The organism is Aeromonas sp. CA23, assembly GCF_002587065.1.
In the GTDB taxonomy this organism is placed as follows: domain Bacteria; phylum Pseudomonadota; class Gammaproteobacteria; order Enterobacterales; family Aeromonadaceae; genus Aeromonas; species Aeromonas bestiarum.
Genome location: NZ_CP023818.1, coordinates 1 through 56,158, shown reverse-complemented (window position 1 = coordinate 56,158; position 56,158 = coordinate 1). Strand labels below are relative to the sequence as shown.

The window sequence follows — 56,158 nt, the reverse complement described above, 5'->3', positions numbered from 1 at the left end:
TATCTCGCGGCGCACCTCTTCCCGGTACTGGGCATAGGTCAGCCCTTCGCGGGCCAGCTGGGCACGCAGCTGCTCCACCGTCATCTTGTTGTCGGCGGCTATGCTCTGGATGGCTTGCTCCAGCTGGGTGTCGCTGATCTTGAGGCCCTGACGATCCGCCAGTTGCAGTTGCAGGCTCTCCTGGATCAGGCGATCCAGCGCCTGCTTGCGCAGGGTGGCATCGTCAGGCAGGGACTGACCGCTCTCCTGGGCCGAGCTTTTGACTTTCTGTACCAGGGCTTCCTGCTGGCTGGCCAGCACCACGTCCTTGTTGACCACGGCAAGCACCTTGTCCATCAGCTCGGGGGCGGCGAAGGCACCCTGACTCATGGCTCCGAACAGGCCTGCAGTCAGCAGGGAAATCAACGTCTTCTTCATATCCATCTCTCAAGGCGTTTGCCAGACCGGTTACTGGTCTCGCAGGTTAAACGGACGAATGTAAGGCAGTGCTTCGGTATCCAGGGAGGTGCCCTTGGAGCCGGTACCCACGCTACCCAATCCTTTCATTTCAAACTGAATGCCCAGGCTGCGCTCCGAGGTCGGACGCATGGTCACGTTATCCGGGGTGTTGACCCACTCCAGGTTGAAGTTGATGCTCCAGCAACAGGAGTCATATTTCAGACCCACCTTGCGATCCACCTTCACCCCCTGATCGAGGTCCTGATAGTAGCCACCGTAGAGGTGCCACTGATCATTGAGCGGCGTGGTCAACAGCATGCCGACCTGGTTGAGGTCAGCGACCTGGTTGGTGTTGGACAGGTCGTAGTTGGCATCGCGTACGAAGCGGTAGTTCAGCTGGCTGATCAGCTTCTCGCGGCGATACTCGATGGCGCTGTTGGCCGAGCTGATCTCGCTCTGATCCATATCATATTGCGCACCAGCATGGGCAAACCACTGTTCATTGATCTTGGCATCCCCCTCAAACGACAGCGGAGAGCGGGTGTTGGTGGCCAAGGATTCGCTGGGGTAGAGCTTGACCCTGGGCGCAACAAAATCGAAAGCTTGGGCAACGGCCAGCCGAATTCGTTCATCGCCAGCCGCATCATAGACCCGGGTGGTGACACCGAGCGAGACGCGATTTGAGTCGCTGATGCGGTCCAGACCGGCATAACGGCGATCGCTGAACAGGCTGTAGTAGTCCTGACGCATGTTGGTGGAGTCATAGACGCCTATGTTGTCCTGATCCTTGTAGGGCACATAGAGGTACTGGAACTCGGGCTCCAGGGTCTGGTTGGCATCGTCACCAAACCAGTTCTGGTTGCGCTCGAAGGTCATGCCGCCCTTGAGGCGGAAGGAGGGCAGGGTCCGGGTGATGATGCCTTCGTCCAGGGTGACGTTTTCTTGTTTGCCTGTTCCTGTGTTAACACCTTTGGAGTTGGGATCAAATTTGTCACGGAAGGATTGGCTCATGTTGTCCGGCACTTCCTGATCGTAACGGGTGTACATCAGCTTGTACTGGCTGTCGAGGTAATAGCCCGCCTCGTCGATCAGCGGCATGGTCAGGGTCGGGGCCGTGTAGACCCGGGTACCAGTGTAGGCGCTGCCCTGGTTCTGCTCTATGGCCTGGGCATTGTTGTAACCGAACTTGGTGATCTCGGTGTTCCAGGCCAGATCGTACCAGCTGCCTTGCTGATAGTAGTTGTGGTCGATGCGCGGCATCAGCTCGTGGGGCTGCTGGGCACTGGCCAGCAGTATCTGGTAGGTCCGCACCTCGGTATTGATGTTCCAGTTGGGCTGGAAGTAGCCGGCCATCAGGGATTGCTGCAACTGGTTCTCGACCTGGGTACCCACCTTGGGGGAGAAGTCGTTGTAGTAGTTGTAATCTCGATCCCGCACCTTGGTGTAGTCGACCGAGACCCGCATGGCGTTGTCGGCAAACAGCGAGGTGTGGCGGGCGTTGAGCAGGTAGCGATGACCGTCATCCAGGCCGGTGAAGCTGGGGTCGGTCGGATCATACTGCTTGTCGTTTGCCAGGTTCTCGAAATAGAGACTGCCGACGTGGGCTGGATCCGGCATGTAGCGGAACTCGACCTGCTCCATCAGGCCCCGTTTGTCCATGAAACGGGAGGTGATGGTAGCGTCGTAGTTGGGCGCTATATTCCAGTAAAACGGCTGGGTGATGTCCATGCCGTTGCGGGAACTCTGGGTATAACCCGGGTAGAGCAGACCCGTCTTGCGCTCATCCTTGATGGGGAAGTTGATATAGGGGAAGTAGAAGACCGGATAGTCATAGAGCCAGAGGCTGGCGTTCCAGGCTTCCCCGAACACCTCTGTCTGGTCTATGTCTATGCTGCCCGCTTTGAGGGTCCACACTTCCTGGCCCGGCGGGCAGGTGGTGTACTGGGCCCCTTCCAGGGTGATGTTCTGGTTGTTGTTGGTCATGGTGACCCGGTCGGCGGAGCCGCGCACCGGCGAACCATGCACCTGATACTTGCCCTCTTCCAGCTCGGAATTCTTGGTATCCAGGTTGGATTTCAGGGTCTTGTCACTGGTGACAGTGATCTGGCCATCGTTGTAATAGATGTTGCCGATGGCGATGACATCCCGGCTCTTCTGGTCGAGCTCGGCATAATCTGAGTCAAATTTGCGCACACCCTGGCGAACCTTGACGTCGCCCTGATAGACGGCGGTGCCGCCCTGCTTGGCCTCGAGCCGATCCGCATCCACTTCGACGGGTTGGGCGTTGGCATCCTTGTCCGGGGCCAGCCGCTCTATCTTGGGAACATAGTCATAGCAGAGCCCGTCCAGGATCCCGGTGGCGGGCGGCGGCGTCAGCGGTGCCGCCTGCACCATGGCAGGGGTCAGGGCTGGAACAAGGCTGATGGTCAGGGCGATGGGATAAGCGTACCCCAGTGTCCATTTTGTCATGTGAAAGACTCGCGCAATCCGTGGTAGCTACGGCTGATTCAAGACATGCATTTTACGACAGGATTCATCGAGTTGACATTGCATGTCATTGCTTTATGTTAGCCGGCAATGATAAAGCATTATTGCGGCCAGGGCTAACAGCCAAGTGCTGCTTTCCAATTTGGTCCCCGACTTATGTACGATCGCGATTCCCTGCTATTGCAATGGGCGCGCCGGATCTCCGGTGATGCCAACCTTCAGTTGACCCTGATTTCCGGTGACGCCAGTTTTCGCCGCTACCACCGTGGCGCCGGCCTGGTGTGGGTGGACGCCAATCCGAAAACTGAAAAAAATCATGAGTTTGTTCGTAATGCAGCCGCCCTGCATGCCATGGGGTTGCTGGCGCCCGAGGTCAGGGCTGTGGATTATGAGCAGGGCCTGCTGGCGGTGACGGATCTGGGGGATACCCAGCTTATCGGCTGTCTGGACGCGCACAACGTGCAGGCCTGGTATGGCAAGGCCATCGCCCTGCTGCCCCGGCTGGGGGCTGTGGATCTGGTGCTGGACCCCTTCGACGCAGCCTTCATGGCCCGTGAAAACAGCATATTCCCCGAGTGGTTGCTGGGTCATCACCTGCAATTGCAGCTCAGCGAGGCCGAGCAACGGCTGCTGGATGACACCTTCGCCTGCCTCACCGCCAACAACCTGGCCCAGCCGCAGGGGGTGATGCACCGGGATTTTCACAGCCGCAACCTGATGGTGTGTGGTGGCGATAGGCCCGAGACCAGCACCCTGGCCATCATCGATTTTCAGGACATGGTCATCGGGCCTCTTAGCTATGACCTGGTCTCCCTGCTCAAGGATTGCTACGTGCGCTGGCCGGATGCGGTGATCGAGCAGGGCATGCGGCAGGGCTTCGATACCCTGCAGCAGGCGGGACTGCTTGGCGAACTCGACTATGCCAGTTTCCGTCGTCATGCCGACCTGACCGGCATGCAGCGTCACCTGAAGGCGGCGGGCATCTTCACCCGCCTCTACCATCGCGACGGCAAATCCGGTTACCTCAAGGACATTCCCCGCACCCTGGGTTATGTGGTGGACACGTGCCACCAGCATGGCGCCACCTATCCCGTGCTGGCCCGTTTCGGCCTGTGGCTGGAGCAGGTGGTGCTGCCCGGGATCAACCGCACAGCGCAGGTGACACCATGAAGGCGATGATCCTGGCCGCCGGCCGTGGCGAGCGCATGCGCCCGCTCACCGACAGCCTGCCCAAGCCGCTGCTGGCGGTGGGGGGCAAGCCGCTCATAGTGCACCATATCGAGAAGCTTGCGGCGGCCGGGGTGACCACACTTGTCATCAACCATGCCTGGCTCGGCCACAAGCTGGTGGAGGCGCTCGGTGACGGCAGTGCGTTCGGGGTCCAGATTCACTGGTCGGCAGAGGCGAGTGCGCTGGAAACCGCCGGTGGCATAGTGCAGGCGTTGCCCCTGCTCGGCCCTGCGCCTTTTCTGGTGATCAACGGCGATACCTGGCTCGACCTGGACTATCGCACCCTGGTGACCCAGCCACTGGGGGAGGATCTGGCCCACCTCTGGCTGGTGCCCAATCCACCCCAGCATCCAGGCGGGGATTTCTCTCTTAACGCGGGTCGGGTACAGGATGCGCCGGCCTTCACCTTCAGCGGAGTCGGGCTCTATGACCCCACCGCTTTTGCCGACTTGTCGCCGGGTGCGCGCAAGCTGGCCCCCCTGCTGCGCGACTGGATGGCGCAAGGCCGGGTCGGTGGCACCATGCTGGCCGGCGAATGGCGGGACATAGGCTCTGTCTCGCGGCTGCGCGAGCTGGATGACCAGCTGCTGGGGCACTCTCATTAACATCACGAGGTCTTGAACCATGCGTATTTGGGGTAAGGTGCTTGGCGCCTTCTTCGGTTTTCTGCTCGGCAACATCTTTGGTGCCCTGCTTGGCCTCTGGATCGGCCATCGTTTCGATCGGGGCATGGGTATTCGGGGGGCGTTCCAGCGTGGCCCCAGTCAGCAACAGCAGGCGGTTTTCTTCCACGCCACCTTCGCCGTCATGGGCCATATCGCCAAGGCGAGCGGCCAGGTCACTGAGCAGGAGATCCGGGTCGCGTCCAACCTGATGGATCGGATGCGGCTGGTGGGCGATCAGCGGGCCCGCGCCCAGGAGTCGTTCCGGCTGGGCAAGGAGGCCGGGTTCCCGCTGCAGGAAACCCTGGCCGAATTCCGCCGTGCCAGCCTGGGGCAGCGCGACATTTTGCGCTTCTTCCTGGAGGTGCAGCTGCAGGCCGCCTTTGCCGATGGCAAGGTCGAAGCCAACGAGCGCGCCATACTGCACACCATCGCCGATGAGCTGGGTTTCAGCCGCATCGAGCTGGCCCGCATCCTGGCCATGGCCGAGGCGCAGATGAACTTCTTCAACCGGGCTCACGGTGGTCAGTATCAGGACGGTGGGCACGGCGGACAGCAGTACCGGCAGGAGGCGCCCTCCAAGGATCGCCTCAAGGATGCCTACCAGCTGCTCGGAGTGAGCGAGAGCGACAGCGATCAGGACATCAAGCGCGCCTACCGCAAGGAGATGAGCAAGCATCACCCGGACAAGCTGGCCGCCAAGGGGCTGCCGCCCGAGATGATGGAGATGGCGAAGGAGAAGACCCAGGAGATACAGCAGGCCTGGGAGTGGATCCGCGAGGCGCGCGGTATCCGCTGAGTGCCGTTATCTGTCAGCCATAAAAAATGCCCGTCGATGACGGGCATTTTTGTGTGCGCAGTGTTTGTGCGTTGCGGCTTAGTGGCTGTCGACCCAGACGAACTTGAGCACGAACAGCAGGGCGACCACCAGCACGCAGGGGTTGATCTCGCGCCAGCGGCCTGTGCCCGCCTTCATCACGCAGTAGGAGATGAAGCCCACGGCGATCCCCTCTGTGATGGAGAAGCTGAACGGCATCATGACTGCGGTCATGAAGGCCGGTACCGCTTCGGTCAGGTCTTCCCACTTCACCCGGGTCAGCTCGGAGCACATCAGCACGCCCACATAGATGAGGGCTCCTGCAGCAGCGTAAGCCGGCACCATGGCGGCGACGGGGGAGAAGAAGATGGCCAGCAGGAACAGCACGCCGACCACTATGGCGGTCAGGCCGGTGCGTCCGCCGACGGCGACGCCTGAGCTGCTCTCGATAAAGGCGGTGACCGAGGAGGTGCCCATGAAGGCGCCGCCCACCGAGCTCACGCTGTCCACCAGCAGTGCCTGCTTCATGCGCGGGAAGTGGCCCTTGTCATCGGCCAGCTTGGCGCGGTTGGTGACGCCGATCAGGGTGCCTGACGAGTCGAACAGGTTGACCAGCATGAAGGAGAAGATGATCCCCGCCAGGCTGATGTCCAGCGACCCCATCAGATCCAGCTGGCCGAATACCGGACTGATGCTCGGCGGCATGGAGACGAAGCCCTTGAAGGTGACGTCGCCAAACAACCAGCCCAGGGTGGTGGTCACCACTATGGCGATCAGCACGGCGGAGTGAACGCCGCGGGCGGAGAAGATGCAGATCAGGAAGAAACCGAGCAGACCCAGCAGGCAGGGCAGGGAGGTGAGGTTGCCCACCGTCACCATAGTAGCGGGGCTCGCCACTACGATGCCGGCGTTGTGCAGGCCGAGCAGGGCGATCAACAGGCCAATACCGGCCGTGATGCCGACCCGCAGGGTGAGGGGTATGTTGGCGATCAGCCAGTAGCGCACCCGCAGCAGGGTCAGGATCAGCAGACCTATGGCGCCCCAGAAGATGGTGCCCATGCCGACCTGCCAGGAGTACCCCATGCCCGCCACCACCACGAAGGCGAAGAAGGCGTTCAGCCCCATGGCGGGGGCCAGGGCGATGGGCAGATTGGCCAGCAGGCCCATCAGTATGCTGCCGATACCGGCGATCAGGCAGGTGGTGACGAACACCGCCTGGGTGTCCATGCCCGCATTGGAGAGGATCTGCGGGTTGACGAAGACGATGTAGACCATGGTCAGGAAGGTGGTGATGCCGGCGATGACCTCGGTGCGGGCCGTGGTGCCATGGCCTTGCAGGGCAAACAGACGCTCAAGCAATCCTTGCCCGGCGGCCTGTGTGGGGGCCTGGTGTGGTTGATTCATGTTGGATTCCAATAGGTGACGTGAAATAAGCAGCAGGGGAAAGGGCCATCCCATCCATGCGGGAGTGGTTGCCCTGTTTCTGGTGGTTAAGTGACCAGACTCGTCCTGATACCGTGACAGCGCGCACATTTTCACACAGGCGGCGCCGTTTACAAACCCCGGATCTGCGAAGCGGATCAATGAATAGAGCAAAAATTCAAACGTTTGCTATTTGAGCATGAAAAAAGGTTCTCGCTAGAGAACCTTTTTTCGGGAAGAGGGGACTTAAAGTGTCTTGAAGTAACGCTCCACCAGCTGGGCCAGCACAGAGTCGAGTCTATCCTGCACCTCTCCCAGCTCCCGACCGACACGGCGCAGGAACAGGCTGGCCTGCTCCTCGGTCAGCTTGCGTCCCTCGATGAAGAACTCCTGCTCCGGCAACTGCTTGTCGTAGCGCGGGATCAGCACCCAGCTCACCAGGTCAGGATCGATGACAGAGAAAATCTTGGCGGCGGCGACACAGAAGGTCTCGATATGCTCCTTGCCATCCGGCCCCAGGCAGCCGGGCTCGACCCGGATCTGGATGGTGAGTTTCTTCTCTGTGGGGGTCTGGGTCGTCATCTTGCTACATCCATGCAAAGGCATCCGTCTTGGATTGTAAGCCAAAAGGCAATAGAAAGGGGAGCCTGAGCTCCCCTTGTGACGCCGTCACCCTTATTTGGTGATGCGCTTGTACTTGGCGCGGTGAGGCTGGACTGCCTCGGCGCCGTAGGTCTTCTTCTTCCACTCTTCGTATTCGGTGAAGTTGCCTTCGAAGAAGGCAATATTGCCCTCGTCCTGATAATCCAGGATGTGAGTGGCGATACGGTCGAGGAACCAGCGATCGTGGGAGATGACCATGGCACAACCCGGGAACTCCAGCAGGGCGTTCTCGAGGGCGCGCAGGGTTTCGATGTCCAGATCGTTGGTCGGTTCATCCAGCAGCAGCACGTTGCCGCCGGTCTGCAGCAGCTTGGCCAGATGCAGACGGCCACGTTCACCACCGGACAGCTCGCCGACGCGTTTTTGCTGATCGGCGCCCTTGAAGTTGAAGCGGCCGATATAGGCGCGGCTCGGGAACTCGTAGGTGCCGATGCGCAGTATGTCCTGGCCGTCGGCGACCTCTTCGAACACCGTCTTCTTGTCGTTCATGCTGTCGCGGAACTGATCCACCGAGGCCAGCACCACGGTATCGCCCAGGGTGATGGTACCGGAATCCGGCTGCTCCTGACCCGACATCATGCGGAACAGGGTGGATTTACCGGCCCCGTTAGGCCCTATGATGCCGACGATGGCCCCCTTCGGAATGGCGAAGGAGAGATCGTCGATCAGCACGCGATCACCGTAGGATTTGCGCAGGTTGGCCACTTCCAGCACCTTGTCGCCGAGGCGGGGTCCGGGCGGAATGAACAGCTCGTTGGTCTCGTTGCGCTTCTGGTAGTCGTTGGTGTTGAGCTCCTCGAAGCGAGCCATACGGGCCTTGGACTTGGCCTGACGGCCTTTCGGGTTCTGACGAACCCACTCCAGCTCCTTCTCGATGGACTTGCGACGAGCGGCTTCGGAGCTGGCTTCCTGGGCCAGACGGGCATCTTTCTGCTCCAGCCAGGAGGAGTAGTTGCCTTCCCACGGGATACCTTCGCCGCGGTCCAGCTCCAGGATCCAGCCAGCCACGTTGTCGAGGAAGTAGCGGTCGTGGGTGATGGCGACCACAGTACCTTCGTAGTCGTGCAGGAAGCGCTCCAGCCAGGCCACGGATTCCGCATCCAGGTGGTTGGTCGGTTCATCCAGCAGCAGCATGTCCGGCTTTTCCAGCAGCAGGCGGCACAGCGCCACCCGGCGGCGTTCACCACCCGAGAGGTGCTGGATCTTGGCGTCCCAGGCCGGCAGACGCAGGGCATCGGCCGCGCGCTCCAGCTGGTTTTCCATGTTGTGGCCACCCTGGGCCTGGATGATGGCTTCCAGCTCGCCCTGTTCGCGGGCCAGCTTGTCAAAATCCGCATCCGGATCGGCGTAGGCCGCATAGACCTCGTCGAGACGGGCCATGGCGCGTTTGACGTCGCCGACCGCCTCTTCCACCGCTTCGCGGACTGTCTGCTCCGGATCCAGCTTCGGCTCCTGGGGCAGGTAGCCGATCTTGATGCCGGGCTGCGGACGGGCTTCCCCTTCGATCTCTGTATCTATGCCGGCCATGATGCGCAGCAGGGTGGACTTACCGGCACCGTTCAGACCCAGTACGCCTATCTTGGCGCCCGGGAAGAAGCTCAAGGAGATGTTCTTGAGGATATGACGCTTGGGCGGCACTACCTTGCCGACCCGGTTCATGGTGTAAATAAATTGAGCCATTGGCTAATTCTCTTCCTTTTCAGCAGGTTAATGTCTTGGCACTAACGGACTGATGTCGTGGTGGGGCCAGGTCGGCACGCCGCCAACCCGGTTCCAAAAAACCCGTCGATTGTAAACCAATGGACAGGGGTGGGCAAAGGTGGCGCCCGGTTGGCGCCCCCCTTTGCCGAGGCGGTCACGTCTTGCTGCATCAGCCGCGCAATCTTGGCATCATGTGGGCTTCTTTTTGTCCCGGAGCCGTCATGACCGCATCCCCCCAGACACCCTCACTGTCGGCCTTTCTCACCGCAATGGGATTGGACGCGGCTGTGAGTGACGCCCTTTGCCAGCGCTTGCCACGACTGACCCTGAGCGCCGGTCACGTTTTGCTGGCGCAAGGGGCACGGCAAGAGGCGGCGTTTTATGTCGAACAGGGCATAGCCCGCGCCTGTCACTACACCCGGGACGGGCAGGAGCGTTGCAAGGAGTTCTATTTCGAAGAGGAACTCTGCCTGCTCTATGACAGCTGGCTGAGTGGTACACCTGCCCGCTACCAGCTGGAGGCACTCACGGCGCTGCAGGTGGTGCGAGTGCCGCTCGCCCTCTTGGATGAGCCGGCGTTTCAGCCCCTCTGCCTGGCCCTGCTGCGCCAGCAGCTGGGCTACAAGGAGCGCAAGGAGGCCTTTTTGCTGCTGCACTCCCCCGAGGAGCGCTACCAGGAGCTCTGCCACACCTTCCCCCACTGGCCGGCGCGGCTCACTCAGGTGCAGCTCGCCAACTACATCGGCATCAGCCCGGTCACCCTGTCGCGGATCCGCCGGCGCATTAACAGGAGTTAATGCCGCCCCCTTGTCATCCCCTCATGCTGCGCCATTCGAAGGTGGTTGGAGGGATGGATGATGTCGCTGTTTTTGTGGTCGCAACTGGTGGTGAGCCTGGCCTTGCTGCTGGATCTATTGTCGTTTCAGCTGCGGGATCGCAGGGGGATCCTGGCCTGTCTGGCCCTCTCCTGCGCCCTCAATGCCGGCCATTTCGCGCTGCTGGGGCAAGCGTCGGCCGCCAGCCTCTTGCTGCTGGCCAGCGTGCGTTTTTTGGTCAGCATGCTGGCAACGAGCCGCGTCCTGATGTGGTTATTTATGGGGTTGGCCTGCGCCGCCGTGCTGGCGACCTATCAGGGGCCGCTGGCGCTGCTTGGCCTGCTGGGCAGTCTGCTGCAAACCCGGGCCGCCTTCTGCCAGGATGATCGCCTGCTGCGGCGCTGGATGCTGCTCGGCACCCTCTGCTGGCTGACCAACAACCTGCTGGTGGGCTCACCGGTGGCGGCACTGATGGAGGGGCTCTTCATGGTCAGCAATCTGGTGGGTTACTACCGCCACCATGGGCGCAAGGCGTGTGTTAGCTAGTCATATGCGGGTCCGTGTTGCCGTGTTGCAGGCTGGCCCGGTCAGGACCTTGATGGAAGTGCGGGATATTGCGGCTGGTTTGGGTTTGGCGGTGGATCTGGGTAGGCAAGGCAAAGAGGCCGCCATTGTGGCGGCCTCTTTGGCGTATCAGGCTTTGTTGAAGCCGTTGATGAGCGCCTTTGCGTAATCGATGACGAACTGCTGGCAGTGGATGGCGGTCTGCGGATCGAACTCCTCACCGTGGAGATCCGTGTTGGAGAGCACCCGGATCCCGACAAAGGGCACCTTGTAGGCCTCGGCCACCAGGGCGGCGGAGGAGGTCTCCATCTCTTCTGCTGCGGTGTTGTAGGTCTGGTGCAGCCAGTTGATGCGGGCCACCTGCCGGTTCCACTCGTCGGCGGTGCCTATGATGCCAGGGACTACGCGACCGTGCTGATAGCGTTCGACCATGCCGAGGGCGCGGCCGACCAGATCGGGGTCACCGGCAAACGAGCTGTGCTCCACCAGCTTGCCCTTGTCCCGCAGGCGCATGGTCACATCGAAGTTGTGCCATTTGCTCGGGTCGACCCCCTGCTCGGCCGGGGCAAGGTCGCTGCGATAGGCGCCCATGTTGAAGCTCCTGGTGCCTATGACGATATCTCCCCGGTGCAGCGCCGGATCATGGCCGCCCGCCGTGCCCTGGTTGATGATGAGGCGCGGCTGAAAGCGCTCCATGGCGAGGGTGGTGGCGGCAGCGGCATTGGCCAGCCCCACCTCGGTGCGGGAGATGACCACAGGATAGCCAGCGATAGTGCCCTGCCAGTATGTCCAGGCCCCCACGGTCAGCTCCTTCTTGTCTTTCAGGGCGGCCACCAGGGTTTCTACTTCGACGTCCATGGCCCCCTGGATCAGGATGGGGGCGGGGGCCGGGCTGGCCGCCGTGACGGCAGAGGAGAGGAGGGCACACAGTGTGAGCAGACGCGAGCAGCGTTTGATGAAGTTCATGGGTTACCTGTTGGTCTTGCGAGGAAGCGCAGGATCCTACCGAAAGGCAAACGGTTGCGCAAACGCGGATGTGAATGTTGTCAATAAATGCCGCCGCTGGCGGCATATCTCAGGGTTGCTTGTGACCCGCGAAGTAGAGGACCCGCCGCACATATTGCTGGGTCTCCTGATAAGGGGGTATGCCCCCGTATTGCTCCACCGATTTCTCGCCGGCGTTGTAGGCCGCCGACATCAGGGTCCAGTTGCCGTCGAAGTGGGTATGCAGCCACTTGAGGTAGGCCACCCCGCCCTTGATGTTCTGCTCGGGGTCGAAGGGGCGGGTGACGCCGAAGCGCTGTTGGGTCTCGGGGATGAGCTGCATCAGCCCCTGGGCGTTCTTGGGGGAGACTGCGCTGCTGTTGAGATTGGATTCGGCGATGGCGATGGCCAGCACCAGCCGCTCATCGATGCGGTGGCGCTTGGCGGCACTGCGCAGCATGATGACCAGCTTCTGCTTGGCCGGGGACTGGCGGGCCAGATAGGCATCCAGGTTGAAGGGGGTACTGGGGATCTCGGCGAAGTAGCCGCCACCCCCGCCGACCCCGGCGCCACACTGATCCCCCATGACGGCATTGCCGATGCGGGCGTTGTAGTAGCGAGTGGCCTGCTGGTTGCCAAGACGCATCGCCATGGCGAGGTAGGCGTTGGCCATCCTGGGGTTGCGCACCGAGCCCGGGCCTGTGGCGAGCAGACGGCCGATGCGGAAGTAACCTTCCGGATTGCCCGTCGTGGCGGCGGCGCAGTAGAAGTGGATGGCCTGGGTCAGGTTGCCCTGACTCTGTGCCACCTGGCCTTTTTTCAGTGCGCTGAGCGCCTTGGGCGCCTGTCTGAAATCCCTGCTTTGCGCCGCTGCCTGCACGGTACCGGCCAGCAACAGCGATAAAAAAAGCAGCAAAAACAGCCTGTTTTCGCTGAGGCTCGACATGGATTCTCTCCTGTTGGGGTACAGAAGATATAGGGGAACATGGCCCGTTCCGCCATTAATCCAGTGGATCCTGTTGTTATGGATCCACTCTTCCAGAGATCAAAACGGTATGGAACCAGTGTGAAATGCAGGCACGGCAGGAGCTGCGACTGTGCCATCCAGGCGTTATGGGTAGAAAATAGAGTTGCAGACACGCCTCTAGTGGTTAGCATCGGCTCCATCGGCTCCATCGGCTCCATCGGCTCCATCGGCTCCATCGGCTCCATCGGCTCCATCGGCTCCATCGGCTCCATCGGCTCCATCGGCTCCATCGGCTCCATCGGCTCCATCGGCCCCATTAGCCCCATCGGTTCCGTTGGCGCCGTCAGTTCCATTGGTTCCGTCGGTTCCATTTGCTCCGTCGGTTCCATCGGTCCCGTTCTCATCCTCCATATTGCTGTCATTGGCAGCGGCATGGGTTGCGCAGTCCGTGCCTGCCGGGCAGGGGGATTGAGCCAGGACTGGGACGACATGCAGGCCTGTGAGCAGTATCAGGAGGGATAACAGGGGGCGGATCTGGGTCATGGCTATTCCGGGCGGCACTGGCCGAGCAAAGGGTTGGGAGCAGAGGTTGTCAGTGGCGTTGCAGCTAGACGTCGAGATGATGCGTCTGCTCATCTTCGCTGGCGGCGGGCAACTGGCGGTACATCAGACCGATTTCACTTGCCACCCAGACCGAGAGCAGGGCCAGCAGGCTGAGCAGGGGCAGCAGGGTATGGCTCTGTTGCAATGCACAGGCGGCGAGGGCGGCGCCCAGCAACAGCAGGGTTCGGATCATGAGGTGACTCCTTCTCATCATGGTGATCTGGCATGGCCCGGAAGCTGTTCCCGTATGACGCCACGCCCGGCAGTATACCGCGCCGTGCCTGCGCGTGTCTGTGTCCATATGTGGTGGTCACCGCGCGTATCCTGATGCGCCGGGCGAGACAGGGCGATCTGATTCATTCATCACTCATCGGGCGCCAGGTTCATCTGCTCGCTCATGGTATCGATGAAGTGGCGGATCACGGGCGATGCGCTCTGCTCGGCACTGTGCGGGACATAGAGCACGCAGAGATCGGCCGGGATCTGCTGCTCCAGCCGGATGAAACGCACATGGGGCCATTTCTGGCGGCCGTAGCTGGCCGGGGCGAGCGCAACCTGCTGGCTGGTGGCCACCACAGCCATCAGGGTATTGGGCTCGACCACCTCCTGACTGAGGTGGGGGTAGAAGCCCTCTACCAGGCAGGAGTTGATGATGAGGTCGGTGGAGGCCGAGTTGGCCCGGCTCATCAGCACGAAGCGCTCGCCCGCCAGCTCGGTGAGGGAGACCCGCTTGCGATCCCGCAGCGGGTGCTCATCCGATACTGCCAGCACCATGGGTTCGCGATAGATGCTCTCGGCCTGCAGCGGATGGATGTTGAAGGTGTCGGCGAAGCGGGCGAGACCGAGATCTATCTCCTTGCTGGCCAGCGCCTGCTTCTGCTTCTCCGGCGACAGCTCGGTGAAGGAGATCTCGAACTCGGGATGGATCCTGTGACACTGGCGGATCACCTCGCCAAAGCCCGCCCAGAAGATGGAGCTGACCAGCCCGATGCGGATCTGGTTGCGCTCCATGCGCCCCGCCTGCACCACCTTGTTGAGGCCGCTCTCCAGCACGTCGAACAGCAGGGCACACTCATCGAGCAGCAGACGGCCTGTGGCGGTGAGGCTCACCTGGCGAGTGTGGCGTTCGAACAGGGCCAGCCCCAGCACGCTCTCCAGCTCCTTGATCTGGGCGCTGAGTGGAGACTTTGAAACATTGAGCTGCTCGGCGGCCCGGCTGAAGTGGCCGTGGCAGGCTACTGCATGGAAGTAGCGCAGCATCTTGAGGGTAACGCGATCGCGCCAGTGACTGTCGAGGGACAAGCTGATCTCCTGTCAGTATGGGGAGCCGGGTGCGATCCCCGTCAAAGATTGCGCATCGGGTTGTGCTGGCAGCGGGGCCCGTGCACGGCGCCTGGTCGATCCGGCTCACACTCTCGCCACCGCTTTTCTGCGGCCAGCGCGCCGACTGGTTGACAATAAGGGCCAATCAGCGCCGTTTCTGCGCGTTTGGGCACCCTATGCCTGCTATCGCTCGTCTGATTGTTCTGAAAAACGGGACAGTCAGGCCGATTTTAGCGATTTTTATCGCCGAATACCTCCCCTAGAGTGAGCCCCATGTCCCATTTACAGCCTCAAGAGGTGCAGCTCATGCAACAAGATCCGGTACTCAACGCCGTCGCCACCATTCTCGCCCGCAAGCCGGGTTTTGCCCCCCGCGCCGCCATGATCCTGGGTTCAGGCCTCGGCGTGCTGGCCGACGGGCTGGAGGAGAAGGTCACCATCCCCTACGAGGAGCTGGACGGTTTCCCGGTCAGTACCGTGGCCGGTCACAGCGGCGAGCTGGTGCTCGGCAAGCTGCACGGGGTGGACGTGGTCTGCATGAAGGGGCGTGGCCACTACTACGAACACGAAACCATGAAGGTGATGACCACGCCTGTGCGTACCTTCCAGCACCTGGGCTGCGAGCTGCTGCTGGTGACCAACGCCGCAGGATCGCTGCGTCCGGAGCGGATCGGGGTCGGCTCCCTGGTCATCTTCAACGATCACATCAACACCATGCCGGGCACCCCCATGACGGGCGCCAACGACGAGGCCTATGGCCCGCGCTTCTTCAGCCTGGCCAATGCCTATGACAAGGAGCTGAGGGGCGAGGCGCTGGCGCTGGCCGGGCGCGAGGGGATCGCCGTCAATCAGGGGGTGTTCGTCTCCTACAGCGGCCCCTGCTTCGAGACAGCCGCCGAGATCCGCATGATGCAGATCATCGGCGGCGACGTGGTGGGCATGTCGGTGGTACCCGAGGTGGTCAGCGCTGCCCACTGTGGTCTGCCGGTGCTGGCCATCTGCGCCATCACCAACATGGCGGAGGGGCTCGGCGACGTGCAGCTCTCCCATGAGCAGACCCTCAAGTGCGCCAAGCTGGCGGAAGCGGACTTCATCCGCCTCATCAACGCCTTCATCCAGCACCACTTCCAGTAAGCAGGAACGACCAGGAGGTCACCTATGTTTGCAGCAGGATTTCTCGGCATGGCGGCGCTGATCCTCATCGCCATTCTCGCCTCGACCAACCGCAGGGCCATTCGCCTGCGCACAGTGGGGCTGGCGCTGGCCTTGCAGGTGGCCATAGGTGCCCTGGTGCTCTATGTGCCGCTGGGGCGGCGGGCGCTGGAGGGGATGGCCCACGGGGTCGACGCCGTGCTGGCGAGCGGCAAGGCGGGCATCCACTTCCTGTTCGGCAACCTGGTCAACTTCTCGGTGGACGGCATCGGCTTCGTGTTCGCCCTCAACGTGTTGCCGCTGGTGGTCTTCTTCTCGGCGCTGATCGCCGTGCTCTACTACCTCGGCATCATGCAGCTGGTGATCCGCTTCATCGGTGGCGCCATGGCTCGCCTGCTCGGCACCTCCCAGACCGAATCCATGTCGGCGGTGGCCAACGTCTTCGTCGGCCAGAGCGAGGCGCCGCTGGTGGTCAAGCCCTACATGCCCAAGATGAGCGACTCCGAGTTTTTCGCCGTCATGTGCGGCGGCATGGCCTCGGTCTCCGGCACTGTGCTGGCTGGCTACGCCATGATGGGGGTGGACATGCAGTACCTGCTGGCGGCCTCCTTCATGGCGGCGCCCGGCGGGATCCTGTTTGCCAAGCTGATCATCCCCGAAACCAGCCAGCCGGACTATGCCTTCGACAACAGCATCCAGTTTGATGGCAAGAAGCCGGAGAACGTGCTGGCGGCAGCCGGGGAGGGGGCCAGCAGCGGCCTCAAGCTGGCTGCTGCCATCGGCGCCATGCTGATCGCCATGATAGGGCTGGTGACCCTGGTCAACACCTTGCTCGGCGGGGTAGGGGACATGATGGGCATGCAGCTCTCCCTCGAGATCATCCTGGGCTGGATTTTCTCGCCGCTCGCCTTCCTGCTCGGGGTACCGGTGGCGGACATCGGCATCGCCGGCGCCATGATCGGCAAGAAGCTGGTGGTGAACGAGTTCGTGGCCTACAGCGATCTCTCCCCCTACCTGAAGGACGCCAGCACTGTGACGGCGGCCGGTCTGCAGGTGCTGGAGGAGAAGTCCAAGGTGATCATCAGCTTCGCCCTGTGCGGCTTTGCCAACCTGGCCTCCATGGGGATCCTGATCGGCGGCCTCGGCACCCTCTGCCCGTCCCGTACCGATTTCATCGCCCGCCACGGCCTGCGCACCGTGCTGGCGGCCACCTGTTCCAACCTGATGAGCGCCGCCATCGCCGGGGTCTTCTTCTCCCTGGTCTGAGTGAGCCTCAGGTTCTCTACGGGGCGCTGCGGCGCCCCTTTTCATCACCCATTATCGCAATTCGGAGCCTTCTCATGACCTCTTACACCCCCCTGGACCTGACCCAGTCCGCCGTTCGAGCCATTGGATTGATGGATCTCACCAGCCTCAACCCGGATGACAACGACGAGCGTATCCTTGCGCTCTGCCGACAGGCGCAGACCCCCTTTGGCAACACGGCTGCCGTCTGTATCTATCCCCGTTTCGTGGCGCTGGCCAAGCTCACCCTGGCGGCCCAGGGCACCCCGCAAATCAAGGTGGCGACCGTGGTCAACTTCCCCCATGGCGACGATGAGCTTGAGGCCGTGCTGGCCGACACCCGTACAGCTCTCATCGATGGCGCCGACGAGATTGATCTGGTGATCCCCTGGCGTGCGCTGCAGGCGGGAGACGAGACACGCGCCCGGGCACTGGTGCGTGGTTGCAAGGCGCTGTGCGGGGCGCGACTGCTCAAGGTGATCATCGAATCAGGCGAGTTGAAAGACCCGGCCCTGATCCGCACGGCTTCCATGCTCGCCATCGAGGAGGGGGCCGACTTCATCAAGACCTCTACCGGCAAGGTGCCGGTCAATGCCACGCCTGAAGCCAGTCGCATCATGCTGGCGACCATCGCCGAGCTGGGGGCAAGGGAGCATGTGGGGTTCAAGGCGGCGGGCGGGGTGAGAAGTGCCCGGGAGGCGGCAGACTATCTGGCCATGGCGGCCGAATGCTGTGGCGAAGCCTGGCTCGATGCCGACCACTTTCGCTTCGGCGCCTCCAGTCTGCTCGGCCAGTTGCTGGCGACCCTGGACGGCGAGACCCCGGCCGTTGTCGGCCGCGGTTACTGAACGACAACCCCCAGCCAGACCGGCGTCCTGCAGGGCGCCCGTCATCACAGGTGAATTGCATGTCCCATCCCCGTTTTCATTTCGTTCAGGCCCACGGCAAGGTGCTGCTGTTCACCCTGCTCATCAGCCTGTCGTTTCCCATCGGCAGCGCGCTCACCGCCGTGCTGGATCCCCTGGTGGTCACCTGGGTGCGCTACCTGCTGGCGGCGCTCACTTTCGTGACTCTGCTGGCTTGCCAGCGGCGACTGCAACTGCCATCACTGCGGGATCTGGGGCGCTATACCCTCATCTCGCTGCCGGCGCTCTGCTACTTCGTCGCCATGTTCGTAGCGCTGCAGGAGACCAGCGCCCTCGATGCCAGCGCCCTCTACACAACGGTTCCCCTCATCAGCGCCCTGGCCAGCATGCTGATCTTCCAGCGTCGCATTGGCTGGTCGATGGCGTTTGCTTTGCTGGGGGGCATGGTGGCCGCCGCCCTCATCATCTTTCGAGGGGAACTGGGACAGGTGGCGAGCCTGAGCCTTACCCCCAGCAATCGCATCTATCTGCTCGGTTGTGTGGCCATGGCTCTCAATCCCATCCTGATCAAGCGCTACTACCGGGGGGAGTCGTTCGTTCATCTCACCTGCTGGACCCTGATCTGCGCCACCCTGCTGCTCACCCTGGTGACGGCGCCCAGGTTGCTGGCGACCGACTGGGGCCAGGTGTCGCTGCCGCTCTGGTTCGGGATGGGCTATCTGGCGCTGTTTGCCACCGCGCTCAGCTTCTTTCTGTTCCAGCAGGGCAGCGTGGTACTGCAGCCGGAGCAGGTCTCGGCCTACACCTATCTGATCCCCGTGCTGGTGCTGCTGTTCAGCAGCCTGACGGGGGAGCTGGTGGTCTGGCATCAGGTGGGCTGGGGCGTGCTCGGGGTGATGCTGACCATGGTGGTGATGGTGCTGGGATCGGTCAGGGTGCGCTCCGGCAGGCCCTGAGCGGGATCAATCGGCGATCTGGTGGTAGGCCAGATACCAGCGCACGAACTCGGCGACGCCCTGCCTGAGCGGGGTGGCGGGGCGGGTGCCCGTGAGGGTGTGCAGGGGCTCGCTGTCGGCCCAGGTGGCGTGCATGTCGCCGGCCTGCATGGGCAGCATCCGCTTGATGGCGGGCTTGTCCAGCGCCTGCTCCAGCGCCTCGATGAAGTCGAGCAGCCGCACCGGCTGGCCATTGCCTATGTTGAGGAGGCGGTAGGGGGCGGCGCTTTCGGCCAGGCTGCCCTGGCTGGCGCGCCAGTGCGGATTGGCGCGCGGCGGCAGTTCGGCGACGGCGAGTATGCCGTCCACTATGTCGTCTATGTAGGTAAAGTCGCGGCTGAGCAGGCCCTGGTTGTACACATCAATGGGCTCGCCGGCCAGGATGGCGCGGGTGAACTTGGCGATGGCCATGTCGGGGCGACCCCAGGGGCCGTAGACGGTGAAAAAGCGCAGCCCCGTGGTGGGCAGGCCGTAGAGCGCCGAGTAGGCGTGGGCCATCAGCTCGCAGCTCTTCTTGGTGGCGGCATAGAGGGAGACGGGGTGATCCGCCGGCTGCTCGGTGGAGAAGGGCATCTGATCGCTCAGGCCATAGACAGAGCTGGAGGAGGCGTAGATCAGATGGTTTATGCCGTGCTGGCGACACCCCTCCAGCACGGTCAGCATGCCGGTGAGGTTGCTGTCGGCATAGGCAAACGGGTTCTCCAGCGAATGGCGCACCCCCGCCTGGGCCCCCAGGTGGATCACCCGCTCGAACCCGCTCTCGGCAAACAGGGCCGCCATGCCATCGCGATCCGCCAGCTCACGCTGTTCGAAGCGAAAATGGGGAAAGGGGACCAACCGTGCCAGTCTGGCCCGTTTCAGGCTCACCTCGTAGTAGTCGTTGAGGTTGTCCAGTCCCACCACCTGATGGCCCGCCTCGCACAGCCTCCTGGCGACGTGAAAGCCGATAAAGCCGGCGGCGCCTGTCACCAGATACTTCATGAGTGTTGTCCTGTGCTGATCATGGGGGCCTGTGGTCCTGAGTGGGGGCTGAAAAAGGGCTGGGCGCTTTGTACCAGAGCGCGGGCACCGGCGCCACATGGAGGCGGCGCCATGGTGGACGAGGGCTGGCTCGTCAGGCGCGGCATGCTGCATCTTGGTGCACTGGCTGTCAATGGAGAATGACAGGCACCAAAACGGGGCGTTTCCCGGGGCTATTGTGATCATGGTCGCAAAAAATAGACTGGATCCCATAACGAAGCCCTGCGGACAGGGCTCGCGTCCGCCCCCTGGCGGACACAAGACACTCTTTTCACTTCGCTATTGGATACAGGTTATGGACAACACCCCAGGCTCTGCGCGCTCAGCCCGTTCTGCGCATCCCCTCTATGAAGATGTACTCGCCCTGCTGACTGCAGCCGGTTTCGTTTCCCTCGGCATCTTCCTGTTTCATCAGGTCGGCCTGCTCACCGGCGGCACCGCCGGGCTGGCGCTGCTGCTGCAACAGGTAACGGGGCTGAGCTTCGGCCTGCTGTTCTTCGGCATGAACCTGCCGTTTTACGCCCTGGCCTGGTTCAGGATGGGGCCGCGCTTCACCCTCAACACCTTCGTCTCTGTGGCGGCCGTCTCCTTCATGACGGATCACCTCAACGCCGTGCTGCAGATCGGCAAGATAGAACCCGTCTATGCGGCCCTGATCGGCGGCACCCTGATCGGCATGGGGCTGCTCATCATGTTCCGCCACAAATCCAGTCTGGGTGGCTTCAACATACTGGCGTTGTTTATCCAGGACCGCTTCGGCATCCGCGCCGGCAAGCTGCAAATGGGGCTTGATTGCACCATAGTCATCGCCTCCTGCTTCGTGGTGCAGCCCTGGATCCTGGCGCTCTCCGTGGTGGCGGCCATCATCTGTAACCTGGTGTTGACACTCAATCACAAGCCGGGCCGCTACCAGATAGCGTGAGATCCCGATATTGCACTCATCCGATATTGCACTCATCCGATATGCATATCGGGTGTTGACGTTCAACGACACAAGCCGGGCTGCTATCAGCTAGCCTGAGTCGAGATATTTCATGCAAACAAAACAGAGCGCCTGATGGCGCTCTTTTGCTATCCGGGATCCTGAACCCTCTCATACCACCATGGGCAGACCGGTTTCTGGGTGGGGGAGTACCCGAATCGGGTAGTCGTGCTACCGGGAAGGCGATGATCCTGGCGTCACACCACCATGGGCAGACCGGTTTCTGGATGGTGGATCACTTGGGCTGGGTAGTCATACAGGCGATCGATCAGGGCCGGAGTCAGCACCTCGGCCGGGGTGCCGTCGGCCATCAGTCTGCCCTGCTCCAGCATCACCAGCCGGTCGGCGTAACGGGCCGCCAGGTTGAGATCGTGCAGCACCACCAGCACGGCTGTGTTGCGGGCGGCCAGGGCGCGGGCCATGGTGAGCAGCTGGTGTTGGTACTTGAGGTCGAGCGCCGAGGTGGGCTCGTCCAGCAGCAGCAGCCGCGCTTGCTGCGGTTCGTCCGGTGCCTGCCAGATCTGGGCCAGTACCCGGGCGAACTGCACCCGCTGCCGCTCCCCGCCGGAGAGGCCGGGATAGAGGCGGCCGGCCAGGTGCTCGACCCCGGCATGGGTCATGGCGGCCCGCACTATCTGGTCGCGCCGGCTGGCGGGCTCGCTGTGGGGCAGGCGCCCCATGGCGACCACCTCTTCGCACAGAAACGGAAAGTTGAGAGACGAGCTCTGCGGCAGCACGCCGACGCTGTGGGCCAGTTCCATGGCGGGCCAGGCTTGCCGCTCCCGGCCAAACAGGCTTATCTCCCCCTGATGTTCCAGCTCGCCGGTCAGGCACTTGAGCAGCGAACTCTTGCCTGCGCCGTTGGGGCCGAGCAGGGCGGTGAGCGTGCCGGCCTGCAGGCTGAGATCGAGCCTGTCCAGGATGGGGCGGCCAGCTCGGGTGAGGCTGAGCTGGTGACAGCGCAGCAGGGGCATTGATGCAGGCAAGATAGACCTCCGGTTAAAGCGTCCGGCGGCCCTTGACCAGCAGCCAGATGAAGAAGGGGGCGCCCAGCAGGGCTGTGATGATGCCGACCGGCAGCTCGGCCGGTGCCAGCAGGGTGCGGGCCAGCATGTCGGCGCCCAGCAGTAGGGCGGCGCCCAGCAGGGCAGAGAGCGGCAGCAGCCTGACGTGGTTGGGGCCGGCCAGCAGCCGCACCAGATGGGGCACCACCAGACCGACGAAGCCGATCATGCCCGCCACGGCGACGGCCACGCCGACTCCGGCGGCGGTGAGCAGGATCAGGCGCCGCTTGAGGGATTGCACATTGACCCCCAGATGACGGGCCTCCCCTTCCCCCAGCAAGAGGGCGTTGAGGGGATTGGCATCGCGAATGAACAGCAGCAGCAGGACGATCAGGGTGGCCAGCGCCAACGCCACGTCCACCGGCTTGCCCGCCGCCAGGGTGCCCATCTGCCACAGGCTCAGGTTGCGCAGCATCTGGTCGTCGGCGAGATAGGTGAGCAGCCCTATCACGGCGCCGGACAGTGCCGTGATGGCCACCCCCGCCAGCAGCATGACGGTGACGGAGGTGCCCCCTTCCCGGGTGCCCAGCAAATATACCAGCGTGGTGGTGAGCGCGCCGCCGAGGAAGGCGAGCAGGGGCAGCAGGCCTATGCCGAGCAGGCTCTGCCACTGCTGGCCGAGGGGGGCCAGCAGCACTATGGCCAGCGCCGCGCCGAGCGCAGCCCCACCGGAGACCCCTATGATGCCGGGGTCGGCCAGCGGATTGCGAAACAGCCCCTGCATGACGGCGCCACAGAGGCCGAGTATGCCCCCCACTGCGATGCAGAGCAGAGTACGTGGCAGGCGGATCTCCTGCACGATCAAGAGTTTGTGGGCCGCAATCCCGCTCTCCTGCCCGGCGAACAGGGCACGCAGGCTCTCGCCGAAAGAGAGGGCCATGGGGCCGGTCGCCAGCGACCCGACCAGCAGCAGCGCCAGCGCGCCGCCGGTGAGCGCGAAAAGCCAGGGCAGAGGCAGGCGCATCATGAACCCAGCTTGATCCACTTGGCGATCTGGTTCGCCTGCTGCAACGAGGTGAGGCTGAGGCCCCCTTGCAGGGCGTGGCCGTCGATGGCGTGGATGGCCCGGTTTTTCCCCGCTGGGGTGGCGGTGAGTGCGGGTACCTGGCTCAGCACGGCTTCCGGATCCTGATACTGCTGCCAGTCGCGGCCGCTCACCAGCACCAGATCCGGTTGCAGCTCGATCAGGGCTTCGGCAGAGACGGGCTTGTAGTCGCTTAACTGGGCCACCGGATTGACGCCGCCCGCCAGGGTGAGCAGGGCGCTGGCGGTGGTATTGCCGCCGGCTATGCTGGTGGGTTGCCCCTTGTGCAGCAGCAGGAAGACCACCTTGAGCGGCTTGTTCTGCTTCGCCTGCGCCGCCAGTTGCGCTGTCTGGGCCTGGATCTCGGTCTTCAATCGCGTGCCGGCGGCCGGGTCATTGAGCAGGCCGGCTAGGGTATCGATGCGCTGGTTGAGGTTGGCGAGGGTCGGTGCGGTCGGCAGCACGTCCACCTCGACTCCGGCGCGGCGCAGCTGCTCCAGCGCCGGCGGCGGCCCCATCTCGTCGCTGCCGATCAGCCGGGTCGGCGCCAGACTGAGGATCCCCTCGGCGGCGAGGGCGCGGTGATAGCCGACCCTGGGCAGATTTTTCGGTTCTGTGCTGCTGATGTCGGTGGCGATCAGGCTCTGTTCACCGCCCAGTGCCAGAATGAGTTCCGTGGTGGCCGGGCCTATGCTGACGATACGTTCCTGTGCGGCAGCAGACAGGGAAAGGGCTGAGCAGCCGAGCAGGCTGAGTGCGAGGGCAAAACGACGGCCCATGCTAACCTCCGAAGGGTGAATGAAGTTGGGTTGCCGCCGAGAATATCAAGCCGGTGAAAAAAATGCACTGAGAATGAAAGCGATTATCAATTGCATTGGCTCTGGTGCTTTATTAGAGTATTCGCCATGACAGGAGAGGGATGCAGCGCGCATCCCAAGGGAGAACCTATGAGCATTGCACAACGCATTCATGAGCTGCTGGAACAAGACCCCAGCGCCCATCCTTCCACCATTGCCAGCCAGCTGGCGGTCAGCGAGTGGGAGGTGGTACGCCACCTGCCTGCCGAGCTGGTGACCCTGGTACCCGGCGAGCGGGCCGAAGCCCTGCTGGCGGATCTGGCTGATTGGGGTCAGGTGACCACCATCGTCGAATCTGATGGCTCCATCTTCGAGGTGAAGGCGCCGTTTCCCAAGGGCAAGAGCGCCCGCGGCTACTACAACCTGATGGGGCGCGACGGCGAGATGCACGGTCACCTCAAGCTCGACAACGTGGTCGGCATGGCGCTGGTCAGCAAGCTGTTCATGGGCAAGGAGGGGCACTCCTTCCAGTTCTTCGGCCACAGCGGCCGCTGTATTTTCAAGGTCTATCTGGGACGTGACGAGCAGCGCCAGCTGCTGCCAGCCCAGGTGGAACGCTTCATGGCCTTGCGCCACCAGTATCAAGAGGAAGTCAAAGCATGAGTGAACGTCAGGAGCGTCTGCAGAATCGCCTGCAACCGGAGATCCGCGAGTTTCGCGACGGTTGCCGCACCCTGCAGCTGGCGACGGTGGACAGTGAAGGCAACCCCAATGCCAGCTATGCCCCCTTCGTGCTGCAGGAGGATGGCTACTATGTGCTCATCTCCGAGATCGCCCGCCACGCCCGCAACCTGCAACAGGTGCCCAAGGTGTCGCTGATGCTGATCGAGGACGAAACCGGTGCCCGCGAGCTGTTTGCCCGCAAGCGGCTCACCTTCGACGCGCTGGCCGAAGTGGTGGCCCGCGACGACGTGCGCTGGGGGCAGGCGATCGCCGCGCTGGAAGGGCGCTTCGGCGACATCGTCAGGGGGCTCTCCAACCTCAAGGATTTCGTGCTGTTCCGGCTCAAGCCCGAGCAGGGGCTGTTCGTCAAGGGCTTCGGTCAGGCGTTTCGGGTCTCAGGTGACGAGCTGGTGGACTTCGTCCATCTGGTGGAAGGGCACAAGCGGGTCGACAACGGTGCCGAGCTGACCAGCCCGGCCGATGCGCCAGTCTGACGGCGACCATATCGCATAAAAAAACGGGCAGCCTGGGCTGCCCGTTTTTTTATTGCGTGTCACCCCTCTGAGCGCTAATCCTGCCAGGAGGCCTTGTTGGGGAAGGCATCCCGATCGGCCTGATTGGCCGTCTCGTTGCATTCGCCCCGGATCTTCCAGGAGGTCTGGCTGAGGACGATATAGCCATCGCGGCAATACTTCTGCTCGGCCAGGGTCTGGGTCAACTGTGCATCCTGCAGCGCATCACGCCGTTCCAGCAGACTCTTGCTGCGGCTGAGGCGACTGCCGTCGTTCTCCTGCAGCCGGGTGGGCAGGGTGTCGAGCGGCGCGGCTTCGAAGGTGAAGCGCTTGCTCCCTTCTTCGTTGATATGGGTTCGAAACAGGGGGGCCGGGCCATCCGGCTGCTGCCCCGGCAAACCGGAGCAGGCAGTGATTGCCGGTAACAACAGCATGAATGCAACGGCAGACAGTAGACGCACACAAGACTCCAATCGGGTGATCACTTCAAGAGAGGCAGATTAACACGCCAGCTCGGGCTGGATGGCCTCGAGCAGCTGATCTGTGGTGAGCAGGGTCACGGTTCTGCCCTTTGGCAGGCTCAGATGCTGCCACATCCAGTGGTGGTGCTCGATGATCTTCTCAGCGCTCAGGTGAGGGCGATCCGCCGTGGTGTGGGCATCCGTCACCGCAAACACGTCGAACCCCTGCGCTGCGGCGCTGCGCAGCGTGGTGTCGACGCAAAAATCGGTGGCACAGCCGCTGATCAGCAGCCTGTCCACTGCCTGCTCCGCCAGCAGGAAACCGAGCTCGGTATCGAGGAAGCTGTCACAGGCGGTCTTGCGTACCCGGCTGTCGCCGCGGCCCGGGGTGAGATCGGCGTGAAGCTGCCAGCCTGCACTGCCGGGTTCCAGTTCAGAACCCGGTGCGTCGTGTTGCACATAGATGACACGCCCCTGATTGGCCCGCACGTTGTCTGCCAAGCGGTTGATGTTGGCGATGACCTGCACGTCCTGATGGCGGGGGTCGGTAAACAACCCCTGTTGCATGTCGATGACCAGTAACACATCCATATGAAATCCTTAGGCAATTTTCAGGGTTGCAGCCACTGGCTGCAGTCACGGCTTCGGGATTGATGCAGTGCGCCCATATCTTGCTTCATTTCATCGGCATTTAGCCAGCGTTCTGGCAGGGGGCTGATCCGCACCCGGATGTCGGCGGTCCGCCCGGCGGGTGCCTGCGCATCGCTCTGCGGTTCTGTCTCTGGCACGACCAGCGCCACCTTGAGCGCCGGGTTGCGGCTGGCGATGCGGCTGGCGAGCCCCAACCCCCCCTCGATGTGGAAGTTGCCGGCGATGTGCATGATGCGCTGGCCCGGGTGGCTGCGCAGGTAGTCCACCATGCTCTCGGCCATGGTGTCGTCCCAGCTGGTCTGGGCGGCGAAGCGACGGGCATTGCCGTCGGCATCACCGTGGTGGAGCGAGGCCATGAATTTCTGGCGGTAAGGATCGTCGGTGAGCGTGAGTTCGCGGGCGAGCTGGCTGCGGCGACTGGCGGGCAGCTTGTCCAGCCAGGCGGGCCCTTCCTGGCCGATACAGCTCACCAGCGGTTTGGGGGCGTTGGCGGCGATGACCGGCAGGTGCTGCTCCTTGGCGAACTCCACCAGCGGGCGATAGTCGCTCTGGTAGTTGGGCCAGGCGTTGCCATCGCGAATGAGGGCGGCCTCGCCGATGCGTCCGGCGAGATAGGCGTCGAGCACCGGCTGATCGGCGCGGCTGAACTGCTCCATGGAGAGTGCCAGCCCGCGACCATCGACCCGGGAGGTGTTGGCCAGCCCCGCCAGCAGGCGGGCCTGCAGCAGGTGCACGGCCGGATGGGTGTGCAGCTCGCCCACCAGCACTATGTCGGCGTCCGCCACCCTGGCCACCGCCTGGGTCAGCGTCAGTTCACCTTGGCCGGCATCGGTCTGGCCCGCGCTGAGCCGATAGTGGTAGAGGGTGCCGGCATCGTCATCGGGCACTGTCGTGCAGGCGGCCAGCAGCAGGGGAAGGGTGAACAGGGGCAGTAATCGAGTCATGGTATCTCACAACGAAGCAGAGCCAGAGCCATACAATGGCAGCATGGCGGGCCGGAAAACAGAGGGGAATAGTGTAGAACCTAATCACGACAAAAGAAAATGAGAATGATTCCGTTTATTATTGATCTTTGTTGCGGGCTGAGTAATATGCCAGCTGTTTGATAACAGTTCTCAATAAGGATTTGCAGTGGCCCATAACAACACCCTATCGCTGGTTGCCCTTGCTGTGGCAGCCGGTCTCGCTTCCCCGGTCTTCGCGGCGGACAAGAAAGCAGATGAAGTCATGGTCGTCAGCGGCTCACGGATGGAGCAAAAACTGGAGGATGTCTCCGGCCCCATCTCGGTGATCACGGCCGAACAGATTGAAGAGCAGGTGGTGAGCAACGTCGCCGACCTGTTCCGTTACGAGCCGGGCGTCACCGCCCTCGGCGGCGCCGGAGATGCCCAGACCTTCATCATCCGCGGCATGGGTGAGAACCGGGTCAAGATAGTGCGTGACGGCGTGCGCCAGAACGACGCCTACAAGAACGGCGGCGTGGGCCAGAGCTATTTCGACACCGACATGATCAAGCAGATCGAGGTGGCCAAGGGTCCCGCCTCTGCGGCTTATGGATCCGATGCGCTGGGGGGCGTCATCGCCATCACCACCAAGGATGCCGGCGATTTCCTGAAGGGCCGCGACAGCTATCTGGATGCCACCACCGGCTATGCCTCCAGCAGTCACCAGAAGATGGCCGGCTTCACCGGCGCCCTGCGCAGCGGCGAGTTCGAGAACCTGCTGCGCTACACCTGGCGTGACGGCGGCGTGACCCAGAACTACGACGGTGACAAGAACGAATTCGACATCGCCAGCCAGGCCGTGCTGTTCAAGAGCAAGTGGAACCTGAGCGAGGATCAGTTCCTCAAGCTGACCGTCGACTACTTCAGCGAGGGGCAGGATCCGGATGCCGTCGATCTCACCAAGGCCGCCTCCGTCTTCAATCAGCCGATCACCGACAAGGACACGGACAACCTCTCGCTGGTGCTGGATCACGGCATCGCCCTGAACGCGCCCTGGGTCGATCGCATCGACAGCAAGCTCTACTACGCCCGCACCAAGCAGACCCTGGATCAGTACGCCTCGTCCAAGTACCCGGTCAAGCCAACCAACCCCTATGTGACCAAGAACTCGCTGGACAGCAACGGCTTCGAGCAGAAGAGCCTGGGCGCCCAGGTGAAATTCAGCAAGGCGCTGGCCAGCCAGCGTCTGGCCTGGGGCCTGGAGTATGAGCACACCGACAACGAGCGGACCCGCTTCAAGGCGCCGACCGTGCCGGGGGATTTCGTCGGCTACAACGAGTTGAGCTTCCCCTCCACCACCAGCGAGCACGGCGCCCTGTGGGCCTTCGACGAAATCAAGTTTGGCGAGCGCTGGGTGCTGACCCCGGGTGCCCGTTACGACTATTACCAGATGACGCCGGATGAGGATCCCGCCTACACGGGTGAGAAGCTCAAGCAGTTCTCCGAAGGGGAGTTCTCGCCCAAGCTGGGGCTGGTGTTCAAGGCGCACGAGGCGGCCAACCTGTTCGCCCAGTACAGCCACGGCTTCAAGGCGCCCATGTATGACAACGCCTTCTCCACCCTGAACCATCAGGTATACGGTTATCGCATCGAGCCGAACCCGAACCTCAAGCCCGAGAGCAGCGACGGCATCGATCTGGGGGTGCGCGGCAGCGCCGGTGGTTTCAGCTATGAAGTGGCGACCTTCTACAACAAGTTCGATGATTTCATCGAGTTGACCGAGATCGGCACCGAGGGCCGTACCGCGCTGTATCAGTATCAGAATCTGGACAAGGCGACCACCAAGGGGGCCGAGGCCAAGGCGGATTACTGGCTGAACGATCTGGTCAACGTCTGGGGCAATCTGGCCTACATCGAGGGCAAGGATGGCGACGGCAACTACATCAACAGCCTGAGCCCGCTCAACGGCAGCCTGGGTGTGCGGCTGGAACAGCCCAACTGGAACATCAACACGGCGCTGCGCTTTGCCGACGACATGGACAAGGTGGGCAAGGATGCCAAGGGCAACGACAACATCAAGAGCGCGGGCTGGGGCGTGGTGGACATCTATGCCCAGTTCAAGCCGATGCAGGATCTGCAGCTCAACGTCGGTGTCTTCAACCTGTTTGACAAGGAGTACGTCAGCTACGAGAGCATCACAGGTCAGAGCGCCAGCGCCAACACCAGCAACCAGACAGAGCCGGGCCGCAACCTGAGCGCACGGGTCAAGTACATCTTCTGATCCCACAGCACGGCAATACATTGAGCAGGGGGCCGTCAGGCCCCTTTTTCGTGGGGTGAAACCGGCCCATGCCAGCTAAATGGCAGCCAAAAAGAAACCCGCCGGAAGCGGGTGGAAGGATTGCAACACTAACCAGGAGGAGGTGTTACTCAATAGACACCGGCCTTGCGGCAATAGTTCAATTTTATTGATGTTTTTCATTTCGGCTTGCGCCTGGCTCGCAGGATCCCCGTCCTAAAATCGGTTATCATTTGTGCCCCTTCTGCTCGTTGTCGAGGATCTATGCCCGCCTTCTCCTGGTTAGCCCTGTTCTTTGGCGCCTTCTACTTCGTCTATGGCGCCTACCTGCCGTTCTGGTCGCTCTGGCTGGAGGGCATAGGCGTGAGCGCCGAGATGATAGGTCTGCTGCTGGGGGCCGGGATGGCGATCCGCTTTGCCGGCAACCTCTTGGTAATGGGGCAGATCAAGGGGGCCGGGCACCTGCTGCCCGTTACCCGGCTGCTCTGTCTGCTGAGCCTGCTGGCCTTCCTCGGCTTTTATCTGAGTCACAGCCTCTGGTGGCTGGTGGGGCTGACTCTGGTGGCGAACTTCATCTACCCGACCCTGATGCCGGTGGGGGAGGCGCTGGCCACCCGCATGGTGGTGCAGGCGCACCTCGACTACGGCAAGGTGCGGCTGTGCGGCTCCTTTGCCTTCATAGTCGCCTCGACCCTGGTCGGGGCTCTGGTGGGCAATTTTGGCAGCGACTGGGTGCTGCATACCATGGTGGCAGGGCTGGTAATGATGTTGCTGCTCAGCTGGCTGCCGCTGCATCCGGCGCCGCGGGACATCCAGGGAGAGCGGGCGAAAGCCTCCCTGCTCGATACCCTCAAGTCCCCCTCGGTGCGCCGCTTCCTGCTTATCTCGGCCCTGCTGCAGGGCAGCCATGCCGCCTACTACGGTTTCAGCGCCATGCACTGGAAGGCGGCGGGTTACAGCGGCACCACCATAGGCTATCTGTGGGCGCTGGGGGTGGTGGCGGAGATCGGCATGTTCGCCGCCGACAAGCGCTTCCTCAACCGCTTCGGCGCCCAGACCCTGTTTCTGGTGGGGGCGATCGGGTGCGTGGTACGCTGGATCCTGCTCGGTGCCTCCACCGAGATCCTGGTGCTGGTGGCGGGCCAGCTGCTCCATGCGGTCACCTTCTGCGTCAGCCACCTCGGCGCCGTGCGCTTCATGACCCGCCAGCTGCCGGCCGAGCAGCTGATCCCCACCCAGGCGCTCTACGCGGCGCTCGGTCTCGGCATGACGGTGGCCGCTCTGATGACCCTGTGCGGCCTGCTGTTCGAGCCGCTGGGTGGCGGCATCTTCTTCATCATGGTGCTGGTGGTGGCGCCCGTCTTCTTCCTGCGGCTGCGTACTGGCGAGGCGGCGTCAGCCTGATCCCGGTGGAAGATGAAGGCGCCAGCCAGAGAGAAGGGGAGCATATGCTCCCCTTTTTTCATGGTGCTTGCATCACTCCTGCCCGCTCAGATAGCGGCGGATCAGGGATTGCCAGACCTCGTTGCCCAGGGTACCCGCCAGCAGTGCGCTGGAGGAGGTATCGAAGCGGCCGTCCTCTTGCCAGGAGAGGCGTGGCAAAAGTGCCGACAGGGTGCGGTGATGAGGTTGCAGGGCCAGCTCCAGTGCCTCCCAGAAGGCGCTCCCCTTGAGGTAGAAGAGGGGATAGTAGGAGAGATCCCCCGCCTTGACCGCATCATTGGCCCGATATAGGCCCGCATCGGCATGGGGCAAGCGGGCACCATGCTGCGCCAGCTCGTCGGCGGCCTTGGTGCTGTGCAGGCGGAAGCGGCGCAGCGACTTGATGGCAAGGTATTCCGCCAGGCTCTCGGCGACCCAGGTCGGTCTGGCCCGGGTGTCGAGCATGTGCACCGCCTCGTGGGCACTGGTACGCAGCAGGCGCAGTGGGGTATCGGCGGTGGGCTGGTTGTCGCTGACCGGATAGTTGGCGACAATCGTCCCGGCCCCGGCGGCGCCCCCCAGCGAGTGGGTACTGATGTCGCGCGCCAGCCACACCAGTTGCCAGGGTTGGCGCGCGGGCGGGGCATCGAGTTGGAAGGCGAGGTAATCGACAATGGCCTCCAGCTGCTTTTGCAACTGTGGGATGTCCAGTGCGTCGGCCATCCGATCATGATGAATTTGCAGACGGGATCCCTGCCGCAACCGGGCTGTCGCGGGCAGGGCGAAGGGCAGGATCAGCGGCGGCTCCTTCATGCCGGGCAGGGGGCTGCACCGGCCATCCGGCAGACAGACCCGGCCCGGTTCTGCGCCCTGCTGGCGTGGAAAATCGCCCCATTCGGTGACCAGCCAGCCGCCTTGCGGAAAGTAGAGGTTCTGCTGTGCCGAGGCATCAGCCCCGGTGGCTGGCACGGGCTTGAGCGTTATCTGCCAGCTCAGCTCGCGGCACTTGATGGGCTGATCCGGCGTGACTCTGGCGCCGCTCTCCAGACAGGTGAGGGTAGGCAGCGCCCGCTGTGTTGTGCCACTCAGGGTACGGGCGGGCAGCAGGGTGAACGGCTGCGTCCCTTCCGGGGTGAAGCGAACCAGCAGGGTGTCGGGCCTGGCGCCGGCCACGAGCTGGTAGCTTGGGCCAGGGATGCCCTCGGCGGCCGCTCCCCACAAGGGGAGCAGCAACAGACTCTGGATGACGGTATCAAGGGTCATGGCGGTATTCCTGCGGGTTAGCGCTCCTGCTCATAGCCCAGCAGGTCGCCCGGCTGGCAGCCCAGCTCGCGGCAGATGGCTTCCAGGGTGGAGAAGCGGACCGCCTTGGCGTGGCCGTTCTTGAGAATGGAGAGGTTGGCCTCTGTGATGTCGACCCGCTGGGCCAGTTCACGGGCTGTCATCTTGCGCTCGGCCAGCAGGGCATCGAGGCGGATTATGATGGGCATGGGATCCTCACACCGTCAGTTGTTGTTCATCGGCCAGCTGTTTGGCCTCGCGCATCACCAGGGCCAGTGCCGAGACAATCAAGCCGGCCAGCAGCAACTGGAAGTCAGATGAGCCTATGTTGATAGTGCCGTGCAGCTCGGGGCCTGGCAGGGTGAGCACTGTGTCCAGCAGCGGGGTCGTGATGATCTTGGTGACGAAGCTGGCGCACAGCAGCAGGCCGATCAACCGGTAGCGGCGGATCTGGCTGAAGGTGAACAGCATGGCGTGCCGATAGCCGCGAAACAGCTGGTGCAGTTGCCACAGGATCAGCATGAACACCAGATCCGGCAGCAGCATGACCAGGGTAGCCAGCAGGCGCGTGCCCAGGTCAAGCGGATAGTCGCTGAGCGAGGGGGTGGGGACGGCCTGTTGGGCGGCGGTAGCCTCCCCCATGGTCAGCGGCACACCGTTGAGCACCTTGTCACCCTCCTGAGCCAGCGCACTGATCAGCTCGTCCTGCAGGTAGTCGCTGCCACCGAGCAGATGGGACCAGGTGCCCAGCACAGTCATGATCGGGGTGGCCAGCAGGGCGAACAGCAGGATCCATTCGATCAGGCTGCTCATGCGTTCGAGCTTGTTGTATTTCATCCTAACTACCTCGTGATAGATGCCATGGACCGCACAGTGCGGCATTTGCTTACTGTTTATCGATAACTCGGCGCCAATGTTTATCGTTTTTCGATATTCAGTCAAGGGGTTTTTTATTGAAAAACGATAAGGCGTGATGCACAAGAAGGAGATGACATTTTCCGGGCACCTCTCTAGACTGGCAGCTGCCGCGCTTAAATATTCAACATGGACAAGAGGTTACAGATGCACCAGGGATGGCTGCTGATCGGGTTGTCGCTCGCCTATCTGGGGCTGCTGTTTCTGATCGCTTACGTGGCGGACAAGAACAAGCGCCGTCGCCTCAAGGGGCAACCCCTGCTCTACAGCCTGTCGCTGGCGGTCTACTGCACCTCCTGGACCTTTTTCGGTACCGTCGGTCAGGCCAGCGAATCCCCCTGGTCACCTGTGCCCATCTATCTGGGCCCCATGCTGGTGTTTCTGTTTGGCTGGCGACTGCTGGCCCGCCTCATCCTGGTGGCCAAGCGCGAGCACATCACCTCCATCGCCGACTTCATCGCCGCCCGCTACGGCAAGTCCCAGCGTCTGGCCATGGTCATAGCGCTGATCGCCATCATGGGCATACTCCCGTATCTGGTGTTGCAACTGAAGGCCATAGTGACCGGGCTGGATCTGCTGATGGCCAACTCTGTGTCTGCCGGCCCCACCGGCAATACCGCCGGGCTGGCCCTCGGCGTGGCCCTGCTGCTGGCGCTGTTCAGCATACTGTTCGGCACCCGCAACCTGGATGCCACCGAGCACCACAGAGGCATGGTGGTGGCCATCGCCTTCGAATCCGTGGTCAAGCTGCTCGCCTTCGTGACTGTGGGGGGCTTCGCGCTCTGGCTGATCCTGAGCAAGCCGAGCCAGGCCCGCACCCTGGTGGCCAGCGACTTTCTCGATGCCGTGGTGGCGGTGACGCCGGGCGGTCTGCTGGAGCTTGCCATCTACACCCTGGTCGCCATGTGCGCCGTCATCTGCCTGCCGCGCCAGTTTCACGTGACCGTGGTGGAGAACAACCAGGGCCAGGATCTGCACTGGGCGCGCTGGCTGTTCCCGCTCTACCTGTTCGTGATGGGACTCTTCATCTGGCCGCTGGCGCTGGCGGGCAAGCAGTGGGTGGGGGCCGGCATGGCCTCGGATACCTATGTGATCAGCCTGCCCATGTCGCTCGGTTTCGACGGCATGGCGATGCTGGCGTTTCTCGGCGGTACCTCGGCGGCCACCGGCATGGTGATCGTCTGCACCATTGCCCTGGCCATCATGGTCAGCAACGATCTGGTGCTGCCTGTGCTGCTGCGCCGCTTCTGGCAGCAGGGGCGGGACGAGCGGCTGGTTAGGCTGCTGCTGCAGGTGCGCCGCGGCGCCATCCTGCTGATCCTGCTGGCGGCCTGGGGGCTTTACCTCTGGCTCGGGGATCTCACCAGCCTGTCGCGCATCGGCTATCTGTCGTTCGGTGCCGTGGCCCAGTTCGCGCCGGCCCTGCTGCTCGGCCTCTACTGGCGGCACGGCAATCGCAAGGGGGTCTATCTCGGCCTCGCCCTCGGGGTCAGCCTCTGGTTTGCGACCCTGCTGGCGGAGAGCGGCCTGCTGGCCGGCTCGCCGCTGGAAGCCCTGCTGGCGCCGCCGGACTGGCCCGCGGTGCGTGATCTGAGCCTGGGGGCCTGGTGCATCTTCCTGAGCCTCTTGCTCAACCTGCTCGGCTATGTGGCGGGCTCCCTGCTGTCGCGGGCTGCGGTGAGCGAGCGACTGCAGGCGGCCAACTTCGTCGGCAAGCCGAGCCGCGACACCACGGCCCTCTATCAGGCGCGGGTCTCGGTCAAGGAGCTGGAGATGCTGGCGGCCCGCTTCGTCGGCTCGAGCCGGGTCAAGCGCGCCTTCGGCCGCTTCGCCGGCGAGCGGGGAGGTACCCTGGCGCCCCAGATGCAGGCCTCGGCCGAGCTCATCGCCCACACAGAGCGGCTGCTGGCCGGGGTGTTCGGCACCTCGTCCGCCCGGCTGGTGCTGGCCTCGGCCCTGCAGGGGCGCAACATGCAGCTCGAAGAGATAGCCACCATAGTGGACGAGGCCTCGGACGTGTTTCGCTTCAACCGCGGCCTGCTGCAGGGGGCCATAGAGCACATGGGGCAGGGGATTTCCGTGGTGGACAGGGAGCTCAAGCTGGTGGCCTGGAACCGGCGCTACATAGAGCTGTTCCACTACCCGCCCGGCCTCATCCAGATGGGGCGCTCCATCGAGGAGATCATCCGCTACAACGCCGAGCAGGGGTTGTGCGGCCCGGGCGATATCGAGGCCCATGTGGCGCGGCGGGTCGCCTTCATGCTGCGCGGCAGCCCCCACATCTCGGCGCGGGAGCGCCCCGATGGGCGGGTGATAGAGATGCAGGGCAACCCCATGCCGGCCGGTGGTTTCGTGATGACCTTTACCGACATAACCCCGTTTCGCGACGCCGAGCGGGTGCTGCGCGAAGCCAACGAACACCTGGAGGCGCGGGTGGCCGAACGCACCCACGAGCTCTCCGAGCTGAACCGCCAGCTGCTGCTGGTGAACCAGCAGGTGGAGCGGGCCAACCACTCCAAGAGCCGTTTCCTGGCGGCGGTGAGCCACGATCTGACCCAGCCGCTCAACGCCGCCAAGCTGTTTACCTCTTCCCTGCTGGAGATGCTGCCGCCCCGGGATGAGACGGCCCGCATCGCCCGTCACATCGACGATGCGCTGGGGGCGACCGAGGATCTCATCACGGATCTGCTCGACATCTCGCGGCTCGAGGCGGGCAAGTTCAAGGCTAAAAAGCTCGATTTCGCCCTGCACGACGTGTTCGACAACCTCAAGGCGGAGTTCGGGGTGCTGGCCCAGGCGGGGGGCATACAGTTCTCTGTGGTGGAGAGCAAGCTGGCCGTGTACAGCGACGTGCGCCTGTTGCGGCGGGTGCTGCAAAACTTCCTCACCAATGCGTTTCGCTACAACCCGGGCGGCCGTGTGCTGCTCGGTTGCCGTCGGCTGGGGGAAAAGGTGCGCATCGAGGTGTGGGACAACGGCCCAGGCATACCGGCCGACAAGCAGGAGGCCATCTTCGACGAATTCTCCCGCCTCGATCACTCCCGCACCGCCAAGGAGCAGGGGTTGGGGCTGGGGCTCGCCATCGCCCGCGGCATCGCCCTGGTGCTGGGCCATAACCTGACCCTGCGCAGCTGGCCGGGGGCGGGCTCCGTGTTTGCCATCACCCTCAATCTGGCGACCCGTCCTGTCGCAACGACACAGGTGGCGGCCCCCGCCCTGCGAGACAGCCAGCTGGAGGGCGTGCGGGTGCTCTGCATCGACAACGAGAGCGACATTCTCATCGCCATGCACTCCCTGCTGGGGCGCTGGGGTTGCGAGGTGGTCTGTGCCCAGAGTCAGGCTCAGGCGGAAGATCTCATCGCCGGCGGCTTCCTGCCGCAGCTGGTGCTGTCCGATTACCACCTGGATGACGGCAAGACAGGCTTGCAGGCGCTGCACATGCTGCGCCTCGCCCATGGCAACGACATAGGCGGCATCATCATCAGCGCGGATCGCAAGAGCGAGTTGCAGGCGCAGATCCGAGAACACGGCTACGGCTATATCAGCAAACCGGTCAAGCCGCTCAAGTTGCGAGCGCTGATGAACAGCATATTGCAGCCGGCCAAACTTGATGATGATCACGAAACAAGTAATTCATCTGATTTTTAATCTCGGCCCCTCAGGCGGCAAGATCGGCACTTTCTGACACGATAAGGTGCCTTTTCTTCTCGTTTGAGGCTCTTTTTAGATAAAAAGTGGTTTATTAATAACCTATCTGGGGTTTGCTCTCCCTCCTTTGACTCCCTTATAGTCAGGTCGCGATTATTTTTTGTCGCAAATCAAGTTGTGCAAAAGGCAAACCGGACGAAAGTCCGGGACGCAAAGCTTCCGGTCTAAGGGTCAGCAGTACCTAAGATAGCGGGGCCACCACAGGTTGTTTCGTCCATGGGCCAAGCCATGGAGCGATGTTGTCTGCGTTACCTGTCAGGTTGGCGTTGCCTTTTTCGTTATTTATTCCAAGAACGAAATAAGGATATTCAACTATGTTAAGTCCAAAACCCTCAGTACTGGCGTTGTTGGTCGGGGGTCTGTGTGCCTCCTCCGCCTTCGCTGCCGCCCCCGGCAAACCCACCATAGGCTGGGGCGAAACCAAGTTCGCCATCGTCGAAGTGGATCAAGCCGCTACCTCCTACAACAAGCTGGTCAAGGTACACGCCGATGGCGCGCCGGTCAGCGTGAGCTGGAACCTCTGGTCCGGTGATGTCGGCCAGACCGCCAAGGTGCTGCTCGATGGCAAGGAGGTGTGGTCAGGTGCCGCCTCCGCCGCCGGCACAGCCAACTTCAAGGTGACCAAGGGGGGTCGCTACCAGATGCAGGTGGCCCTGTGCAACGCCGATGGTTGCACCCTCTCCGACAAGAAAGAGATCCTGGTGGCCGATACCGACGGCAGCCACCTGGTGCCGCTCAAGGCGCCGCTGCAGGAGAACAACAAGCCTTACGCCAACAAGTCCGGCAAGGTGGTGGGGGCCTACTATGTGGAGTGGGGCGTCTATGGTCGCAAGTTCACCGTGGACAAGGTCCCGGCCCAGAACCTGACCCACATCCTCTACGGCTTTACTCCCATCTGCGGCGGCAATGGCATCAATGACAGCCTGAAAGAGATCGCGGGCAGTTTCGAGGCGCTGCAACGCTCCTGCGCCGGGCGCGAAGACTTCAAGGTCTCCATCCACGATCCCTGGGCCGCCATCCAGATGGGGCAGGGCAATCTCACCGCCTATGACGAGCCCTACAAGGGCAACTTCGGCAACCTGATGGCGCTCAAGAAGGCCTATCCGGACCTGAAAATTCTCCCCTCCATCGGTGGCTGGACCCTCTCCGACCCCTTCTTCTTCTTCGGTGACAAGACCAAGCGCGACACCTTCGTCGCCTCGGTGAAGGAGTACCTGCAGACCTGGAAATTCTTCGACGGGGTGGATATCGACTGGGAGTTCCCGGGCGGTCTGGGGGCCAACCCCAACCTCGGCAGCGCCTCCGATGGCGAGACCTATGTGCTCCTGATGAAGGAGCTGCGCGCCATGCTCGACGAGCTGAGCGCAGAGACGGGTCGCACCTACGAGCTCACCTCTGCCATCAGCGCCGGCGGCGACAAGATTGCCAAGGTGGACTATCGCGCCGCCCAGCAATACATGAATCACATCTTCCTGATGAGCTACGACTTCAACGGTGCCTGGACCAATACCGGGCTGGGCCACCAGACAGCGCTCTATGAGGCGAGCTGGGATCCCAACACCAAGTACACCACCGACAAGGGGGTCAAGGCGCTGCTGGGTCAGGGCGTGGATCCGGGCAAAGTCGTGGTGGGCGCGGCCATGTATGGCCGTGGCTGGACCGGCGTCAGCGGGTATCAGGGCAACAACCCCTTCACCGGCACCGCCACAGGCCCCATCGCGGGCAGCGAAGCGGAAGGGATCTGGGAGAAGGGGGTCATCGACTACCGCGGCATCGCCAAGGGCAAGATGGCCGGTGACTGGCAGTACAGCTACGACGAGGTGGCCGAGGCGCCCTATGTGTTCAAGGCATCCACCGGCGAGCTCATCACCTTCGATGACGATCGCTCGGTCAAGGCCAAGGGGCAGTACGTGCTGGCCAACCAGCTCGGCGGCATGTTCGCCTGGGAAATCGACGCCGACAACGGCGACATCCTCAATGCGATACACGAGGGGCTGGGCAACGGCGAAGGCACAACACCGCCGGTCAACAAGCCGCCTGTGGCCAACGCAGGCAATGATCTCGCGGTGACGGGGCCGGCCGAGCTGGTGCTGGATGGTTCCTCATCCCGTGATCCGGAAGGGGCCGTACTGAGCTACAGCTGGACCCAGATCTCCGGTCCCAAGGCGACCCTGAGCGATGCCAACCAGGCCAAGGCCAAGGTGAGTGTCGATGCGGTCAGCCAGGACGTGAATCTGGTGTTCGAGCTGACGGTGACCGACGATCACAACCTCAGTGCCAAGGATCAGGTGGTGGTGACCAACAAGGCGCCGCAACCCAACCTGCCGCCTGTGGTGACTGTGCAGGACAAGGTCTCGGTCCAGGCCGGCAAGCAGGTGAGCATCACCGCCAGCGCCACCGACCCCAACGGTGACACCCTCAGCTATCAGTGGAGCGTGCCGGCAGGCCTGACCGCCAGCGGTCAGAACAGCAAGACCCTGGTGGTGACTGGCCCTGCCGTGACAGTGGAGACCGGCTATGACCTCACGGTCACAGTGACCGACGGCGCCCTGGATGCCCAGGGCAAGACCCGCCTTACCGTGACCCCGGTCAGCGGTGGTGGCGACTGTGGTGCCACGGATCCCGATGCCGCCAACTGGCCGGCCTGGAAGGCCGCGACCACCTACAACGGTGGCGAGAAGGTGAGCCACAACCAGCTGGTGTGGCAGGCCAAGTACTGGACCCAGGGCAATGAACCGAGCCGCACCGCCGATCAGTGGAAGCTGACAAGCCAGGTGCAGCTGGGCTGGGATGCCGGTGTGGCCTACAACGCCGGTGACCTGACCACCCACAACGGTCGCAAGTGGAAGGCCCAGTACTGGACCAAGGGCAATGAGCCCGGCAAGCACGACGTCTGGCAGGATGCAGGCGCCGCCAGCTGTAATTAACTTCTTTGTCAACTAGCCTTTCTGTGAACCAACCGGGGCATGCTTGCATGCCCCTTCTTTTTCCCACAACAACAGCGAGCGTCATGATGACCATACACACTACCCGTATTGCCAGCCTGATCACCGCAGTGCTGGCAAGCGGTTCTCTGCTGGCCGCTACTCAGGCTGTCCCTGCCCTGATCTTCGACGGCACCCAGCCACAGAACGATCTGCAAGGTTCGCTGGCCGCCAGGGTGCAGTTTGCCCAGAGCCAGATCCTGCCCGCCCATCCGCGTGAGGGGGACAATCAGCCCCATCTCACCGCCCTGCGCAAGAGCCTGTTGCTGGTCAGACCGATGCAAGCCGACAGCACAGCTCCCATGGTGGTGATGGCCTATGATGGGACGGGTAAGTTGCTTGGTTCTATGGGTCTCAACCCCCCCTCTCGACTACCCAAAACCGCCTACTACCTGGAGGGTTCTCCCGAGGAAGGGGTCGATTTCACTCCGGGCCCGGGCACCACGGGCGTCATCAACAGCAGCAGCGAACTGGCACAGCTGGGCGATCCGGGTGGCGCCTTCCTGCTGAGCAAGTTGCGAGTCCATGCGCTTGTGTCCATCCAGACCGCAGACGGGCGCTGGGTGCGCAACATGTATCTGCCGACGGATGGGACGCTGGAAGGCAAGATGGTGCGCCTCGCCTCCAATGCCGGCTACGACTCGACCGTCTTTTTCAGCGGCCGCCAGGTGACCCTCTCCCGCGGCCAGAGCCAGCAGTTCAAGTTCGTGCGTGGCCAGTGGATCCGCGATGGCGAACTGGAAAACAACGGCATCACTTACGCCAGCGATGCCTGGAGCGGGGTATTGCCCTCCAAATGGATAGTACCTGGACTCAGCTTGTGGTTCAGTCATAACCAGCTTCACGGCGAGCTGACGGACCTCAAGGTGGGGGCGCCGGGTGAGCTGCTGATCCACACCATAGACATCGGCATGCTGACCAGTCCGCGCGACCAGTTTGCGTTTGCCAAGGACAAAGAGGCCCAGCGTGAGTATTTCCAGACCATTCCCGCCAGCCGGCTCATCGTCAGCCAGTACGCACCCCTGTCACTGCCGGAGGTGATGCTGCCGGATGGCACCCTGCTCACCGACTTCGATCCGAGCGAGGGGGGCTGGCACGAGGGCACCATGCGTCAGCGCATCGGCAAGGAGCTCATCTCCCTTGGCATCGACAATGCCAACTACGGCATCAACAGTACGGCCGGTGAGGGGGAGAGCAGCCATCCCTATGTGGTGGCCCAGCTGGCCGCCCACAACAGCCGTGGCAAGTACGCCAAGGGGGTACAGGTGCATGGTGGCTCCGGCGGGGGCGGCATAGTCACCCTGGACGCATCCCTTGGCAACGAGTTCAGCCACGAGGTGGGCCACAACTACGGCCTTGGCCATTACGTGGGCGGTTTTGCCGGCTCTGTGCATCGCAGCGCCGACCAGATCAATGCCACCTGGGGCTGGGATGGCGACAAGAATCGCTTCATCCCCAACTTCTTCGCGACCCGCAGCGGCCAGAGCACCTGCCTCGACGGTCAGTGCCAGGCCCCCTTCCATGACCGCACGTTTGGCCTGGATGCCATGGCCGGCGGGGCGCCGCTCTCCGGCTTCAACCGCTTCACCCTCTACACCCCCAACTCGGCGGCCATCATCCAGCGCTTCCTAGAGAGCAAGGCGGTGTTCGATGCCGGCTCGTCCACGGGTTTCAGCAAGTGGAACGAGAGCCAGGCCAGGATGGAGCCTTACCGGCACAGGGTCGATCTCTCCGAGCAGATCACGGCACCTGTGAGTGATCTGGGCGAGGTGAGGCTGGCGGCCCTGCTGGCTGAGTACGATCTGGTCAAGGTGGCCATGTGGGATGGCAACTGGACCCGCAACATCCAGTTGCCGCCGGCCTCGGCGGTCAATCGCGGCCGCGTCGTCAGCATCGATCACGACGCCGGCTACAACAGCACCCTCTTCGTCAATGGCCAGCAGATCACCGTCTCGCGCGGCTTCAAGAAGAGCTACCGCTCGGACGGCAGCCGCTGGAACGAGGGGCCGCCGGCGGACTTGGCGGTGGATCGCAAACCCGTGGCCTTCGGGGTGCCGGTGACGACCCTGGTCGGTTATTACGATCCGCAGGGCCAACTGCCGAGTTACCTCTATCCGGCGCTGCACGGCGCCTACGGCTTTGCCTATGGCGATGACGGCGAGCGACTCGGGACGGGGGATTGCCAGCTGCAGGTGGAGACCCGCGATGGCCTGCTGCGCTTCCGGCTCGCCAATCACCGTCTGAGCGCCAACGTGATGAACAAGTTCCATGTCAACGTGCCCACCGCCAGCGAGCCGCGTAGTGCCAGCCTGCTGTGCCGCAACCAGCAGCAGAACGAGGCCCAGCTCGCGCCGGCACCGGCCGGGCTCGGCTACACGGTCAACGGCATGCCGCTGGCGGTGCGCTGAGACGTTTTTTTCTCGCGCAACGCGAGGTGCCACTGGCGGGGGCCAAGCCCCGCCTTTTATCTAGCAAGAGGTAACGATGATGATAAGAAAGTCCTCTGTGGCCAGCCTGCTGGCCGGACTCTGTCTGAGCGGTCAGCTGTGGGCCGCCGCCCTGTATGACATCAATCAGGGATACGGTGGCGGCAGCCAGGTCAGTTTCAACGGCAAGATCTATGAAGCCAAGTGGTACGCCAATCCGGGCCAGAGCCCTGGGCTGCAGGTCGCCAACGAGTGGGACTCTCCGTGGGCCCTGATGGGTGACGGCGAGGCGACCCCGCCCGATGGCGGCGCTGGCGTCACGCCCCCGGCGGAGGGGGGCAGCGGTGCCACCGAAGGCTCGCCCGTCTACCTGAGCCAGAGCGAGCTGGATGCCAAGGAGAAAGCGCTCACCGACTTCCCGGCCATGGCGGCAGTCAAGGCCTCCATCGCGACCCGTGACAACGCCGTGGTCGAGGCGGTGGCCCCAGGGTTGCCGCTCAATCCCGCCAACGTCAAGCGGGTCGAGGGGTTGATCAGCGAGTCGCAGTTCAACTTCCTGTTCCCGCTGCGGGCCCCGGAATACACCTATCGCGGCTTCCTGCAGGCGGTGGCCAAGTTCCCGGCCTTCTGCGGCGACTACAGCGACGGGCGCAACGCCGAGGCCATCTGCCGCAAGTCGCTGGCCACGATGTTCGCCCACTTCGCCCAGGAAACCGGCGGTCACGAGAGCTGGCGACCCGAGCCCGAGTGGCGCCAGGGTTTGGTGTGGGTGCGGGAGATGGGCTGGACCGAGCAGATGCGCGGCGGTTACAACGCCGAGTGCCGGCCGGATGTGTGGCAGGGCCAGCAGTGGCCGTGCGGCAAGTTCGAGAACGGCGAGTTCAAGAGCTACTTCGGCCGTGGCGCCAAGCAGCTGTCGTACAACTACAACTACGGTCCCTTCTCAGAGGCCATGTTCGGCACAGTGCGCACCCTGCTGGACAACCCGGAGAAAGTGGCGGACACCTGGCTCAACCTGGCCAGCGCCGTCTTCTTCTTCGTCTATCCGCAGCCGCCCAAGCCCTCCATGCTGCACGTGATCGACGGCACCTGGCAGCCCAATGCCCACGACCGGCAGAACGGCCTGGTGCCGGGCTTCGGGGTGACCACCCAGATCATCAACGGCGGGGTGGAGTGCGGCGGCGCGGCCGAGCACGCCCAGTCCCAGAACCGCATCAATTACTACCAGGCCCAGGCCCAGTATCTGGGGGTACCCGTGCCGGCAGACGAGGTGCTCGGTTGCAAGAACATGAAGTACTTTGACGAGGCGGGCGCCGGCGCCCTGCCCATCTATTGGGAGAACGACTGGAGCTATGTGCCGGGCAACCCCAACGGCGGCAAGAGCTACGCCTGCAAGCTGGTGGGCTACCAGACCCGCTTCAGTGCCTTCAAGGCGCGGGACTACAGCCAGTGCGTGCAGCACTTCTTCCCCGAGGTGGTGATCGAGGACAACGGCGGTGGCACCAACCTGCCGCCGGTGGCCAATATCAGCGGCCCGAGCGAGGCGCTGGGCGGTGCGACCGTGCTGCTCTCCGGCCAGGGCTCGAGCGATCCGGAAGGCAAGCCGCTCGGCTACGCCTGGGCTCTGCCCGCCGGGGCCAGCGCCTCGGATCTGAGCCAGTCCACCCTGAGTGCCACCCTGCCGGCTACCCCGGTCAGCGACACCCGCTACGGCTTCGTGCTCAAGGTGACCGACGAGAAGGGGCTCAGCCGCAGTGCGACCCACGAGATCCTGATCAAGGGCAGCGGCGGCACCACGCCGCCCGATGGCAACCCGCCCTACAAAGCAGGTACGGCCTACAAGGCCGGTGACAAGGTGAGCAATCTGGGGGGCAACTACCAGTGCAAGCCGCACCCCTACACCGGCTGGTGCGCGGGCGCTGCCTGGGCCTATGAGCCCGGCAAGGGCACGGCCTGGGGGGATGCCTGGATCAAGCTGTGACGTCTGTATTCGTTCAATAAAAAAGGCCCGTCAGGGCCTTTTTTCATGGGAGGACGCGCCATCAGAGCGGCTTTTGCCACAGGCTCAGCAGCAGATCCTGTTCCAGCTCGTCCGGTCCCTGCTGGGTAAAGGCGTGGCGCTGTTCACCGCTGGCGCGCCAGCCAAGGCGGCTGGTTTCCAGGATGAAGCTGCGCAGGGACTGATCCATGGTCATGGCGAACTGGCAACGTTCCTGGCCCAGTGGGGTGAGACCGCCGAGGGTGGGCCAGCTGAGGGGGTGTTCCATGCTCACAGGGTTGAGGCTGACCCTCAACTGCCACTGGTGGCGCGGGCCCGGTTGCAGGTAGAGCAGATAACCGCCCGGTGCCAGCCAGCTGACCAGCTGCTCTGTCTTGACCTTGAGGTCGTTGACCAGCAGCACCTGGGCCGTACCCGGCAGGATAGGGGCGCGGGCCGGATCGGCGATGACGAACTGAGCGTCCGGCTGTGCCTTGTTGGCGGCGAAGATGGTGTTCTTGGCGATGTCGACGCCAGCAAATTGCCAACCCGGCAGGCGCTCGGCCAGGGCGCGGCAGTAGTAGCCTTCGCCGCAACCCAGGTGGATCAGCTCGCGGGGGCCGAGCGGGGCGAGCAGGGCCGCCATGGCATCCACCAGCGGCGCCTGGTGACCCTGTTCCAGGAAGTTGCGCTTGGCGCGCATCAGGGCGCGGCTGTCACTGTCCTTGGGGTTCTTCTTGCCGGGAATGAGATCCAGATAGCCTTCCGGAGCCGGATCGAAATGGTGCTTGTTGTCGCAATAGACCCCGCGGGATGCTTCGTGAAGATGCAGGGGACTGCGGCAAAGGGGACATTGAAGATGCATACACACTCGCTTGGTTGAGGCCGGGGAAGGGCGTGCAGGATTATAGGGGAGACGATCAGAAAAGGCTGCCGTGGCAGCCTTTTTTATCCAACGGCCCTGTGCTGAGCCGTCAGGGAACCCTGTCAGCGGGTGCCAAACACCACTATGGTCTTGCCGTGGGCGGAGATCAGCTCCTGCTCTTCGAGCATCTTGAGGATCCGGCCTACGGTTTCGCGGGAGCAGCCAACGATCTGGCCTATCTCCTGACGGGTGATCTTGATCTGCATGCCATCCGGGTGGGTCATGGCATCCGGCTGTTTGGCCAGATTGAGCAGGGTCTGGGCGATCCGGCCGGTGACGTCCAGGAAGGCCAGGTTGCCGACTTTCTGACTGGTGTGCTGCAGTCGAGTCGCCATCTGACCGGAGAGACGCATCAGGATTTCCGGATTGACCTGGATCAGCTGACGGAACTTCTTGTAGGAGATCTCGGCTACTTCACAGGAGCCCTTGGCGCGAACCCAGGCGGAACGCTCCGGATTCTCGCTCTCCTCGAACATGCCCATCTCGCCCAGGAAGTCGCCCTGGTTCAGATAGGAGAGGATCATCTCCTTGCCTTCATCGTCCTTGATCAAGACGGCCACAGTGCCCTTGACGATGTAGTAGAGGGTTTCCGCTTTCTCACCCGCATGGATCAGGGTGCTCTTGGCGGGATACTTATGAATGTGGCAGTGCGACAAGAACCATTCCAGGGTGGGATCGCTTTGCGGTTTGCCAATGACCATGAGAATTCCTCTGTAGTGTCTTTTTATGGACTCGTGCGTCCGGGCAAGCTGCCAACCTTGCCATTCCTTGTATTAGTCGCAGTAGGATAAGAGCCTTTGTCTGTGCTGACAAGGCTTTGAGGGCTTTTGCCAGATCCCCTTGTTGCCTGCTGCGCTATCCCGCCCATTTTAGGGAAGATGGCGGCATCAGATGTTGATTTTGATCTAGTTCGCCTGCAAGTTCGCGAAAATGGCTGACATGTGCCGCTATAGCTCCGTCTGGGGTATGCTATGTCAGTCAGATCTGTCGTCATATAAGAGGAAATGTGAGATGAAAGCCAAGGTCAGCTGGGTGGAAGGCATGAAGTTTGTCGGCGAGAGTGAGTCCGGTCATCAGGTGACCCTGGACGGCGCCAACCCCGGCGAAGGTGCCAGCCCGATGGAGATGATCCTGCTGGCGGTAGGCGGTTGCAGCTCGATCGACGTGGTCTCCATCCTGGAGAAGGCGCGTCAATCCGTGACCGCTTGCCATGTGGAGCTGGAAGGGCAGCGAGTGGAGTCGGTGCCGCGGGTATTCGAGAAGATCCACCTCAACTTCGTCGTGACCGGCAAGGGGCTGGCGGAGAAACAGGTGGCCCGCGCCGTGGATCTGTCGATGGAAAAGTACTGTTCCGTTTCCCTGATGTTGGAAAAAGCGGTAGAAATTACCCATAGTTATCAAATTCTTGAAGCCTGATAGCCGTGACTCTTCCGATTGAATAACACCATGACATAAGGAAAGTGCAATGAAAAACATGATCGTGTTACTTCCCCTGCTGGGGCTGGCGGCCTGCAGCATGCCGCAACCGACCCAGTACCAGTACAGCCAGTACCAGTGCGGGGAAGAGTTGTTGGCCGTGACCTATGATGCCCAGGCCGACATGGTGCAGTTCCCCTATGCCGGCGTGTATCACAAGCTGGGCCGGGTGGAAGCGGAATCCGGTGCCAAGTATTCCGACGGTGTCACCACCTTCTGGAATCAGGAGAAGCAGGCCCTCCTCACGCAAAAAGGGGTGACCCTGCTGACCTGTCAGCGCAAGTGATCGTCATGGTGTGATCGCAACGGCCTGCTCGCGCAGGCCGTTTTGTTTTATGGGGAAGGGCGCTGTATCAGCGGGTCGGCAGGGCGTTCAGCATCTGGCTGGCCAGTTGCTGGCTCAGCTGGCGGCGTGACGCCTCCGGGATGGCCACGTCGCTGGCGAGTGAGATGGCGCTGCTCCACACCGCCTGCTGGGTGCGCCGGTCGAGCAGCACTATGGCCAGGGTACCCTTACGATCGCCGGCCTTGGCCTGCAGCCCGGGCGTCATGCCGAGGCGGGCGAAGATCTCGCCATCGCTCAGATCCTTGCTGCCCGCGACGCCGATGGCGACCCAGACATCGGCCTCGGCGAGCGGCACGCTCTGCCAGCCCTTGCTGCCCAGCTCCTGGTTGACCGCCTGCTGCACCGGCTCCAGCCAGCCCTCGGCACTGTCACCCGCATACTGGAACTGCTCGGCCAGCGCGTAGCGCGGCGTCGCCCCAAACGGCCAGCTGGCCGCCGGTCGTACCACCATGGTGCCCGACTCGACGGTCGGGGCGGCGGGGCCGCTGCTGCAACCGCCCAGCAGGGCGGCCAATACCACAGAGAGAAACGCTAACCGCATCATAAACTCCTTGGCTCAGGTGATCTTGCCGGTTTCGAGCAACTGCTGGATCAGCGGGCGCAGGATCAGCTCCATCGCGAAGCCCATCTTGCCACCCGGGACCACTATGGTGTTCATCCGTGACATGAAGGCGCCATCTATCATCGACAGCAGGTAGGGGAAGTCCACCTGCTTGATGCCACGAAACCGTATCACCAGCATACTCTCGTCCAGACTCGGGATCACCTTGGCACTGAAGGGGTTCGAGGTATCCACGGTCGGCACCCGCTGGAAGTTGATGTGGGTGCGGGAAAACTGCGGTGTGATGAAGTTGATGTAGTCGTCCATGGAGCGGACGATCGAATCGGTCACCGCCTCGCGTGAGTGACCGCGCTCCGAGGTGTCGCGAATGAGCTTCTGGATCCACTCCAGGTTGACGATGGGTACCACGCCGATGAGAAAGTCCACGTGGCGGGCCACGTTGTGATCCTCGGTGACCACGCCGCCGTGCAGCCCCTCATAGAACAGCAGGTCTGTGTCGGCTGACAGGTTTTGCCAGGGGGTGAAGGTGCCCGGCATCTGGTTGAAGGGCACCGCCTCGTCGAAGCTGTGCAGGTAGCGCCGATACTGGCCGCTGCCGTTCTGGCCGTACTCCTGAAAGAAGCTCTCCAGCAGGCCGAAGTCGTTGGCCTCGGGGCCGAAATAGCTGATGTGGCGCCCCTGTTCGCGCGCCTTTCGGATCGCCACGTCCATTTCCGGTCGGGTGTAGCGATGAAAACTGTCCCCTTCCACCACCGCCGCTTTGTACCCCAGCTGATGAAACATGGAGCGAAAGGCGTTGGTGGAGGTGGAGGTGCCGGCACCGGACGAACCGGTAACCGCAATGATGGGATGCTTGGCCGACATAGAATTATCTCTTCCTTGGGAGTTCCGTTATAAAGGCATGTTCCGAGTGCGGTCAAGTGCGCCGCTTGTCGGTACTCTCTTGCAACAGGCAGCCTGGCGTGACACTTGTTATCGGGTACTCAGTGATGAAGGGGGAGTCGCGCCACAAAAAAAGGGCTGACGATGCAGCCCTTATTGAGATGGCGCAGACGCGCCGTCGTTTCGTGTAGCCAGGGCTAGCTGGCGCCTTGCTTGCTCACCGGCTTTATCCCCACCAGCACGGCCCCCAGCAGGATGAAGATCACCCCTACCGCCTTGCCCGGCTCCAGCGATTCGGCAAAGCTCGGTATGCTGACCGCCAGCAGATAGACCAGCGCATAGCTGGTGCTGAGCAGGGGATAGGCGATGTTGAGCGGGGTGGAGTGCAGCGCCGCCAGCCAGCAGAGCAGCGACAGGGCGTAGCAACCCACCCCGGCGAGGATGACCAGCAGCGGCAGCGGATGGGCCAGCATGACGGCGAGATCCGCCTGCCAGGCGGGCAACTGGATCACCCCCCACTTCATGCCGAGCTGGGCCAGGGTCACCAGCAGTATGCTGCCGAGCACATAGAGATAGCCCTTGAGCGCGGGCTTCCCCGTCACCTCAGGTGCTTTGCCAACCCCACTCATAGCAAGCCTCCCAGCAAGAGGGCGCCAATGATGATGGCGCCAGCCCCCAGCCAGTTGTGATAGGTGATCTGCTCGTGAAAGAACAGCCGCGAGCCTATCAGCACCAGCACCAGATTGATGCTGAGCATGGGGTAGGCCATGCTCAGCGGCAGCCGCTGCAACAGGTAGATCCAGAGCAGCATGCCGCTGCCGAGGGCCGCCACGCTGGCGATGAGCCAGGGTGACAACAGCTTCTGCCAGTGGCTGCAGGGCTGACGCTGCCAGCTGATGACCGCCTGCTTTTGCAGCATCTGACCGCCGCAGGTCAGCAGGCACACCAGCAGCAGCAGCAGTATGTCCATCACTGGACCCCGTGGTAGATCAGCAGGGTCAGCCGATGACTCACGATCGTCTCGTCAGCGGGGGGAACTGGGCCCGTGTTGCCGTCCCGATCCGTCTTCATCAACAGGGCCACCTGACCTTTCTTGCGCGCCTCTGCCAGCAAGGCAGGGAAGTCGGCGCGCGCCACGTAGCGCCCCTCGGCATCCGGGTAGCCGAGACCGTAATGCACCTCGCCCTTGCTGTCGAACAGGGTGATCTCGCTGCGCCGGGTTTCCCAGGCGAGGGAGGAAGCCAGCCCCACATCGTTGGCCAGCAGGGTGCCGGACTGCATCAGCACGGCCTGGTTGGCCTCGATGAAGCGCTCCGGCAGCTTGGAGTCGATCAGGGATTGCGGCAGCGCCCAGGGCAGGCCTATGGCCAGCACCATGGGGCAGAGCGCGCTCAGGGTCCAGCGGCGGCTGACATCCTTCAACTGGATGAAACCGAGCAGGGCCCAGCCGGCAAAGATGACCATGGCCACCGCCAGCGCCCCATGATCCTCTTCGCCGTAGACGGCGTGGCTGGGGGAGAAGGCCAGCACGGCGAGCACCGCCAGGCAGATGAGGCCGAACAGGCCGTTCAGCCAGGCATTGACCCTGAAAGCTCGCTCTTTACCTTCCTTGAGCAGGTCGACGGCGCTGGCGGCCATCAGCATGGCCAGCGGGGCGAAGCAGGGCAGTATGTAGGTGAGCAGCTTGCCCTTGGCGATGCTGAAGAAGAGGAACGGCAAGATGACCCAGGCCAGCAGATAGAGGGTCTCCGGGCTTATCTTGCGATTCTGCCAGCCCTTGCGCAGAGCACCGGGCAGCAGGCCGAGCCAGGGCAGGGTGCCGAGGAGCCCCATGGGCAGGTAGTACCAGAACGGCGCCTTGTGCTGGGCGTTGTCCGCCGCGAAGCGCTGTATGTGTTCAATCCAGAAGAAGTAGTGCCAGTAGTCGGGCTCGCGCAGGTGCACGGCGATGGCCCAGGGGGCGGTCAGCAGGACAGCGCTTAGTATGGCCAGCGGCCCGAAGCGCACCAGCTCGAGCAGACGGCGCTGATAGAGGACGTAGGGCACTATGACGATGACGGGCACCGCCAGGGCGATGAAGCCCTTGGTGAGAAAGCCCATGCCGCAGGCGAGGCCGAACAGCAGGTAGCCACCGATCCGGCTGCGCAGCGATCCCTCCTTGCGGATGATGTAGAAGCTGACCATGGCCGCGTTGAGCCAGAGGGTGACCATGGCATCGAGCACGCTGTAGGTGCCTATGCCGTAGACGATCAACAGCGACAGATAGATGAGGCTGGCGAGGAAGGCCTTGCGCCGGCACTGCCACAGCTGCAGCGCGAACCAGAAGATCAGCACGGCGCTCAGGCCGGTGGCGGCGGCCGAGGCGAAACGCACGGCGAAGTTGGTGTCACCGAACAGCTGCTGGCTGATGCTGTTGAACCAGTAGCCGGCGATGGGCTTCTCGAAGTAGCGCAAGCCCAGGAAGTGGGGCACGACCCAGTCTCCTGTGCTCACCATCTCCCGGCTTATCTCGGCGTAGCGGTTCTCGTCGGGGCTCCATAGCGGCCGCTGGTCGAGCGGCAGCAGGTAAAAGAAGAGAAAGAACAGGGGCAGTGCCCACTTGGTCAACGTCATGACATCCTCTGTAGCATTGTGTGGTGAGCGCAATGGTTCATCATGCCGCCCTCAGGGGCCCGATGTGCTGCGTCATGGTTCATCCTGCCACTGTCTGGTGGCCTGACTTGTTGTGTCTGGTCTATGCGTCGGCCTTGCAGCCAAGCCAGCCCTCTCGCCCTGGCAGGGTGCCGCGTACCAGTCGCCCGGCGCCCAGCTGAGCGGGGTCGGATGGTAACAGATCCCCCAGCGGAACAAAGCGGATGCCGCGCGCCCTGGCTTCGCTCAGCAGGGCATCGAACTGCTCCGCCATGACGATCCCTTCCACCTCGGCGTGAATGGTGTAGACGTGAGGCGCCACCTGCGGCGGTGTACAGAGCTTGCCCAGGATGAAAGCGTTGAACTGCGACGCCGTCACCTCGGGGCCGACCACTTCATCGAAGGTGGGCAGATTGACCGGGATCTGCGGCGTACCGAGCCGCCCATCCTGCAGCAGGGGCCGAAACAGGCCGCTGCCGCGACAGTCGCTGTTGTAGCGAAAGCCGAAATGTTCCTTGGCCTGGGTGGTGAGCGGGTCTGCCCGCCAGCCGGCGGCGGCGGAGCAGTCCACCTCCCGTCCCAGGATCTGGTTGAGTGCATCCACCCCGAGCCGGGTCTGGCGGATCAGTTCGGCCTCGCCCCAGCGTCCTGTGTTGGCCTGCCAGCCGTGGTGATCCCAGGCGTGCAGCCCCACCTCGTGGCGGGCGCTGTCGGTGTCGCGCATCAGGGAGCCCAGCTGTTTGCTGATGGACTTGCCGGGCCAGGCGGTGCCGGCCAGCAGTATGTCCAGCCCATAGAGGGATGCTGCGTTGGAGCGCAGCATCTTCAGCAAAAAGCGGGGTTTGAGCAGGCGCCACAGGTGGCGCCCCATGTTGTCGGGGCCGACCGAGAAGAAGAAGCTGGCCTTGACCTGATGCTTGTCGAGCAGTTGCAGCAAGCGGGGAACCCCGTCACGGGTCCCCCTGAAGGTATCAACGTCGATCCGCAGACCCACATCAATCATGCTCGACTCCCGTGGTGACCGCCCCTTGCAGGAAGAAGTCCAGGGTCTTGCCTATGGTCTCTTCCATTTCGATGGTCGGTTCCCAGTCGATCAGGCGGCGGGCATTCTTGATGCTCGGACGACGGTGGGAGACATCCTGATAGCCATCGCCGTAGAAGGACTTGCTCTCCACCATCTTGAAGCCGGCAAACGGCGGGAAGTGGTGGCGCAGCGGGTGTGCCTCGAACTTGGTGAGCAGCACCTCGGCCATCTGCTGGATGCTGGCCTCGTTGTCCGGGCTGCCGATGTTGATGATCTGGCCATCACAGCGGTTGCCCTTGTTCTCTATGATGCGGAACAGGGCCTCGATGCCGTCCTCTATGTCGGTGAAGCAGCGCTTCTGGGCGCCGCCATCCACCAGCTGGATCGGGGTGCCGTCCACCAGGTTCAGGATCAGCTGGGTGATGGCGCGGGAGCTGCCGATGCGGGCGGAGTCCAGGCTGTCGAGGCGCGGGCCCATCCAGTTGAAGGGACGGAACAGCGTGAAGCTGAGCCCCTCTTTCTTGCCATAGGCCCAGATCACCCGATCCAGCAGCTGCTTGGAGACGGAGTAGATCCAGCGCTGCTTGTTGATGGGGCCGACGATGAGACGGGATTCGTCTTCATCGAAGCTGTGATCGTCGCACATCCCGTACACCTCGGAGGTGGAGGGGAATATGATGCGCTTGTTGTACTTCACGCAGTAGCGAACGATCTTGAGGTTCTCTTCAAAATCGAGCTCGAACACGCGCAGCGGGTTGCGGGTGTATTCGATGGGGGTGGCGATGGCCACCAGCGGCAGGATCACGTCGCACTTCTTGATGTGATACTCGATCCACTCGGTGTGGATGCTGATGTCCCCTTCCACGAAATGGAAGTTGGGGTGGCCGATGAAGCGCTCCAGTGCGCTGGCGCCTATATCCAGCCCATAGACCTCGTAACGGCCATCCTTGAGCAGGCGCTCGGTCAGGTGGTTGCCGATGAAGCCGTTGACCCCGAGGATCAGCACCCGGGTCAGGCGCTCCTTGCGCAGGGCATTGCTGGCCTTGGGGCCGAGCCGCATGCCGGCCACCAGACCCAGTTCACGGGCGAGCTGGGCGCCACGCACATAGAGGCCGCCTTCCGCCTGGCCGGCCACGATTTCCAGCACCCCTTCACCGCAGGCGATGCGCAGCGGATCCTGGCTGAGGATGGTGCCGGGCAGCTTGTCGCTGGTCTGCTCGAGATGATTTGCCTTCCACACCGTCAGTTTGCGATCGCCGGCGAAGCTGAAGGCGCCCGGATAGGGCTGGGTGACGGCGCGCACCAGGTTGTAGAGCGCCCGTGCCGGGTTATCCCAGTGCAGCTCGCCATCGGCCGGAGTGCGGCGGCCATAGTAGCTGGCCTTGCTCTCATCCTGCGGGGTGAGCGAGATGTCGCCGGCGCGCAGTTTCGGCAGCTCGGCCTCCAGCAAGGTCCTGGCGGCGAGACGCACCTTGCCGTGCAGGGTCAGCGCAGTGTCGGCGTCTTTTATCTCGACGGCCTGCTGGGCGACGATGGCGCCGGCATCGGGCCGTGCCGTCATCTGGTGCAGCGTGATGCCGGTTTCGGTCTCGCCGTTGACCAGACACCAGTTGATGGGCGCGCGGCCGCGGTAGGCGGGCAGCAGGGAGCCGTGCAGGTTGAAGGCACCGACGGTCGGAATGTCCAGGATCGCCTGCTTGAGCATGTTGCGATAGTAGAAGGAGAAGAGGGCCTGGGGCGCCAGCTCCTTGATGCGCTCGACCCAGAGCGGATGGTTGACATCCTCGGGGGAGTAGACCGGCAGATCGTGCTCGGCGCAGAGCTGGGCGACCGAGCCGAAGAAGCGGTTCTCGCCGGGATCGTCGGCGTGGGTGAAGACGGCCTGGATCTCGTAGCCTGCCTCGAGCAGGGCCTCGATACCGGTACAACCGATATCGTGATAAGCAAAGACGACAACTTTCATTATTCAGCTTCCTGTTGCGAAGGAGTGGAGGCGCTGCGCACGACCTGATGGATGAAGTAGCGGGGACGGGCGCGCACGTCTGTGTACATGCGGCCTATGTATTCCCCCAGCAGCCCCATGCCCAGCAGCTGTACGCCGACGAAGGTGAAGAGAATGGCAAAGAGCGTGAAGACGCCATCGGCGGCCCAGTCTGCGCCCATCACGAAGCGCATCAGGATCAGCAGGATGGAGAAGGTGAAACCTATGCCCGCCACCACGCTGCCGACTATGCTGAGCAGCCGCAGGGGGGTGGTTGTCATGCAGGTGACCAGGTCATACATCAGGTTGATGAGGTGCATCAGGCCGTATTTGGATTCCCCGTGGGCCCGCTCGGCATGGCCGACTTCCAGTTCTATGGTGCGACGGGCGAAGCTGTTGGCCAGGATGGGGATGAAGGTGCTGCGCTCCTGGCAGCAGAGCATGGCGTCTATGATGTGGCGGCGGTAGGCCCGCAGCATGCAGCCGTAGTCGCTCATGTGCACGCCGGTGGCTCTTTGCACCGATTTGTTGATGAGGCGGGAGGCGGTCTTGCGGAACCAGGAGTCCTGGCGGTTGCGACGCACCGTCCCCACCACGTCATAACCCTGCATGGCGGCCTCCACCAGACGGGGGATTTCCTCCGGCGGGTTCTGCAGATCCGCATCCAGGGTGATCACCAGATCCCCCTTGGCGGTCTCGAAGCCGGCCATGATGGCGGCATGCTGGCCATAGTTGCGATTGAGCAGCACCCCGACCAGCTTGCTGCCGTCTTTGGCGGCGGCCTCGCTGATGATTTCGGTGGAGCCGTCGTGGCTGCCGTCATCGATGAGGATCACCTCGTAATCCTGGGGCAGGAGTTCGCAGGCGGCCGTGACCCGGCTCAGCAGCACGGGCAGGCTGGCCTCCTCGTTGTAGACGGGGATGATCACCGAAACCAGCTTGATGTCTGTGTTGTTCACGTGTCGTTACTCCAATATGTCGATGAGTGCCGCGACCACACGGTCAACGTCGGCCAGCGTCATGTCCGGGAAGAGTGGCAGGGTGCACAGGCGCGATGAGTTCCATTCGGTATGAGGCAGGCTGAGCGTCGGGTAGCGCTCGCGGTAGTATTTCTGGGTATGGGCGGCCCTAAAGTGCAGCCCTGTGCCTATGCCGCGCTCCTGCAGCGCCTGCATCAGCCGATCCCGGTCCAGACCACAGCGCTCGGGGTCGACCCGCACCATGAACAGGTGCCAGGCGTGCAGATGGGAATAGGCGGGCACGGCGAGCGGCATCAGCGGCAGGCCGGCCAGTTTTTCCTGATAGCGGGCCACCAGCTCGGCCCGCCTGGCATTGAGCTCGGGCAGGCGCGCCAGCTGCACCAGGGCGATGGCTGCGTTGATGTCGGCCAGGTTGTACTTGAAGCCCGGGGTGATCACTTCCGCCTGCGGCTTGCGGCCCAGGCTCATGCGATCGAAGGCATCCACCCCCAGCCCGTGAAACTTCAGCATGCGGGCCTTGTCCGCCAATTCCTTGTCATCGGTCACCAGCATGCCCCCTTCGGCGCAGGTCAGGTTCTTGATGGCATGGAAGGAGAAGATGGCGGTGCCGGTGGCGCCAATCCAGCGCTCCCGGTAGCGGGTGCCGACCGCGTGGGCCGCATCTTCGATGACGGGGATGCCGTGCTGGCGTGCCAGGTCGAGGATAGGGTCCAGATCGACGGGGCACCGGCGTAGTGGACCGGTATGATGGCTTTGGTCCTGGCGGTGATGAGCGGCGCTATCAGCTCGGCGCTGGTCATCAGCGTGTCCCTGTCCACGTCGACGAAGACGGGCTCGGCGCCGAGCAGGGTGATGATGTTGATGGTGGAGACCCAGGTCTGGGAGGGGGTGATCACCTCATCCCCCGGGCCTATCCCCAGCGCCATCAGGGTGACGTGCATGCCGGCGGTGGCAGAGCAGAGCGCGATCGCATGCTGGCAGCCGAATGTGTCACAGAATTGCTGCTCCAGCTCGTGATTCTTCGGGCCGGTAGTGATCCAGCCCGATTTCAGCACCTCACAGACAGCACTTATCTCGGCATCGCCGATGGCGGGCCTCGAAAATGGCAGAAAAATCTTGCATAAGCGATCCAACAATGAATATTAATCAGTGCCCAGCAGGCGGGGCAGCCCTAAAAATGATGCTCA

Annotated in this window: 50 protein-coding genes, 1 pseudogene and 1 riboswitch (1 of these 52 cut by a window edge); of the genes and pseudogenes, 21 read left to right on the top strand and 30 right to left on the bottom strand. The window is 62.9% G+C overall.

Translation table 11 applies throughout. The annotated features are described in order from the left end of the window. Positions 1–417, bottom strand: the start of a protein-coding gene (gene surA / locus CK910_RS00255) for a peptidylprolyl isomerase SurA (protein WP_043135140.1). Its footprint begins 882 nt before the window's first position; only the first 417 of its 1,299 coding nucleotides appear in the window; the start codon lies at positions 415–417; its stop codon lies off the left edge, out of view. Between the two features lie 30 nt (positions 418–447). Continuing rightward, on the bottom strand, positions 448–2,907 hold the full coding sequence (gene lptD, locus CK910_RS00250; protein ID WP_098980641.1) for an LPS assembly protein LptD: 2,460 nt from the start codon (positions 2,905–2,907) through the stop codon (positions 448–450). A 174-nt stretch (positions 2,908–3,081) separates the two neighbouring features. Between lptD and CK910_RS00245 the strand changes: the two genes are divergently transcribed. From CK910_RS00245 to djlA, 3 genes are read left to right on the top strand one after another with little or no spacing between them, the layout of a single operon-like run. Then, positions 3,082–4,095, top strand: a complete 1,014-nt coding sequence (locus CK910_RS00245; protein ID WP_098980640.1) for an aminoglycoside phosphotransferase family protein — start codon at positions 3,082–3,084, stop codon at positions 4,093–4,095. Next, complete coding sequence (gene murU / locus CK910_RS00240; protein ID WP_098980639.1) at positions 4,092–4,760, top strand: N-acetylmuramate alpha-1-phosphate uridylyltransferase MurU; 669 nt, start codon at positions 4,092–4,094, stop codon at positions 4,758–4,760. The genes CK910_RS00245 and murU overlap by 4 nt, the downstream gene beginning before the upstream one ends. A 19-nt stretch (positions 4,761–4,779) precedes the next feature. Next, positions 4,780–5,616: a co-chaperone DjlA gene (gene djlA, locus CK910_RS00235; protein WP_043135133.1), complete on the top strand. Its 837-nt coding sequence runs from the start codon at positions 4,780–4,782 to the stop codon at positions 5,614–5,616. 78 nt (positions 5,617–5,694) lie between these two features. Here the strand turns inward: djlA and CK910_RS00230 are convergent, their stop codons facing one another. The 3 genes from CK910_RS00230 to ettA all read right to left on the bottom strand — a co-directional run bounded on the left by CK910_RS00230 (position 5,695) and on the right by ettA (position 9,399). Further along, on the bottom strand, positions 5,695–7,038 hold the full coding sequence (locus CK910_RS00230) for an NCS2 family permease (protein ID WP_098980638.1): 1,344 nt from the start codon (positions 7,036–7,038) through the stop codon (positions 5,695–5,697). Positions 7,039–7,302: 264 nt separating this feature from the next. Beyond that, positions 7,303–7,638 carry a hypothetical protein gene (locus tag CK910_RS00225; protein WP_043135129.1) on the bottom strand — a complete coding sequence of 112 codons (336 nt, stop codon included), beginning with the start codon at positions 7,636–7,638 and terminating at the stop codon, positions 7,303–7,305. Positions 7,639–7,731: 93 nt separating this feature from the next. Next, positions 7,732–9,399 (bottom strand): energy-dependent translational throttle protein EttA, encoded by a 1,668-nt coding sequence (gene ettA, locus CK910_RS00220; RefSeq protein WP_098980637.1) that lies wholly within the window; start codon positions 9,397–9,399, stop codon positions 7,732–7,734. Positions 9,400–9,641: 242 nt separating this feature from the next. Here ettA and CK910_RS00215 point away from each other — a divergent pair, with 242 nt between their 5' ends. Together CK910_RS00215 and CK910_RS00210 are read left to right on the top strand one after the other, a co-directional pair. After that, positions 9,642–10,217, top strand: coding sequence for a Crp/Fnr family transcriptional regulator (locus CK910_RS00215; RefSeq protein WP_098980636.1), 576 nt, complete (start codon positions 9,642–9,644; stop codon positions 10,215–10,217). A gap of 57 nt (positions 10,218–10,274) precedes the next feature. After that, positions 10,275–10,781, top strand: a complete 507-nt coding sequence (locus CK910_RS00210) for a YgjV family protein (protein ID WP_172955189.1) — start codon at positions 10,275–10,277, stop codon at positions 10,779–10,781. Positions 10,782–10,928: 147 nt separating this feature from the next. Here the strand turns inward: CK910_RS00210 and CK910_RS00205 are convergent, their stop codons facing one another. Together CK910_RS00205 and CK910_RS00200 are read right to left on the bottom strand one after the other, a co-directional pair. Continuing rightward, positions 10,929–11,765, bottom strand: a complete 837-nt coding sequence (locus CK910_RS00205) for a phosphorylase family protein (protein ID WP_098980634.1) — start codon at positions 11,763–11,765, stop codon at positions 10,929–10,931. A gap of 109 nt (positions 11,766–11,874) precedes the next feature. Continuing rightward, positions 11,875–12,729 (bottom strand): lytic transglycosylase domain-containing protein, encoded by an 855-nt coding sequence (locus CK910_RS00200; protein ID WP_098980633.1) that lies wholly within the window; start codon positions 12,727–12,729, stop codon positions 11,875–11,877. A gap of 201 nt (positions 12,730–12,930) precedes the next feature. Here CK910_RS00200 and CK910_RS24140 point away from each other — a divergent pair, with 201 nt between their 5' ends. Then, entirely contained in the window at positions 12,931–13,272 is a 342-nt protein-coding gene (locus CK910_RS24140; RefSeq protein ID WP_216640171.1) for a hypothetical protein, read from the top strand. 85 nt (positions 13,273–13,357) lie between these two features. Here CK910_RS24140 and CK910_RS00190 read toward each other — a convergent pair whose 3' ends face one another. Together CK910_RS00190 and CK910_RS00185 are read right to left on the bottom strand one after the other, a co-directional pair. After that, complete coding sequence (locus CK910_RS00190) at positions 13,358–13,546, bottom strand: hypothetical protein (RefSeq protein WP_043554658.1); 189 nt, start codon at positions 13,544–13,546, stop codon at positions 13,358–13,360. A 170-nt stretch (positions 13,547–13,716) separates the two neighbouring features. Further along, entirely contained in the window at positions 13,717–14,655 is a 939-nt protein-coding gene (locus tag CK910_RS00185; protein ID WP_098980631.1) for a LysR family transcriptional regulator, read from the bottom strand. A 327-nt stretch (positions 14,656–14,982) separates the two neighbouring features. On the opposite strand from CK910_RS00185, the gene xapA reads away from it, so the two are divergent. The 4 genes from xapA to CK910_RS00165 all read left to right on the top strand — a co-directional run bounded on the left by xapA (position 14,983) and on the right by CK910_RS00165 (position 18,934). After that, positions 14,983–15,810, top strand: coding sequence for a xanthosine phosphorylase (xapA, locus tag CK910_RS00180; RefSeq protein ID WP_098980630.1), 828 nt, complete (start codon positions 14,983–14,985; stop codon positions 15,808–15,810). A 24-nt stretch (positions 15,811–15,834) separates the two neighbouring features. Then, positions 15,835–17,094, top strand: coding sequence for a NupC/NupG family nucleoside CNT transporter (locus CK910_RS00175; protein WP_098980629.1), 1,260 nt, complete (start codon positions 15,835–15,837; stop codon positions 17,092–17,094). 74 nt (positions 17,095–17,168) lie between these two features. Then, positions 17,169–17,960, top strand: a complete 792-nt coding sequence (gene deoC / locus CK910_RS00170) for a deoxyribose-phosphate aldolase (protein ID WP_098980628.1) — start codon at positions 17,169–17,171, stop codon at positions 17,958–17,960. A gap of 59 nt (positions 17,961–18,019) precedes the next feature. After that, positions 18,020–18,934, top strand: a complete 915-nt coding sequence (locus CK910_RS00165) for a DMT family transporter (RefSeq protein ID WP_098980627.1) — start codon at positions 18,020–18,022, stop codon at positions 18,932–18,934. Positions 18,935–18,940: 6 nt separating this feature from the next. On the opposite strand, the gene CK910_RS00160 is transcribed toward CK910_RS00165, so the two are convergent. Next, complete coding sequence (locus CK910_RS00160) at positions 18,941–19,954, bottom strand: NAD-dependent epimerase (RefSeq protein WP_098980626.1); 1,014 nt, start codon at positions 19,952–19,954, stop codon at positions 18,941–18,943. A gap of 334 nt (positions 19,955–20,288) precedes the next feature. Here CK910_RS00160 and CK910_RS00155 point away from each other — a divergent pair, with 334 nt between their 5' ends. Beyond that, positions 20,289–20,915, top strand: coding sequence for a YitT family protein (locus tag CK910_RS00155; RefSeq protein WP_098980625.1), 627 nt, complete (start codon positions 20,289–20,291; stop codon positions 20,913–20,915). Between the two features lie 257 nt (positions 20,916–21,172). Here the strand turns inward: CK910_RS00155 and CK910_RS00150 are convergent, their stop codons facing one another. The 3 genes from CK910_RS00150 to CK910_RS00140 are packed head-to-tail and all read right to left on the bottom strand — an operon-like array spanning position 21,173 to position 23,842. Next, complete coding sequence (locus CK910_RS00150) at positions 21,173–21,961, bottom strand: heme ABC transporter ATP-binding protein (RefSeq protein WP_098980624.1); 789 nt, start codon at positions 21,959–21,961, stop codon at positions 21,173–21,175. A 13-nt stretch (positions 21,962–21,974) separates the two neighbouring features. Further along, the gene (locus tag CK910_RS00145; RefSeq protein WP_172955188.1) at positions 21,975–23,006 is read right to left on the bottom strand and encodes a FecCD family ABC transporter permease; all 1,032 of its coding nucleotides are present in this window, start codon (positions 23,004–23,006) and stop codon (positions 21,975–21,977) included. After that, entirely contained in the window at positions 23,003–23,842 is an 840-nt protein-coding gene (locus CK910_RS00140; RefSeq protein WP_098980623.1) for a heme/hemin ABC transporter substrate-binding protein, read from the bottom strand. Before CK910_RS00140 ends, CK910_RS00145 begins: the two co-directional genes overlap by 4 nt. Positions 23,843–24,010: 168 nt before the next feature. On the opposite strand from CK910_RS00140, the gene hutX reads away from it, so the two are divergent. After that, the gene (gene hutX / locus CK910_RS00135) at positions 24,011–24,523 is read left to right on the top strand and encodes a heme utilization cystosolic carrier protein HutX (RefSeq protein ID WP_043554663.1); all 513 of its coding nucleotides are present in this window, start codon (positions 24,011–24,013) and stop codon (positions 24,521–24,523) included. After that, positions 24,520–25,077 (top strand): heme utilization protein HutZ, encoded by a 558-nt coding sequence (hutZ, locus tag CK910_RS00130; protein ID WP_098980622.1) that lies wholly within the window; start codon positions 24,520–24,522, stop codon positions 25,075–25,077. Before hutX ends, hutZ begins: the two co-directional genes overlap by 4 nt. 74 nt (positions 25,078–25,151) lie before the next feature. Here the strand turns inward: hutZ and CK910_RS00125 are convergent, their stop codons facing one another. From CK910_RS00125 to CK910_RS00115, 3 genes are read right to left on the bottom strand one after another with little or no spacing between them, the layout of a single operon-like run. Then, positions 25,152–25,556 (bottom strand): hypothetical protein, encoded by a 405-nt coding sequence (locus CK910_RS00125; protein ID WP_098980621.1) that lies wholly within the window; start codon positions 25,554–25,556, stop codon positions 25,152–25,154. A gap of 39 nt (positions 25,557–25,595) precedes the next feature. Further along, positions 25,596–26,147: a cysteine hydrolase family protein gene (locus tag CK910_RS00120; protein ID WP_098980620.1), complete on the bottom strand. Its 552-nt coding sequence runs from the start codon at positions 26,145–26,147 to the stop codon at positions 25,596–25,598. Positions 26,148–26,167: 20 nt separating this feature from the next. After that, the gene (locus CK910_RS00115) at positions 26,168–27,151 is read right to left on the bottom strand and encodes a ChaN family lipoprotein (protein WP_098980619.1); all 984 of its coding nucleotides are present in this window, start codon (positions 27,149–27,151) and stop codon (positions 26,168–26,170) included. Positions 27,152–27,338: 187 nt separating this feature from the next. On the opposite strand from CK910_RS00115, the gene CK910_RS00110 reads away from it, so the two are divergent. Then, complete coding sequence (locus CK910_RS00110; protein WP_098980618.1) at positions 27,339–29,432, top strand: TonB-dependent hemoglobin/transferrin/lactoferrin family receptor; 2,094 nt, start codon at positions 27,339–27,341, stop codon at positions 29,430–29,432. Positions 29,433–29,714: 282 nt separating this feature from the next. Beyond that, entirely contained in the window at positions 29,715–30,854 is a 1,140-nt protein-coding gene (locus tag CK910_RS00105; protein WP_098980617.1) for a 3-phenylpropionate MFS transporter, read from the top strand. A 72-nt stretch (positions 30,855–30,926) separates the two neighbouring features. Here the strand turns inward: CK910_RS00105 and CK910_RS00100 are convergent, their stop codons facing one another. Genes CK910_RS00100 through CK910_RS00090 form a run of 3 tightly spaced genes read right to left on the bottom strand, consistent with a single transcriptional unit; the run spans position 30,927 to position 32,990 of the window. Next, a complete protein-coding gene (locus CK910_RS00100; protein ID WP_098980616.1) occupies positions 30,927–32,135 on the bottom strand; it encodes a hypothetical protein in 1,209 nt (402 codons plus the stop codon). 17 nt (positions 32,136–32,152) lie between these two features. Next, on the bottom strand, positions 32,153–32,362 hold the full coding sequence (locus tag CK910_RS00095; RefSeq protein ID WP_005311752.1) for a helix-turn-helix domain-containing protein: 210 nt from the start codon (positions 32,360–32,362) through the stop codon (positions 32,153–32,155). A 7-nt stretch (positions 32,363–32,369) separates the two neighbouring features. Continuing rightward, a complete protein-coding gene (locus tag CK910_RS00090; RefSeq protein WP_098980615.1) occupies positions 32,370–32,990 on the bottom strand; it encodes a DUF2975 domain-containing protein in 621 nt (206 codons plus the stop codon). Between the two features lie 225 nt (positions 32,991–33,215). Between CK910_RS00090 and CK910_RS00085 the strand changes: the two genes are divergently transcribed. The 4 genes from CK910_RS00085 to CK910_RS00070 all read left to right on the top strand — a co-directional run bounded on the left by CK910_RS00085 (position 33,216) and on the right by CK910_RS00070 (position 44,167). Further along, a complete protein-coding gene (locus tag CK910_RS00085; protein ID WP_098980614.1) occupies positions 33,216–36,716 on the top strand; it encodes a hybrid sensor histidine kinase/response regulator in 3,501 nt (1,166 codons plus the stop codon). 175 nt (positions 36,717–36,891) lie between these two features. Continuing rightward, positions 36,892–36,979: riboswitch (cyclic di-GMP riboswitch) on the top strand. 111 nt (positions 36,980–37,090) lie between these two features. Then, entirely contained in the window at positions 37,091–39,703 is a 2,613-nt protein-coding gene (locus CK910_RS00080) for a glycosyl hydrolase family 18 protein (RefSeq protein WP_043135097.1), read from the top strand. Between the two features lie 86 nt (positions 39,704–39,789). After that, positions 39,790–42,168: a M66 family metalloprotease gene (locus CK910_RS00075; RefSeq protein ID WP_098984938.1), complete on the top strand. Its 2,379-nt coding sequence runs from the start codon at positions 39,790–39,792 to the stop codon at positions 42,166–42,168. A gap of 76 nt (positions 42,169–42,244) precedes the next feature. Then, a complete protein-coding gene (locus CK910_RS00070; protein ID WP_301336236.1) occupies positions 42,245–44,167 on the top strand; it encodes a glycoside hydrolase family 19 protein in 1,923 nt (640 codons plus the stop codon). A gap of 61 nt (positions 44,168–44,228) precedes the next feature. On the opposite strand, the gene CK910_RS00065 is transcribed toward CK910_RS00070, so the two are convergent. Then, the gene (locus CK910_RS00065; RefSeq protein ID WP_098980613.1) at positions 44,229–45,029 is read right to left on the bottom strand and encodes a putative RNA methyltransferase; all 801 of its coding nucleotides are present in this window, start codon (positions 45,027–45,029) and stop codon (positions 44,229–44,231) included. A gap of 122 nt (positions 45,030–45,151) precedes the next feature. Then, positions 45,152–45,790: a cAMP-activated global transcriptional regulator CRP gene (gene crp / locus CK910_RS00060; protein ID WP_042870085.1), complete on the bottom strand. Its 639-nt coding sequence runs from the start codon at positions 45,788–45,790 to the stop codon at positions 45,152–45,154. A 310-nt stretch (positions 45,791–46,100) separates the two neighbouring features. Here crp and CK910_RS00055 point away from each other — a divergent pair, with 310 nt between their 5' ends. Next, positions 46,101–46,505, top strand: a complete 405-nt coding sequence (locus CK910_RS00055; protein ID WP_005311765.1) for an OsmC family protein — start codon at positions 46,101–46,103, stop codon at positions 46,503–46,505. Positions 46,506–46,554: 49 nt separating this feature from the next. Then, the gene (locus CK910_RS00050) at positions 46,555–46,851 is read left to right on the top strand and encodes an MliC family protein (protein ID WP_042870087.1); all 297 of its coding nucleotides are present in this window, start codon (positions 46,555–46,557) and stop codon (positions 46,849–46,851) included. A gap of 67 nt (positions 46,852–46,918) precedes the next feature. On the opposite strand, the gene CK910_RS00045 is transcribed toward CK910_RS00050, so the two are convergent. The 9 genes and pseudogenes from CK910_RS00045 to arnB all read right to left on the bottom strand — a co-directional run bounded on the left by CK910_RS00045 (position 46,919) and on the right by arnB (position 56,086). Next, positions 46,919–47,452, bottom strand: coding sequence for a DUF4136 domain-containing protein (locus CK910_RS00045; protein WP_043135095.1), 534 nt, complete (start codon positions 47,450–47,452; stop codon positions 46,919–46,921). Positions 47,453–47,467: 15 nt separating this feature from the next. Continuing rightward, positions 47,468–48,337, bottom strand: coding sequence for a phosphoribulokinase (locus CK910_RS00040; RefSeq protein WP_042870090.1), 870 nt, complete (start codon positions 48,335–48,337; stop codon positions 47,468–47,470). Positions 48,338–48,552: 215 nt separating this feature from the next. After that, on the bottom strand, positions 48,553–48,984 hold the full coding sequence (gene arnF, locus CK910_RS00035) for a 4-amino-4-deoxy-L-arabinose-phosphoundecaprenol flippase subunit ArnF (RefSeq protein WP_098980612.1): 432 nt from the start codon (positions 48,982–48,984) through the stop codon (positions 48,553–48,555). Then, complete coding sequence (locus CK910_RS00030; RefSeq protein ID WP_043135091.1) at positions 48,981–49,325, bottom strand: EamA family transporter; 345 nt, start codon at positions 49,323–49,325, stop codon at positions 48,981–48,983. The genes arnF and CK910_RS00030 overlap by 4 nt, the downstream gene beginning before the upstream one ends. Continuing rightward, positions 49,325–50,968 carry a lipid IV(A) 4-amino-4-deoxy-L-arabinosyltransferase gene (arnT, locus tag CK910_RS00025; RefSeq protein ID WP_098980611.1) on the bottom strand — a complete coding sequence of 548 codons (1,644 nt, stop codon included), beginning with the start codon at positions 50,966–50,968 and terminating at the stop codon, positions 49,325–49,327. The genes CK910_RS00030 and arnT overlap by 1 nt, the downstream gene beginning before the upstream one ends. Positions 50,969–51,089: 121 nt before the next feature. After that, positions 51,090–51,989: a 4-deoxy-4-formamido-L-arabinose-phosphoundecaprenol deformylase gene (arnD, locus tag CK910_RS00020; protein ID WP_098980610.1), complete on the bottom strand. Its 900-nt coding sequence runs from the start codon at positions 51,987–51,989 to the stop codon at positions 51,090–51,092. Next, positions 51,982–53,973, bottom strand: a complete 1,992-nt coding sequence (arnA, locus tag CK910_RS00015; RefSeq protein WP_043554677.1) for a bifunctional UDP-4-amino-4-deoxy-L-arabinose formyltransferase/UDP-glucuronic acid oxidase ArnA — start codon at positions 53,971–53,973, stop codon at positions 51,982–51,984. The genes arnD and arnA overlap by 8 nt, the downstream gene beginning before the upstream one ends. Further along, the gene (gene arnC / locus CK910_RS00010; RefSeq protein ID WP_098980609.1) at positions 53,973–54,950 is read right to left on the bottom strand and encodes an undecaprenyl-phosphate 4-deoxy-4-formamido-L-arabinose transferase; all 978 of its coding nucleotides are present in this window, start codon (positions 54,948–54,950) and stop codon (positions 53,973–53,975) included. Before arnC ends, arnA begins: the two co-directional genes overlap by 1 nt. A gap of 6 nt (positions 54,951–54,956) precedes the next feature. Continuing rightward, positions 54,957–56,086 (bottom strand): annotated as a pseudogene (arnB, locus tag CK910_RS00005) (UDP-4-amino-4-deoxy-L-arabinose aminotransferase). Positions 56,087–56,158: the final 72 nt, after the last annotated feature.

What these genes read in the sequence shown, in the direction of transcription:
- lptD (WP_098980641.1), bottom strand. Translation starts at nt 2,907, where the DNA reads ATGACAAAATGGACACTGGGGTACGCTTATCCCATCGCCCTGACCATC.
- CK910_RS00245 (WP_098980640.1), top strand. Translation starts at nt 3,082, where the DNA reads ATGTACGATCGCGATTCCCTGCTATTGCAATGGGCGCGCCGGATCTCC.
- murU (WP_098980639.1), top strand. Translation starts at nt 4,092, where the DNA reads ATGAAGGCGATGATCCTGGCCGCCGGCCGTGGCGAGCGCATGCGCCCG.
- djlA (WP_043135133.1), top strand. Translation starts at nt 4,780, where the DNA reads ATGCGTATTTGGGGTAAGGTGCTTGGCGCCTTCTTCGGTTTTCTGCTC.
- CK910_RS00230 (WP_098980638.1), bottom strand. Translation starts at nt 7,038, where the DNA reads ATGAATCAACCACACCAGGCCCCCACACAGGCCGCCGGGCAAGGATTG.
- CK910_RS00225 (WP_043135129.1), bottom strand. Translation starts at nt 7,638, where the DNA reads ATGACGACCCAGACCCCCACAGAGAAGAAACTCACCATCCAGATCCGG.
- ettA (WP_098980637.1), bottom strand. Translation starts at nt 9,399, where the DNA reads ATGGCTCAATTTATTTACACCATGAACCGGGTCGGCAAGGTAGTGCCG.
- CK910_RS00215 (WP_098980636.1), top strand. Translation starts at nt 9,642, where the DNA reads ATGACCGCATCCCCCCAGACACCCTCACTGTCGGCCTTTCTCACCGCA.
- CK910_RS00210 (WP_172955189.1), top strand. Translation starts at nt 10,275, where the DNA reads ATGATGTCGCTGTTTTTGTGGTCGCAACTGGTGGTGAGCCTGGCCTTG.
- CK910_RS00205 (WP_098980634.1), bottom strand. Translation starts at nt 11,765, where the DNA reads ATGAACTTCATCAAACGCTGCTCGCGTCTGCTCACACTGTGTGCCCTC.
- CK910_RS00200 (WP_098980633.1), bottom strand. Translation starts at nt 12,729, where the DNA reads ATGTCGAGCCTCAGCGAAAACAGGCTGTTTTTGCTGCTTTTTTTATCG.
- CK910_RS00190 (WP_043554658.1), bottom strand. Translation starts at nt 13,546, where the DNA reads ATGATCCGAACCCTGCTGTTGCTGGGCGCCGCCCTCGCCGCCTGTGCA.
- xapA (WP_098980630.1), top strand. Translation starts at nt 14,983, where the DNA reads ATGCAACAAGATCCGGTACTCAACGCCGTCGCCACCATTCTCGCCCGC.
- CK910_RS00175 (WP_098980629.1), top strand. Translation starts at nt 15,835, where the DNA reads ATGTTTGCAGCAGGATTTCTCGGCATGGCGGCGCTGATCCTCATCGCC.
- deoC (WP_098980628.1), top strand. Translation starts at nt 17,169, where the DNA reads ATGACCTCTTACACCCCCCTGGACCTGACCCAGTCCGCCGTTCGAGCC.
- CK910_RS00165 (WP_098980627.1), top strand. Translation starts at nt 18,020, where the DNA reads ATGTCCCATCCCCGTTTTCATTTCGTTCAGGCCCACGGCAAGGTGCTG.
- CK910_RS00160 (WP_098980626.1), bottom strand. Translation starts at nt 19,954, where the DNA reads ATGAAGTATCTGGTGACAGGCGCCGCCGGCTTTATCGGCTTTCACGTC.
- CK910_RS00155 (WP_098980625.1), top strand. Translation starts at nt 20,289, where the DNA reads ATGGACAACACCCCAGGCTCTGCGCGCTCAGCCCGTTCTGCGCATCCC.
- CK910_RS00145 (WP_172955188.1), bottom strand. Translation starts at nt 23,006, where the DNA reads ATGATGCGCCTGCCTCTGCCCTGGCTTTTCGCGCTCACCGGCGGCGCG.
- CK910_RS00140 (WP_098980623.1), bottom strand. Translation starts at nt 23,842, where the DNA reads ATGGGCCGTCGTTTTGCCCTCGCACTCAGCCTGCTCGGCTGCTCAGCC.
- hutX (WP_043554663.1), top strand. Translation starts at nt 24,011, where the DNA reads ATGAGCATTGCACAACGCATTCATGAGCTGCTGGAACAAGACCCCAGC.
- hutZ (WP_098980622.1), top strand. Translation starts at nt 24,520, where the DNA reads ATGAGTGAACGTCAGGAGCGTCTGCAGAATCGCCTGCAACCGGAGATC.
- CK910_RS00120 (WP_098980620.1), bottom strand. Translation starts at nt 26,147, where the DNA reads ATGGATGTGTTACTGGTCATCGACATGCAACAGGGGTTGTTTACCGAC.
- CK910_RS00115 (WP_098980619.1), bottom strand. Translation starts at nt 27,151, where the DNA reads ATGACTCGATTACTGCCCCTGTTCACCCTTCCCCTGCTGCTGGCCGCC.
- CK910_RS00105 (WP_098980617.1), top strand. Translation starts at nt 29,715, where the DNA reads ATGCCCGCCTTCTCCTGGTTAGCCCTGTTCTTTGGCGCCTTCTACTTC.
- CK910_RS00100 (WP_098980616.1), bottom strand. Translation starts at nt 32,135, where the DNA reads ATGACCCTTGATACCGTCATCCAGAGTCTGTTGCTGCTCCCCTTGTGG.
- CK910_RS00095 (WP_005311752.1), bottom strand. Translation starts at nt 32,362, where the DNA reads ATGCCCATCATAATCCGCCTCGATGCCCTGCTGGCCGAGCGCAAGATG.
- CK910_RS00090 (WP_098980615.1), bottom strand. Translation starts at nt 32,990, where the DNA reads ATGAAATACAACAAGCTCGAACGCATGAGCAGCCTGATCGAATGGATC.
- CK910_RS00085 (WP_098980614.1), top strand. Translation starts at nt 33,216, where the DNA reads ATGCACCAGGGATGGCTGCTGATCGGGTTGTCGCTCGCCTATCTGGGG.
- CK910_RS00080 (WP_043135097.1), top strand. Translation starts at nt 37,091, where the DNA reads ATGTTAAGTCCAAAACCCTCAGTACTGGCGTTGTTGGTCGGGGGTCTG.
- CK910_RS00075 (WP_098984938.1), top strand. Translation starts at nt 39,790, where the DNA reads ATGACCATACACACTACCCGTATTGCCAGCCTGATCACCGCAGTGCTG.
- CK910_RS00070 (WP_301336236.1), top strand. Translation starts at nt 42,245, where the DNA reads ATGATGATAAGAAAGTCCTCTGTGGCCAGCCTGCTGGCCGGACTCTGT.
- CK910_RS00065 (WP_098980613.1), bottom strand. Translation starts at nt 45,029, where the DNA reads ATGCATCTTCAATGTCCCCTTTGCCGCAGTCCCCTGCATCTTCACGAA.
- crp (WP_042870085.1), bottom strand. Translation starts at nt 45,790, where the DNA reads ATGGTCATTGGCAAACCGCAAAGCGATCCCACCCTGGAATGGTTCTTG.
- CK910_RS00055 (WP_005311765.1), top strand. Translation starts at nt 46,101, where the DNA reads ATGAAAGCCAAGGTCAGCTGGGTGGAAGGCATGAAGTTTGTCGGCGAG.
- CK910_RS00050 (WP_042870087.1), top strand. Translation starts at nt 46,555, where the DNA reads ATGAAAAACATGATCGTGTTACTTCCCCTGCTGGGGCTGGCGGCCTGC.
- CK910_RS00045 (WP_043135095.1), bottom strand. Translation starts at nt 47,452, where the DNA reads ATGCGGTTAGCGTTTCTCTCTGTGGTATTGGCCGCCCTGCTGGGCGGT.
- CK910_RS00040 (WP_042870090.1), bottom strand. Translation starts at nt 48,337, where the DNA reads ATGTCGGCCAAGCATCCCATCATTGCGGTTACCGGTTCGTCCGGTGCC.
- arnF (WP_098980612.1), bottom strand. Translation starts at nt 48,984, where the DNA reads ATGAGTGGGGTTGGCAAAGCACCTGAGGTGACGGGGAAGCCCGCGCTC.
- CK910_RS00030 (WP_043135091.1), bottom strand. Translation starts at nt 49,325, where the DNA reads ATGGACATACTGCTGCTGCTGCTGGTGTGCCTGCTGACCTGCGGCGGT.
- arnT (WP_098980611.1), bottom strand. Translation starts at nt 50,968, where the DNA reads ATGACGTTGACCAAGTGGGCACTGCCCCTGTTCTTTCTCTTCTTTTAC.
- arnD (WP_098980610.1), bottom strand. Translation starts at nt 51,989, where the DNA reads ATGATTGATGTGGGTCTGCGGATCGACGTTGATACCTTCAGGGGGACC.
- arnA (WP_043554677.1), bottom strand. Translation starts at nt 53,973, where the DNA reads ATGAAAGTTGTCGTCTTTGCTTATCACGATATCGGTTGTACCGGTATC.